Genomic DNA, 57,671 nt, shown 5'->3' on the forward strand with positions numbered 1-57,671 from the left:
CGGCGGGTTTTTTTTAAGGTTTTCGCCCTCTCCCTGTGGGAGAGGGACGGGGTGAGGGCACCAGCCCGCACAGGACTTAAGCCAGCTGCTTCCTGCTAATCAACGGCCCGTCAATCTTCTTCATCGAGCGGTCCAGCACCTCTTCAATCACCGACGACAGCTCGTTCAGCTCAAACTTCGCGACGTACCCGTCGGCCTTCACCTTGCGAATATGGTCTTCGTTGGCGTTGCCGGAAAGGGACGAGTGGATCACTACCGGAATGTCCTTCAATATCGGGTCGGTTTTGATTTTGCGCGTCAGCGTAAAACCGTCCATCTCCGGCATTTCGAGGTCGGTCAGCACCAGAGCGATCTTATCGGTGATGGGAACTCCTTCAGCCTGCGCCTGTGCGGCCAGCACGCCAATTTTCTCCCACGCGTCTTTGCCGGTGATATGCAGCTGCGCGGGGATCTCCATCGCCTGCAGACCTTTCTCCAGCATCGAGCGCGCCACCTTGGAATCTTCCGCAACGATGGCGACAGCGCCCGGTTTGATATGGAATTTGGTGGTCTTCAGATTCGTAGCGTGCAGATCGTGATTGGCCGGGGTGATGTCATACAGGATCTGCTCAACGTCCAGCACCATCGCCAGATCGTTGGTATCCGTTTTCTCATCCAGGCAGGCAATACTGGTGATGTAGCGACCGCTGACGGCGGTTTCCGCCGCGTGTACCTGCTTCCAGTCCAGACGCATGATGTTCTCAACCGATTCCACGGCAAAGGCCTGCACGCTGCGGGCATATTCGGTGATTAGCAGAATGTTCAGCCCGGTGGTGGGTTTGCAGCCCGCCACGGCGGCCAGGTCAATCACCGGGATCACCTGATCGCGAATATTTACCATCCCCATCAGCGGTGACTTCATCCCGGCGGGTTTCGTGAATTCCGGCATCGGCACAATTTCACGCAGCTTAAAAACGTTAATGCCAAACAGCTCGGATTTATTTTCGTTCAGAGAGGTGCCAAGACGGAACAGCAACAGTTCAAAACGGTTCGACAGGGTGAGATTCGCCCTGTCATCAATATCTTTCTGGAAATTATCCATTCTACCCTCGAGAGAAATGCTGACCTTTTAATCGTTATCGGCATTCTGAGGGAAAAATGAAGGGCTAAACGCTGACCTTAGCGAAATCTTCGGCCAGCTCACACGCCGGGAACACCGCCAGACACTCTGCCAGCAGGCTTTCACATCCCCGCGCGTCGTAGCGAGAGCTGACGTGAGTGACGATGAGCCTCCCGACGCCCGCGTCACGGGCCAGCTGCGCCGCCTGACGCGTTGAACTATGGCCCCGGCCGTTAGCTTTCTCTTCCATCGACGTTTCCAGCGTGGCTTCGTGCACCATCACGTCCACGCCCAGGGCAAGCTGCAGGGCGGCAGGGCACGGCGCCGTGTCGCCAAAGATCGCCAGTTTCTTGCCCGGCTCGGGGGCGGCGAGATAATCCTGGCCGTTGATGGTGCGACCGTCCTCCAGCGTGACGCTCTTGCCCTGTTTGAGTCGCTGGAACAGCGGCCCGGGCTTTACGCCGTCGGCAATGAGCGCGGCGGCATTCAGCGCGCCGGGTTTATCATGCTCTTCCACGCGATAGCCGTAGCACTCCACCGGATGGTTAAGCGGGTAAGCACGCACCTGATAATCCCCGTCATCGAATACCAGACCTTCAGTAATCTCAACCACCTCCAGCGGATAATCGGTCCACGAGCCGCTCAGGCGCAGCGTGGTTTCAACAAATTCACGCACACCCGCAGGCCCGTAAATCGTCAGCGGATTGGCATTGCCGGCCATCGAGCGGCTGCATAGCAGGCCGGGTAGGCCAAACAGATGGTCGCCATGCAGGTGAGTGATAAAGATTTTATCCAGCTTGCCGGGGTGATACGCGGTGTGCAGCAGCTGATGCTGCGTTCCTTCCCCGCAGTCAAACAGCCACAGACCGCCACGGGTGGGGTGCTTAAGATCCAGCAGAATTGCCGTCACGTTTCGTGAGCGGGTTGGCACGCCGGCGGACGTACCCAGAAAAATCAGTTCCATAACGCAATTAGCCCTTTGCCGTACGGGAAGGGGTTTAGTATAACGTGATGAACCCCAGGAAGGAGACTGACATGATCCAATGGCAAGATTTACACCACAGCGAGCTTACCGTTCATTCCCTTTATGCGCTGCTTAAACTGCGCTGTGAAGTGTTTGTGGTTGAACAGACCTGCCCGTATCAGGACATCGACGGCGATGACCTCGTTGGCGAGAACCGCCATATTCTCGGCTGGAAGAATGATGAACTGGTGGCGTATGCGAGGATTCTGAAAAGCGAAGACGATTTCGAGCCCGTGGTGATAGGCCGCGTCATCATCAGTGGTAACGCGCGGGGTGAGAAACTGGGCTATCAGCTGATGGAAAAAACGCTGGAAGCGTGCCAAAAACAGTGGCCGGACAAGGCGTTATACCTGGGCGCGCAGGCGCATTTGCAATCCTTCTACGGCTATTTTGGTTTTACGCCGGTCACCGACATCTATGATGAAGACGGTATTCCGCATATCGGCATGGCGCGGGAAGCGAAACAGGCGTAATGGCGCGTCGTTGTCTATAGTTAGCGAACTGGTGTACTAACATGGAGAAAAATATGTCATTTCAATCCTGGGATACCCGTATCGACGACGACCTGACCTTACTGAGCGAAACGCTGGAAGAGGTGTTACGTTCCTCGGGCGACCCTGCCGATCAGAAATATATTGAGCTGAAAGCCCGTGCCGAACAGGCGCTGCATGACGTTAAAAATCGCGTCAGCCATGCGTCTGATACCTACTACTACCGCGCCAAAAAAGCGGTTTATCGTGCCGATGATTACGTCCATGAAAAACCGTGGCAGGGCATTGGGGTGGGGGCCGCCGTAGGGCTGGTGCTGGGTCTGCTGTTAGCCCGTCGTTAACGCGCATAACCGCTCCCTATACGTGGGTACTGCTATTTATCGCCAGTACCCCGTATAATATGAGGTTTTAACAGGGAGAGGTTCGCGTGAATTCGATTTTCCTCGCGCTGGAACAACTGCGTACCCAGCTTTCGCAAGCGTTGCCAGCGACATCCGGCCTGCGTCATTTCGACGTCTCTTTCCCGTTAAACGATGCCTTCGATCCCCTCGCCTGGCTGGGCGAGCAGCAGTGCTATCCGCAGTTTTACTGGCAACAGCGTAACGGCGATGAAGAGCTGGCCGCGCTGGGGGCAGTCACCCAGTTCCCCTCTCTGGCGTTAGCCTCGCAGTTTTTACGCGCGCAACATGCACCTGACGATACCCGTATCTGCGGCCTGAACGCCTTTAACCCGGAGCAGGGCAGTCTCTTTTTACCGCGTTTGCTGTGGCGACGTACCGCTGGCAACGCCACGTTGCGTCTGCAGCTGTGGAGCGACAGCGCGCTTGAGGACGATGCCGACACCGCACGGGCGTTCTTACAGCAACTGCTTCCCGCCAGAGCGATCCGCCCGCTCTCCGTGCAGATTGAGCGCGAAACTCATCACCCGCAAAAACCACAATGGCTTAGCCTTATCGGCAAAGCGACAGAGACGATTGCACGCGGTGATTTCGAAAAGGTGGTTCTCGCGAGGGCGACCGATTTGCAGTGCAGGCAGCGCGTTAACCCCGTCGCGCTGATGGCCGCCAGCCGCGCCCTGAATTTAAATTGCTATCATTTCTGCATGATATTCGACGCCAGCAATGCGTTTCTCGGCTCTACGCCCGAGCGTCTCTGGCGGCGGCGCGGCACGCTGCTGCGCACCGAAGCGCTGGCGGGCACCGTCGCCAGCCATACTGACGATAAACAGGCGCAGCGTCTGGGCGACTGGCTGCTGAATGATGATAAAAACCAGCGCGAAAATATGCTGGTTGTGGAAGATATCTGCCAGCGTCTTCAGCACCATACGCAGGCGCTGGAGGTGTTGCCCCCTCAGGTCGTCCGCCTGCGTAAAGTGCAACATTTACGCCGCTGCATCTGGACCGAGCTCAAACAGGCCGACGATGCACTGTGCCTGCACGTGCTCCAGCCGACGGCAGCCGTAGCCGGGCTACCGCGACAGCCAGCGCGCGAGTTTATTCAACACGTTGAACCCTTTAACCGCGAATGGTACGCCGGTTCGGCCGGGTATTTATCCCCCGAACAAAGCGAATTCTGCGTGGCGTTGCGCTCGGCTCGCGTACAGGATGACGCCCTGCGGCTTTACGCCGGAGCGGGTATCGTCAGCGGGTCTGACCCGGAGCAGGAGTGGCAGGAGATCGAAAACAAAGCCGCCGGATTGCGCTCTCTGCTACTTAGGGATTAATACTGATTCGCGCAATCCCGATTCATATCAAAATTCCAATTTTTTCTATTATTTATACTGTGTCGCATTCTTGATACCGGACAATCTCATGTCAGTAAGTTCTTTTAACCGACGCTGGGCGGCGGTGATCCTTGAAGCCCTGACGCGCCATGGCGTCAGGCATGTGTGTATTGCACCGGGTTCTCGTTCAACACCGCTGACGCTGGCGGCGGCTGAAAACCGGGCGTTTGTTCACCACACCCACTTTGATGAGCGCGGCCTGGGGCATCTCGCGCTCGGGCTGGCGAAGGTCAGCAAAGAGCCCGTGGCGGTGATTGTCACCTCCGGTACCGCCGTGGCGAATCTCTATCCGGCCCTGATTGAAGCCGGGTTAACCGGTGAAAAGCTGATCCTGCTGACGGCCGACCGTCCCCCTGAGCTAATCGACTGCGGCGCCAATCAGGCCATTCGCCAGCCGGGACTCTTCGCTTCGCATCCCTCGCAGACGGTTTCGTTGCCGCGTCCCACCCAGGATATTCCGGCAAGCTGGCTGGTCTCCACCGTCGATCACGCGATGGCGACATTGCGCAGCGGGGCGTTGCATATCAACTGTCCGTTTGCCGAGCCGCTGTACGGCGAGCTGGACGATACCGGCCTTGACTGGCAGCAGTCGCTCGGCGACTGGTGGCAGAGCGAAAAACCGTGGCTGCGCGAGCAGACGCATCTGGAGAGCGCGAAACAGCGTGACTGGTTCTTCTGGCGACAAAAGCGCGGCGTGGTCATCGCCGGGCGCATGAGCGCCGCCGAAGGCAGGCTGGTCGCCGAATGGGCGCAAACCCTCGGCTGGCCGCTGATTGGCGACGTGCTTTCCCAGACCGGGCAACCGCTGCCGTGTGCCGACCTCTGGCTGGGTAATGCGAAAGCGGTTACTGAGCTTTCGCAGGCGCAGATTGTGGTCCAGATCGGCGCAAGCCTGACCGGAAAACGTCTGCTGCAGTGGCAGGCAACCTGTACGCCGGAAGAGTACTGGTTGGTGGACGCGCTGGAAGGGCGGCTTGACCCGGCGCATCATCGCGGTCGTCGTCTGGTCAGCAGTATCGACGCCTGGCTGATGCTTCATCCGGCTGAAAAGCGCAAGCCCTGGGCGGTAGCGATCCCGGAACTGTCGCGTCAGGCGTGGGAAATCACCAAAGCGCGCTGTGAGACATTCAGCGAGGCCGGGCTGGCGCACCGCATTCGCCAGCTCCTGCCTGAACAGGGGCAGCTGTTTGTCGGCAACAGCCTGGTTGTGCGGCTGATTGACGCCTTTTCGAAGCTGCCGGCGGGCTACCCGGTGTACAGTAATCGCGGTGCCAGCGGCATCGACGGGCTGATCTCCACGGCGGCGGGGGTGCAGCGCGCCAGCGCGAAATCGACGCTGGCGATCGTGGGCGATCTCTCCGCGCTCTACGATCTCAACGCGCTGGCGCTGCTGCGTCAGGCGTCCGCACCGTTTGTGCTGATCGTCGTGAACAACAACGGCGGGCAGATTTTCTCCCTGTTGCCAACGCCGCAGAGCGAGCGCGAACGCTTTTATCTGATGCCGCAGAATGTGCAGTTCGAACACGCCGCGGCGATGTTCAGCCTGAAATACCATCGCCCGGAAAGCTGGGAACAGCTGGATGCGGCGTTAAGCACCGCCTGGAAGCAGCCGGGCGCGACGCTGATTGAGCTGGTGGTGAATGATGCCGACGGCGCGCAGACCCTGCAAAGCCTGCTTGCACAGGTGAGCCAGCTGTGATCCTCTCAGGCGTGCAGCAGGCTGGAAAACCGGGTTATCCCTGGCTGGTCTTTTTGCACGGTTTTTCCGGCGACTGCCGCGAGTGGCAGGCCGTCGGGAAGGAACTGAACGAGTTTTCCCGGCTTTATCTTGACCTGCCGGGCCACGGTGAGTCCGGGGATATTGCCGTGACGGGGTTCGACGAGATGAGCACGTTGCTTACCCGAACCCTTCTTAGTTACAACATACTGAACTTCTGGCTGGTGGGGTACTCCCTCGGCGGCCGCATTGCGATGTTTCATGCCTGCCAGCAGCCGAAGGGGCTGCTGGGGGTGATTGTTGAAGGTGGACATCCGGGCCTGCAGGATGAAGATGAGCGTCACGCGCGGTGGGCATCCGACCGCCGCTGGGTGACACGTTTTCGCACTGAACCGCTGAATAACGTCTTTACCGACTGGTATCAACAGCCCGTGTTTGCCTCCCTCACCGATGCCCAGCGTAAAGCGCTTGTTACCCTGCGCAGCCAGAACAACGGCGCGACGCTGGCGATGATGCTTGAGGCGACGTCGCTGGCCGTGCAGCCCGATTTACGCGCCGCGCTTAGCGCACGCGATTTCTCTTTTGATTATCTCTACGGCGAACATGATGAGAAGTTTGCGGCCCTTGCCGCAGAGCTCAACGCCGTTCGCCATGTCATTCCCAACGCCGGACACAACGCCCACCGGGAAAATCCCGCTGCGGTCGCGGCGAGTCTGGCTCAGATACTGCGTCTTCGAATAAAGGACACTCTATGATCTATCCTGATGAACACATGCTTTACGCCCCGGTTGAATGGCAGGACTGCTCCGAGGGCTACACCGACATTCGTTACCACAAATCCGCTGACGGCATTGCCAAAATCACCATCAACCGTCCGCAGGTGCGTAACGCCTTCCGTCCGCTGACCGTCAAAGAGATGATTCAGGCCCTGGCCGATGCGCGCTACGACGACAATATCGGCGTGATTGTCCTGACCGGCGAAGGGGACAAAGCGTTCTGCTCCGGCGGCGATCAGAAAGTGCGCGGCGACTACGGCGGATACCAGGACGATGCGGGCACGCACCACCTTAACGTCCTCGATTTCCAGCGCCAGATCCGCACCTGTCCAAAACCGGTGGTGGCGATGGTGGCGGGCTACTCCATCGGCGGCGGTCACGTTCTGCACATGATGTGTGACCTGACCATTGCTGCAGAGAACGCCATCTTCGGCCAGACCGGCCCGAAAGTCGGCTCCTTCGACGGCGGCTGGGGGGCGTCCTACATGGCGCGCATCGTCGGGCAGAAAAAAGCCCGCGAAATCTGGTTCCTGTGCCGTCAGTACAACGCTCAGGAAGCGCTGGATATGGGCCTGGTGAATACCGTGGTGCCGATTGCCGATCTCGAAAAAGAGACCGTTCGCTGGTGCCGTGAAATGCTGCAAAACAGCCCAATGGCGCTGCGCTGCCTGAAAGCGGCGCTCAACGCCGACTGCGACGGTCAGGCGGGCCTGCAGGAGCTGGCGGGTAACGCCACCATGCTGTTCTACATGACCGAAGAGGGTCAGGAAGGACGCAACGCGTTTAACGAAAAACGCCAGCCGGACTTCAGCAAATACAAACGGAACCCGTAATGCGTCGCGCGCAGGTTTACCGCTGGCAGATACCGATGGACGCGGGCGTGGTGCTGCGTGAACGGCGGTTAAAAACCCGTGACGGCTTCTTCGTGCATCTGCAGCAGGGCGAGCGGGAAGGCTGGGGCGAAGTTTCGCCTCTGCCGGGCTTTAGCCTGGAGTCGCTGGATGACGCGCAGGCGGCGATGCTGGCGTGGACAGAACAGTGGAATGAGGGCGCTGCTCCGGCATTGCCGGACGTGCCTTCCGCCGCTTTTGGCATCAGCTGCGCACTGGCGGAGCTGGACGGAAGCCTGCCGGAAGAGGCTGACTACCGTGCGGCGCCGCTCTGCACGGGCGATCCTGACGAGCTGTTCGCGCTGCTCTCCGCCATGCCGGGCGAGAAGGTGGCTAAAATTAAAGTCGGTCTCTATGAAGCGGTGCGCGACGGCATGGTCGCCAACCTGCTGCTGGAGGCGATCCCCGACCTACACCTGCGTCTGGATGCCAACCGCGCGTGGACGCCGCTTAAGGCGCAGCAGTTCGCGAAGTACGTTAATCCGGCGTACCGTAGCCGCATTGCCTTCCTCGAAGAACCGTGCAAAACCCGCGATGACTCGCGCGCGTTTGCCCGCGAAACGGGGATTGCTATCGCCTGGGATGAAAGCCTGCGTGAGGACGATTTTGAATTTGTTGCCGAGCCTGGCGTCAGCGCGGTGGTGATTAAGCCGACGCTGACCGGTAGCCTGGCGAAAGTGCGCGAGCAGGTCGCGGCGGCGCACGCGCTGGGGCTGACGGCGGTGATCAGCTCGTCGATTGAGTCCAGCCTGGGGCTGACCCAGCTGGCGCGCATTGCCGCCTGGTTAACGCCGGACACGGTTCCCGGCCTCGACACGCTGAACCTGATGCAGGCGCAGCTTCTTCGTACGTGGCCGGGCAGCGCGCTGCCGTGTCTCGACGCAGAGGCGCTGGAGCCGCTGCGATGAGTTTTACCCACTGGCCCTGGCAGTACTGGGGGGCGCGATTCCCCGAAAAACCGGCCCTGAGGTTGAACGACGAGGTGCTTAGCTGGCACCAGCTTTGCGCGCGCGTCGACCGCCTTGCGGCAGGGTTTCATCAGCAGGGTGTGGCGGAGGGCGACGGCGTACTGCTGCTGGCCTATAACCACCCGCAAACGCTGCTGGCATGGCTGGCGCTGCTGCAGTGCGGCGCACGTATTCTTCCCGTTAATCCGCAGCTGCCGCGTCCGCTGCTGGACGTATTGCTCCCGCAGATGACGCTGCGCTTTGCGCTGGTGCTGGATGGCCGCTACGACGGCCTTGCTGCGTTGAGCCTGCGCGAGCCAGAGGAGGCGTATGGCGTTGCGTGGCAGCCGGCGCGGCTGGCCTCCATGACGCTCACCTCCGGCTCCACCGGGCTGCCGAAGGCGGCGGTGCATACCTGCGCCGCCCATCTTGCCAGCGCCCGCGGTGTGCTGTCGCTGATGCCCTACGGGGATAACGACGACTGGCTGCTTTCGCTGCCGCTGTTTCACGTTTCCGGTCAGGGGATTTTATGGCGCTGGCTTCAGGCCGGTGCGCGCTTAACCGTGCGTGAGAAACAGCCGCTGGAGCAGGCGTTGCAGGGCTGCACCCACGCCTCGCTGGTGCCGACCCAGCTCTGGCGTCTTCTGAATAACGAAAGTCACATCGCACTGAAAGCGGTGCTGCTTGGCGGGGCGGCCATTCCGGTGGAGTTGACGCAAAAGGCGACAGAAAAGGGGATTCGCACCTTCTGCGGCTACGGCCTGACCGAGTTTGCTTCTACCGTCTGCGCGAAAGAAGCGGACGGCGAGCCGGACGTGGGGCACGCCCTGCCGGGCAGAGAGGTGCAGGTCGTTAACGGTGAGGTCTGGATCAAAGCGCAAAGCATGGCTTCCGGCTACTGGCGGGACGGCGTGCTGATACCGCTGACCAACGCGCAGGGCTGGTTTGCCACCCGCGATCGCGGGGAATGGCAAGGCGATCGTCTGACGATTTTAGGCCGTATGGATAATCTCTTTTTCAGTGGAGGAGAGGGGATCCAGCCGGAATCGCTGGAGCGCGTTATCGCCTCGCATCCACAGATTAACCAGGTCTTTATCGTTCCGCTGGACGACGCCGAGTTTGGACAACGCCCGGTGGCGGTGGTGGAGTGTGAGCCGGGAACGGATATCGCCCGTTTCCCGGACTGGGTGCAGGGCAAGCTGGCGCGCTTTGAGCAACCTGTTCACTGGCTGGTGCTACCGGCTGAGCTAAAAAATGGCGGGATTAAGATCTCCCGCCAGGCGTTAAAACAGTGGGTGAATGCCCAGCTGTCAGCGTAGTTAACCGATATCCGGCTCCGGTTTGCGCTGGCGGCGACGCAGCAGGCGCAACACCGGCGGCACCACAATCACCATGACTGCCAGCGCTAACAGAACCTTCGCAACGCTGCTGTCCCACAGTATCGACATATTGCCGTTGCTGATGGACAGGGCGCGGCGCAGGTTCTGCTCCAGCATCTCACCCAGCACAAAGCCGAGAATCAGCGGCGACATCGGGAAGTGCATTTTTCGCAAGATATAGCCGAACACGCCCAGGGCCACCATCAGCACCAGGTCAAACGTGGTGCTGTGTACCGCGTACACCCCCACCGCAGAGACGGCGGCAATAGCGGGTACCAGGAACCACAGCGGTATGGTCAGCATGCGGGTGAACAGCCCAATCAGCGGGATATTCATCACCAGCAGCATGACGTTGGCGATCAGCAGCGCGGCAATCAGCCCCCAGACAATATCAGGCTGCTCGGTGAACATCGCCGGGCCGGGCGTGATGTTATAGAGCGTCAGTGCACCCATCATTACCGCCGTGGTGCCGGAACCCGGCACGCCCAGGGTCAGCATCGGGATAAACGATCCGCAGGCCGAAGCGTTATTGGCCGCCTCAGGTGCGGCGACGCCGCGAATATCGCCTTTACCAAAGCTGTCGCTGTTGCCGCTAAGCTTTTTCTCGGTCATGTAGGTGATGGCGCTGGCGATGGTCGCACCGGCGCCCGGCAGAATACCGACGAAGAAGCCAATTACCGACGAGCGCAGCGTGGCGCCGATGCACTGCGCCCCCTCTTTGGCGCTAAAGAGCATCCGGCCGGTTTTGCGCACCAGCGTCTGCCCGCTGCTGGTATGCTCCAGCATCAGTAAGATCTCAGAGACAGAGAACAGGCCGATCACGACGACAATGAACTGCACGCCGTCGGACAGGTGAACGCTGTCGAAGGTAAAGCGATAGACCCCGGTGTTGGCATCCACGCCGACGGTGGCTAACCCTAAGCCAATTAGCGCGGACAAAAACGACTTCAGCGGGTTTTGCGCCATCATGCTGCCGAGGCAGGCAATGGCGAACACCATCAGAGCAAAATATTCTGCCGGGCCAAACGCCAGCGACCACTGGGCCAGCGCAGGTGCAAACAGAATGATGCCGCCAATGGCAATCAGCGAGCCAAAGAATGAACTGACCGCAGAGATGGAGAGCGCCACGCCGCCGCGTCCCTGCCGGGCCATGGGATAGCCGTCCAGGGCGGTCATGATCGCCGCCGCATCCCCCGGTACGTTAAGCAGGATCGACGAGATGCGCCCGCCATATTCACAGCCGATGTAGACCGTGGCCAGCAGGATCAGCGCCGATTCCGCAGGCAGATGCAGGGCAAACGCCAGCGGGAGTAATATCGCCACGCCGTTGATCGGTCCCAGGCCCGGCAGCAGGCCGACAATCGTGCCCACGAAACAGCCGATCAGGGCGATCACCAGGTTTTCCGGGGTCATCGCCACGGCGAACCCCTGCGAGAGGTAAATCCAGGTATCCATAGCGTGCTCCGTTAATTAAGCCAGGCGCCGAGCGGTAACGTCACGTCCAGCAGGCGGTCAAAGGCGTACCACAGTAAAATCCCCATCACCACGCCTGAGATCCCCGCAGCGGGGAGGGTGGCGTTAAACAGCATGCCGATGACCATCGTCAGAATGGCGGTCGCCACCGGGAAGCCGAGCCATTCAAAGCCCCAGGCATACATCAGCAGGACAATCACCATCACCAGCAGACGCTGCAGAATGCGACGCGGCGGCCACTCGACGGTGTCCGGGTGGCGAAGCAGCAGCGCCACCGAGCAGAGCAGCATCAGGCCGACGATGCCCATCGGGAAGGGGCGTGGCCCCACGGGTTCATAGCTGTATTCGCTGTGGATCTGCCAGGCGACAAACATCCCGCCAATGCAGAGCAGCAGCCATATCCCGGCAAAAATACGATCGCTCATAGCGCCTCCGGTTATTTCGCCAGGCCAAAGGCTTTCGCCTGTTCGCGGTAGTCATTCACCTGTTTCTTGACGTACTCATCCAACGGCTTACCGGTCAGGTTGAACTCAAACAGCCCGCGCAAATCGCGCTGTTTCTTAAACTCCTCGGTTTGCTGGAGCTTGTTGAACGCGTCGACCCACCACTGGTACTCGGCATCGGTGACTTTTGGCCCGACGAAGAACCCACGGATGATCGGCCAGACCAGGTCATAGCCCTGCTCTTTGGCGGTTGGAACGTTCGCCAGCTGGCCCGGCAGACGGTTTTCCGAGAAGACCGCCAGCACGCGGATTTTATCCCCGCTCAGGTACGGCACCATCTCGCTGAGATCGCCGGAAACGGCCTGAACGTGGTTGCCCATCAGCGCGGTGACCGGTTCGCCGCCGCCTTCAAAGGCCACGTAGCGCATCTTGTGCGGGTCAACTTTCGCCTGCTGGGCGAGAAGGGCCGCTTTCATCCAGTCCTGGCTGCCGATAGACGCCCCCGCGCCGATCACCACGCTGTTCGGATCTTTTTCCATGGCGGTGAGCAGGTCTTTCAGGGATTTCCACGGGGAATCGGCACGCACGGCAATCATCCCGTAGTCGGTGCCGACGGTCGCCAGCCAGCGCACGTCGTCCACGCCGTAGCGGCCAAACTTGCCCTGCGACAGGTTCAGCAGCGAGCCGCCGGAGAAGGCCACCACCGTACCCGCTTCCGCTGGACGTTGGGCGACGATGGCGTTATAAGCCACCGCGCCCACGCCGCCCGGCATGTAGGTGACGCGCATCGGTTTCTCAATGGCCTTTGTCTCCAGCAGGCTGACCTGAATGAGTTTACAGGTGAGATCGAAACCGCCGCCCGGCTTGGCCGGGGCGATACATTCGGTACGGGACGGAGCGTCCTGGGCCTGAACGACAGAGGTACTCAACAGCAATACGCTTGCAGCAAGGGTAGAAAGTAATTGTTTTTTCATCGTTTATCCTCACGCCGGGGGGACGGGTATGGGTCTTTTTTCTGATTATGTGAACCACCTTGTAGCGGTTCCGTTGCGTGATTGTTAAAACAATAACCTTTCATTTCCCTTTCAACGGGACACTAACTTTACAGGATGTGACATGCGTCTCTTACTGGCAGAAGATAATCGTGAGCTGGCTCACTGGCTGGAGAAAGCGCTGGTGCAGGAAGGCTTTGCCGTGGACTGCGTCTCCGACGGACGTGCCGCCGACCATCTGCTGCAGGGTGAAAACTACGCGGTCGCTATTCTGGACATCGGCATGCCCGGTTTTGACGGCCTGGAAGTGGTCCATCGCCTCCGAAAACGGGGGCAGACGCTGCCGGTGCTGTTTCTTACCGCCCGCAGCAACGTGGCGGACCGGGTAAAGGGCCTGAACGCCGGAGCGGACGACTATCTGCCAAAGCCGTTTGAGCTGGAGGAGCTTGATGCACGTCTGCGCGCCCTGTTGCGCCGAAGCGAGGGGCGGACGCAGGAGCGCCAGCGTCTTGGTGAGCTGGAGTATGACGACGAGGGCTTTTTCCTGCTGCGCGACGAGCCGCTTTCCCTGACGCCGCGCGAGCTCTCCCTGCTGAAAGTGCTGATGCACCGCCGAACCCGTCCGGTTTCGCGTCAGCAGCTTTTCGACCAGGTGTTCAGCCTGAACGATGACGTCAGCCCTGAAAGTATCGATCTCTATATTCATCGCCTGCGTAAGAAACTGACCGGCAGCGGCGTGCGGATCACCACCCTGCGGGGACTGGGCTATGTGCTGGAGTGCGGCGATGAGGTGGGTTAAGCCGCAGTCGCTCTACCTGCAACTGCTGCTTTTCCTTGGCCTGCCGCTGCTGTTGCTGTGGGGGCTGTCAGCTTTTAACAGCTACGTCAGCGCGCTGCAGGCGGCCACACAGGCTTACGACCGCACGCTGTTATCCTCTGCCCGCACCATCTCCGAGCGGCTGGAGGTGCGCAACGGCAGGCTGGCGGTGGACGTGCCATGGGTAGTGCTCGACAGCTTTGAGCTCAATATGAACGACCGGCTCTACTATAAGGTGGTCGACCCCGAGGGGCGAGTGATCTCCGGCTATGACGATCTGCCGAAGATGCCGCCAGCGACGTCGCGCACCACGCTCTATCCGGCGCTGGCGTGGTTTTACCACACCGAATATCGCGGCCAGGCGATTCGGGTAGCGCGCCTGCTGCAGCCGGTTAATGAAGCCAATATTTTTGGCATGGCGGAGATTTACGTCGCGGAGACGCTCCAGTCTCGCCGCTATCTCGCCAGCCAGCTGCTCTTTTCTTCCTGGGTCTCGCAGGGGCTGCTGGTGCTGCTGACGCTGGTGCTGACCGCGTGGCTGCTGCGCCGCGTGCTGCGCCCGATGCGCCAGCTTTCATCACTGATGGTGAGGCGCGAGCCGGGCCTCCTCGCACCGCTGCCGGAGCTGCTGCCCTGGTCGGAGACCCGGCTGCTGATTGTCGCCTTTAACCGCTATATTGACCGGCTGCGCGGCGTGCTGTCGCGTCAGGAACGCTTTAACGCGGATGCGTCGCACCAGCTCAAAACCCCGCTGGCGGTGCTTAAAACCCAGGTTTCCGTCGCCCTCGCTCGTCAGGATCCCGCCCTGTGGCAGGAGAGCCTGCGGGCAATGAATGCGACCCTGGACGACACTATCGTGCTCACCGAACGGCTGTTGCAGCTTTCGGCAGTGAAGGGCAAAGAGCAGGGGGATCGTCAGTTTGCGCCCGTGGATCTGGTTCAGGTGGTGCAGAACTGCTGCTTCTCCCGGCTGGCGCAGGCGCGGAGCAAAGCAATCGATCTGGGGTATGACGGTGTACAGCAGCCAGTCATGATCGAAGGCGATGATGTGCTGCTGGGCGAGCTGTGTGCCAACCTGCTGGAAAACGCGATTAAATATACGCCTGCGGGCGGGACCGTGACCGTTTTCCTGCGCGTGGACGGCGGTGCCGTTGAGCTGAGCGTTGAAGACAGCGGCCCCGGTATTGAAGAAGATCAGATCCATCAGGCGATGCAGCCTTTCCACCGTCTGGACAACGTCGGGGAAGCCGCCGGTTCCGGGATTGGGCTGGCACTGGCGGGGGACATCGCCCGGCTGCACCGCAGCCATTTGCAGCTGACCCGCAGCGAAACGCTGGGTGGCCTGTGCGTCAAAATGCGCTTTCTGCTGCTTACGTAAAAAAGCCGCAGGTTTCAAATCGTTACAATCTTCCTGTCCGCCGCACGCAGAGTGCTTGATCCCCCGGAGACTCAGGTTAAAATCTCGCGGTTTTGGGGACTTCTCTATAATTATGCGGGATCGCGACAATGAAAAAAGTGGCATTAATGGGCCTCGGCCTGATGGTTGTATCTGCGGCGGCTAACGCCATTAGCATTAATGGTTCTGCGGGTCAGGACTATACCCACCTCGGTTTTGGCCTGGGCACGGAGACCTCCGGCCTGGCGATGACCGGCGGCTGGACGCACAATGATGACGACGGCGACGCGGCAAGCCTCGGCCTCGGTCTCAACCTTCCTCTGGGTCCGTTCCTGGCGACCGTCGGTGGTAAAGGCATCTATACTAACCCGAACGACGGTGATGAAGGTTACGCGGCGGCAGTAGGTGGCGGCCTGCAGTGGAAAATTGGCGACAGCTTCGGCCTGTTCGGCGAGTACTACTACTCGCCTGATTCCCTCTCCAGCGGTATCGACAGCTATGAAGAGGCCAACGCCGGCGCGCGCTGGACCATCATGCGTCCGATTACCATTGAAGCGGGTTATCGTTACCTGAACCTGGCCGGTAAAGACGGCAACCGCGATAACGCGCTGGCTGACGGCCCGTACGTGGGCGTGAGCGCAGGCTTCTAAACGTTCCGGCGCGGCGTTCCGTCGCGCCAGTTTCTCTCATCTCCACCCCGCGTTTGCGCTATAGTGTTTTGACCAAATAAGCGGGAGAACACAATGATTAACGTGGAGATGTTATCCACCGGCGACGAAGTGCTGCACGGACAAATTATTGATACCAATGCAGCCTGGCTTGCCGATCTTTTCTTTGAGCAAGGATTACCGTTAACGCGCCGTAATACGGTTGGCGACAATCTTGAGTCACTGGTCAGCATCCTGCGCGAGCGTAGTGAACACTGCGACGTGCTGATCGTGAATGGCGGGCTCGGCCCCACCAGTGACGATCTCAGCGCGCTGGCCGCCGCGACCGCAAAAGGCGAAGGGCTGGTGCTGCACGAGGCGTGGCTTTCGCAGATGGAGCGCTTTTTCTCCGAACGTGGCCGCGTTATGGCCCCCAGCAACCGCAAACAGGCTGAGATCCCCGCCAGCGCTGAACTGGTCGATAACCCGGTCGGTACCGCCTGCGGGTTTGCCATGCAGCTGAACCGCTGCCTGATGTTCTTCACCCCGGGCGTACCCTCCGAATTTAAGGTGATGGTCGAGCAGCAGATCCTGCCGCGCCTTCGTCAGTGTTTTACTCTGCCTGAACCCCCGCTTTGCCTGCGTCTGACCACCTTTGGCCGCTCGGAAAGCGATCTGGCCCAGAGCCTTGACCACCTTGCGCTGCCGCCGGGTGTGTCCATGGGCTATCGCTCCTCTATGCCGATCATTGAGCTCAAATTAACAGGACCGGCTACGCAAAAAGAGGCGATGCTGGCTTTGTGGCCTGAGGTGCAGCGCGTGGCGGGCGAAAGCCTGATCTTTGAAGGGACGGAAGGACTACCCGCGCAGATTGCAACGCATCTGCAGGCTCGCCAGCTTAGCGTGACCTTAAGCGAGCAGTTCACCGGTGGCCTGCTGGCGCTGCAGTTGTCGCGCGTCAACGCGCCGCTGCTTGCCAGTGAGGTGGTGCCGTTCCAGCAGGAGACGCTGGCGCAGACCGCACGCTGGGCTTCCGAGAGAAGGGTGAAACACTTTGCCGGTCTGGCGCTGTTTGTCGGCGGGCTGGATGAGGAACATCTTAATTTTGCTCTGGCAACGCCGGAGGGCACGCATGCGCTGCGGGTGAAAATGAGCATCACGCGACACAGCCTGGCGGTACGTCAGGAGGTGTGCGCAATGATGGCGCTGAACATGCTACGCCGCTGGCTGAACGGTAAAGAGGTTGCCAGCGAGCACGGCTGGATTAACGTCGTGGACTCGCTGTTCATTGAATGATGCGTTTGCCGGGGTCTCTCGCCCCGGCAATGTTCACGCCAGCGCTTTCGCCAGCAGGCTGATCGGATGTTCGCAGCGCTTGCTGGTGGACATCTCAATCTGCCATTTACAGGTTTCGCAGTCCGTTACCACGATATCCGCGCCGCTCTCTTCAATCTGGCGGAACAGCGGGGCGCCAATCGCCTGCGAGGTATCGTAGTTTTCACGCTTAAAGCCGTAGGTGCCCGCAATCCCGCAGCAGCGTGAATCCAGGACCGTCAGCTCCAGCCCCGGAATTAACCGCAGCAGCTCCAGCGTATAGAGCGACCAGCCCATTTTCTCCATATGACACGGGGTGTGATACACCACTTTCAGCGGCAATGTCCCCAGCGGCAATGTCTGACCGCTGTCCAGCTTACGCCACAGAAAGCGTGTCGCCAGCTCAATGTGCTCGCGCAGGCCGGTGTTATCCACGTCCAGCAGATGCGGATACTCATCGCGCAGGGTGAAGGTGCAGGTGGACGATGTCGCCAGTACCGGGATACCTTTGTCGACAATCGCTTCGCGCAGTGACGTGACGTTGCTTTTAGCCTGCTTGCGCGCTTTATCGGTAAACCCGTTGGCAATCAGCGGCACGCCGCAGCACTTCTCTTTGCTGAGCAACTGAACGCCCGTTCCCATGGCGTTCAGCACCTTCAACAGGTCTTTGCCCAGCTGCGGATGGTTGTAATTCACGTAGCAGCCGTGGAAAAAGGCCACCTGATCGGCGTACTGCGCCTGTTGCGCCGCGACGGATTTGTACCAGCGGCGGAAGGTGCCATGGGAATATTTCGGCAGGCTACGGTGATGGTCTATCTTCAGCGTCGCATCCAGCAACTGACGCACCGGTTTGAGAGAGGTCGCGGCATTCACGATGGGGGCAAACGGCGTTGAGACGCTACCCATCAGATCGGTATGGCTCAGGATCGCATCGCGCAGTGACGGCTTTTGCGTGCTGTAGCGCGCCCGGGCGCGCTGGATGATGTCGCCGATTTTCACATCCGAGGGGCAGGCGACCTCGCAGCGTTTGCAGTTAATGCAGTATTTCAGCGCCTCGTCGTACAGCTTGCCGTCCTTCAGACGCAGTCGCTCGCCGTCCGGCCCGGCCTGCTTTGGCCCGGGGTAGCGCGGGTTCACGCCGCTGACCGGGCAGACGGTGGTACAGACCGTGCATTTAATGCAGCTTTCAAAACGGGTGTCGTTCATTATTCAGCCTCCGTGCGCTGGCAAATCTGCTCTGCCACATACAGCGCCGTGACGGCGCAAACCCCACCGCCGCATCCCTGGGCAATCGGATCGTAACCGCCCAGCACCGAGCCTATGGCAAAAAGATTACCGACGGGTTTACCGGAAAGTTGCGGGTGTAGCTGGTGATCGACAATTACGCCAAACTGCTGCCAGGGCTGCGGCGTGAAGAAATCACTCTGATACCAGTCCGCGCGGGAGGCGCTCTGCCGCACATCCAGCCCCATAATGGCTTCCCGAACGCCTTCCCGGCTGCTCAGCAGCCCGTTGCTGAAGAAGCTCCCGCTTGCCAGCACCGTATAGCGGGCACGAAGCGGAATATCATCATGGTTACGCGTCCAGATTTCGCTCACCGCGCCGTCGGTCAGGGTGATTTTTTTCACCTCATCACCCGCCAGCCACACGCCGCCCTGCGCCACAAACTGACGCTGGAGCTGGGTATGCAGGCGAATGCCGGGTACGGAAGGGGGCAGCGTGGGCAGCAGGCCGAGCGAGCAGGGCAGGCGATCGGAAAGCCAGCGCCAGAGCCGGTTGTCATTTAAACCAAAGCAGGCGGGCATCAGCAGGGCATCACAGGTTTCGCCGAGCGGCCTGAGCGCGTCATACAGCAGTGGCCATTTGTCCTCATTATCCAGAAAACGGGCGATATTCACCGCGCGAAACTCGCTCGGGTTATCGCGCAGGACATCCAGCTCGGGCAGATCTATTTCCGCCGTGTCGGCGTTAACCCCCTGGCGACAGAGCGATGCCGCCGCGAGATGGGGCTGAAAATCCAGAAAGCCGCTGATGCCCACCACCCGCACGCGCGCGGCAGTTAAGGGGGCAACGGGAACCTCCTCCGGGCTGAGCCACGCGGAGCGCAGGGTGCCGAGCGGCGTGACGCGCTGGTGATTGAGCCTGGCGCTTCCCTTCAGATGTGCGCCGCAGTCCGCCAGCAGCGCTTCGGTTTCCAGCGCAAAGCGATCAATATGCTGCGCGCCAATCAGGTGATAGGGGTGCTCCGGCGGCAGCGTATCGCGGTACGCTTCGTCCACCAGATCCAGCGAGCCCGACGAGAAATGCAGGGCGCTCTGGCCGCGGGTTATAATGGCGCAGCGCAGTCCCTGCTTCGTGAGTTTGATGCCGCAGAGCAAGCCTGCCAGCCCGCCGCCGACGATGACGGTATCAAATTTCATCGTGTTGCTCCTTCTCCAGACCGCAAAGCCCCTGATAGACCCAGCGGGTAAATTCGCTTTCGCGCAGGGCATCTCCCCAGGCGACAGGCTGAATGCCTTTCCAGCGCTCGTTTAAAAACGCGCTGAGCTGCTCGAGCGACTGCGTGGCGGTGGTGGTATGAAAACGTTGCAGCAGCCCGGCGGCACGACAGGCGCACAGCTCGCCCTGACAGGTCCCCATTCCGACGCGAGTGCGGCGGCGGAGATCCAGCAGGCTGTTGACCGTCAGGTTCTCTACCGCGTACTGCACTTCGCCTGCGGTAACGGCTTCGCACTCGCAGACCAGGCTGCGGCTCAGTCGTCCTTCACCGAGCCACTGCGGCGTTCTGTCGCCGTGGCGGTAAATCGCGGACCCGCGCAGCGGCGCGGGCAGGGAGATGATTTTCTGCAGCGTTTTCTCGTTAGACTGGCGCGATCCCGGCAGCGGTTGTTCTGCGGTGACGCACGGTTCGGTATTCCCCAGCTTGCGGCAGACGGCATCGGTCGCCCACTCGGCCATCAGGCGGTAGGTCATCAGCTTGCCGCCGGTGATGGTGATAAATCCGTCCATGCCGTCGCGCCCGGCGTGATCGAGCAGCACGATGCCCCGGCTGACGTTACGTCCGCTCGGATCGTTATCGCTAGCGACAAGGGGACGCACGCCTGCGTAGGCGCGCAGGATACGCGTCTGCGCCATTACCGGGGCCAGTTTTTCCCCTTCGCGCAGCAGAATGTCGACCTCTTCGGCGGTCACGCGGTTGTAGTCAATCTCGCTGTAGTCCACGTGGGTTGAGGTGGTACCGATTAACGAAATGGTATCGCCAGGGACCAGAATATCGGCGTCAGACGGCTTGCGGCAGCGGTTGATGACGTGGTTATTGATGCGGTGGTCGAGGATCAGCAGCGAGCCTTTTGCCGGGAACATGCGCACCGACAGGTCGGCGTACTCCGCAATACGCTGCCCCCAGATCCCCGCCGCGTTGACCACCACGGCGGCATACAGCTCGCTGTGTTCGTTATATTGCGTATCAACAATCCGCACGCCGCAGACGCGATGACCTTCGCGGATAAGCCCGGTCACTTCATGTCCGGTCAGAATGCGCGCCCCATGTTCGCGGGCGTCGAGCATATTGGCGGCCGTCAGACGGAACGGGTCGACGGTGCCGTCGGGCACTTTCACCGCGCCGATAAGCGCCGGGTTCACCGACGGCTCCAGCCGCCGGGCCAGCGCCGGATCCATGGCCTCAGCCTGAATGCCCGCTGCTGTGCAGGCGGTAATAAAGGTGTTCTGAAAGGCGAGGTCATCTTCAGGAAGGGTAATAAAGAGGCCGTCGGTCGGCTCTATGCAGTGCCGGGCGATACGCTTGAGGATCTGGTTTTCAGCAATGCATTCGCGCGCGGATTCACCGTCTGTAACTGCATACCGCGCGCCGCTGTGCAGCAGGCCGTGGTTACGCCCGGTTGCGCCCGTGGCGATATCGTGGCGCTCCAGCAGCGTGACGCTTAAGCCGCGAAGGGCGCAGTCGCGCGCGATGCCGGCGCCAGTTGCGCCACCGCCAATGATTATCACATCGCTGTAGCGAGGATCGTGAATGGTCATTGTTTACCCTCTATGTTCGTTTTTTTATCATTTAGCCATATCAATAGTGTGGTTTGTTTGATTTCGAACATAAACGCGCGAAATTCGAAAGTGAAACGTGATTTCATGCGCTTTTTTGCGCATTCTGTCATATTTCTGTAACAATCTGTGCGTTGATTCACAGTAACAATCACCGTGATTTCTTAACATCCCCGCCTCTGGAATTCAGGTGCGAGCCACCTGCCCATTTAATTCAAGGCCACGGAGGCTGTAATGCTCAGTATCTTCAAACCTGCGCCGCATCGGGCGCGTCTGCCAGAGGCAGAAATTGATCCGCTATACCGTCGTCTGCGTTGGCAAATTTTCCTGGGGATCTTCTTCGGGTACGCGGCGTACTATCTTGTGCGTAAAAACTTTGCGCTCGCCATGCCGTATCTGGTGGAGCAGGGCTTCTCCCGCGGCGATCTGGGCTTCGCGCTGTCGGGGATCTCTATCGCCTACGGTTTTTCGAAATTCATCATGGGTTCGGTGTCGGATCGCTCGAATCCGCGCGTGTTCCTGCCCGCTGGTCTGATCCTGGCGGCAGCGGTGATGCTGTTCATGGGCTTTGTGCCGTGGGCGACGTCCAGTATTGCGATTATGTTCGTGCTGCTGTTCCTCTGCGGCTGGTTCCAGGGGATGGGGTGGCCGCCGTGCGGACGTACCATGGTGCACTGGTGGTCGCAGAAAGAGCGCGGCGGCATTGTATCTGTGTGGAACTGCGCGCATAACGTCGGGGGCGGGCTTCCACCTCTGCTGTTCCTGCTGGGGATGGCCTGGTTCAACGACTGGCACGCGGCGCTCTACATGCCTGCCTTCGGCGCCATTCTGGTGGCGATTATTGCCTTCGCCCTGATGCGCGACACGCCGCAGTCCTGCGGGCTGCCGCCGATCGAAGAGTACAAGAACGACTATCCGGACGATTACAGCGAGAAGCACGAAGAAGAGCTGACCGCGAAACAGATCTTCATGAAGTACGTGCTGCCGAACAAGCTGCTGTGGTACATCGCGGTGGCGAACGTGTTCGTTTACCTGCTGCGCTACGGCATCCTCGACTGGTCCCCGACCTACCTGAAAGAGGTGAAGCACTTCGCGCTGGATAAATCCTCCTGGGCCTACTTCCTGTATGAATACGCCGGGATCCCGGGCACGCTGATTTGCGGCTGGATGTCGGACAAAGTGTTTAAAGGCAACCGCGGCGCGACGGGCGTGTTCTTTATGACCCTGGTGACCATTGCCACCGTCGTTTACTGGCTCAACCCGCCGGGCAACCCGTCCGTAGACATGGCTTGTATGATCGTTATCGGCTTCCTGATTTACGGCCCGGTGATGCTGATCGGTCTGCACGCGCTGGAGCTGGCGCCGAAGAAAGCGGCAGGCACGGCGGCAGGCTTTACCGGTCTGTTCGGCTACCTGGGTGGTTCGGTCGCGGCGAGCGCTATCGTGGGCTACACCGTTGACTTCTTCGGCTGGGACGGCGGCTTTATGGTGATGATTGGCGGCAGCGTGCTGGCGGTTCTGCTGCTGGTTGTTGTGATGATCGGCGAGAAACGTCACCACGCGGAAGTGCTGGCGCGTCGTCAATAAGGAGCATTGCGATGAAATTAACCCAATTAGCAACAGGTCTGCTGCTGGCAGGCCTGATGACAGGCTCCGCCCTGGCTGCGGATAAAATCGTTATCGCCCACCGCGGTGCCAGTGGCTACCTGCCGGAGCATACGCTGCCGGCGAAAGCGATGGCCTATGCGCAGGGCGCGGATTATCTGGAGCAGGATCTGGTGATGACAAAGGACGGCCAGCTGGTCGTCCTGCATGACCACTATCTTGACCGCGTGACGGACGTGGCGGAGCGTTTCCCGGACCGCGCGCGCAAAGATGGTCGTTACTACGCCATCGACTTTACCCTGGATGAAATCCGCTCTCTGAAATTTACCGAGGGCTTCGAGATTGAAAACGGCAAGAAGGTGCAGGTCTATCCGGGACGCTTCCCGATGGGCAAATCTGACTTCCGCATTCATACCTTCCAGGAAGAGATTGAGTTTGTTCAGGGGCTGAACCATTCCACCGGGAAAAACATCGGTATCTACCCGGAAATTAAAGCGCCGTGGTTCCACCATCAGGAAGGGAAGGATATTGCCGCGAAGACGCTGGAGGTGCTGAAACAGTACGGCTACACCAGCAAGAAAGACAAAGTTTACCTGCAGTGTTTTGATGCCGCCGAGCTGAAGCGCATTAAAACCGAGCTGGAGCCGAAGATGGGGATGGATCTCAATCTGGTACAGCTGATTGCCTATACCGACTGGAACGAAACCCAGGAGAAGCAGCCGGACGGGAAGTGGGTGAATTACAACTACGACTGGATGTTCAAGCCGGGCGCGATGAAGCAGATTGCGCAGTACGCCGACGGCATCGGGCCGGATTACCACATGCTGGTGGCGGAAGGCTCATCGCCGGGCCACGTGAAGCTGACGGCGATGGTGAAAGAGGCGCATGCGAGCAAGATGCAGGTGCATCCTTACACGGTGCGTGCAGACCAGCTGCCGCCGTATGCCACGGACGTGAATCAGCTTTACGAGGTGTTGTATAAGCAGGCGGATGTGGACGGGCTGTTTACGGATTTCCCGGATAAAGCAGTGACGTTCTTAAAATAGAAAAAGGGCCGTAAGGCCCTTTTTTTACATCTCGATCTCAATATCGCCTTTTGCCCGGCAGCAGCAGGGCAAAATTTCCCCTTCACTGATAAAGGCCAGCGGTTCGGTCAGCCAGTCCACCTGGCCTGCGACCAGACGGCAGCGGCAGGAGCCGCAATAGCCTTCACGACACTGGTACTCTACCTCAACCTGATGCGCCTCAAGCGCCACCAGCAGGGAAGGGTGCTCTTCCTGGCACAGCACTTCGGTGCCAGAAAGACTCAGCGTTACGCGCGTCATCAGAGCTGGAAGTCGCTCAGGTCGTCGGTGTTGACTTCAGAATCAATCTGACCGACCAGATAAGAGCTCACTTCCACTTCCTGCGGCGCAACCTGCACGTTATCGGACACCAGCCAGGTGTTGATCCACGGTATCGGGTTAGAGCGCGTCTGGAACGGCAGGTCCAGACCGACCGCCTGCATGCGGATGTTGGTGATGTACTCAACGTACTGGCACAGGATATCTTTGTTCAGGCCAATCATGGAGCCGTCGCGGAACAGGTAGTCTGCCCACTCTTTCTCCTGCTGGGCCGCCAGCACGAACAGGTCATAGCACTCCTGCTTGCACTCTTCGGCGATTTCCGCCATTTCCGGGTCGTCCGTACCGCTGCGCAGCAGGTTCAGCATGTGCTGGGTGCCGGTCAGGTGCAGGGCTTCGTCACGGGCGATCAGGCGAATGATTTTGGCGTTGCCTTCCATCAGCTTGCGCTCGGCAAAGGCGAAGGAGCAGGCGAAGCTCACGTAGAAGCGGATCGCTTCCAGCGCGTTGACGCTCATCAGGCACAGATACAGCTGTTTTTTCAGCGCGCGCAGGTTCACGGTGACGGTTTTGCCGTTCACGTTGTGCGTGCCTTCGCCCAGCAGATGCCAGTAGCTGGTCATCTCGATCAGCTCGTCGTAGTAGTGTGCAATGCCTTCTGCGCGCTTCTGGATCTGCTCGTTGGTGACGATATCGTCAAACACCACCGCCGGATCGTTCACGATGTTACGGATGATGTGGGTATAAGAGCGTGAGTGGATCGTTTCGGAGAACGCCCAGGTTTCCACCCAGGTTTCCAGCTCAGGAATGGAGATCAGCGGCAGCAGCGCCACGTTCGGGCTACGGCCCTGAATGGAGTCCAGCAGCGTCTGGTACTTCAGATTGCTTATGAAGATATGTTTTTCGTGTTCCGGCAGCGACTGGTAATCAATACGGTCGCGGGAGACGTCCACTTCTTCCGGACGCCAGAAGAAGGAGAGTTGCTTTTCAATCAGCTTTTCGAAGATGTCATATTTTTGCTGATCGTAGCGTGCCACGTTGACCGGCTGGCCGAAGAACATCGGCTCTTTGAGCTGGTCGTTTTTCGTCTGTGAAAAGGTGGTATATGCCATGAGTGTGTCCTGTCTTACGAAATAAAGGCGGGGATATCCCCGCCCTTCATTAGATCTTACATGCGCCGCTTTCGCAGCCATCGTCCTGAATTGACGGTACCAGGTCGTCCTGCGCGTCTTCCGCACCATCACGGGTGTTGTGATAGTACAGCGTTTTCACGCCAAATTTATAGGCGGTCAGCAGGTCTTTCAACAGCTGCTGCATCGGCACCTTGCCAGACGGGAAGCGCGTCGGGTCGTAGTTGGTGTTGGCAGAGATCGACTGGTCGATAAACTTCTGCATGATGCCCACCAGCTGCAGGTAGCCGTCGTTGTTTGGCATTTCCCACAGCAGCTCGTAGTTGTTACCCAGCGTTTCGTAATCCGGCACCACCTGACGCAGCACGCCGTCTTTCGACGCTTTGATGCTGACGTGACCGCGCGGTGGCTCAATACCGTTGGTGGCGTTAGAGATCTGCGAAGAGGTCTCGGACGGCATCAGGGCAGAGAGCGTGGAGTTACGCAGGCCGTGCGTCTTGATGGACTCGCGCAGGCCTTCCCAGTCGAGATGCAGCGGCTCGCTGACGATCGCATCCAGGTCTTTCTTGTAGGTGTCGATCGGCAGAATGCCTTTTGCGTAGGTGGTTTCGTTGAACCACGGGCACGCGCCTTGCTCTTTCGCCAGCTCGTTAGAGGCTTTCATCAGATAGTACTGAATCGCTTCGAACGTCTGGTGCGTCAGGTTGTTCGCGCTGCCGTCGGAGTAACGCTTGCCGTTTTTCGCCAGCCAGTAGGCGAAGTTGATCACGCCGATACCCAGGGTACGACGACCCATCGCCCCGCGTTTAGCGGCCGGGATTGGGTAATCCTGGTAGTCCAGCAGGGCATCCAGCGCGCGAACCGCCAGCACGGCCAGCTCTTCCAGCTCGTCCAGGCTCTTAATCGCACCCAGGTTGAACGCGGACAGGGTACACAGCGCAATTTCACCGTTTTCGTCGTTCACGTCTTCCAGCGGTTTGGTCGGCAGGGCGATCTCCAGGCACAGGTTAGACTGGCGCACTGGCGCAACCACCGGATCAAACGGGCTGTGGGTGTTGCAGTGGTCAACGTTCTGAATGTAGATACGGCCAGTAGAGGCACGTTCCTGCATCATCAGGGAGAACAGGTCTACCGCCTTCACGCGCTGCTTGCGGATGCTGTCGTCTTTTTCGTATTTGGTGTACAGACGTTCGAACTCGTCCTGATCGGCGAAGAACGCGTCGTACAGACCTGGAACGTCTGACGGGCTAAACAGGGTGATGTCTTCCCCTTTCAGCAGACGGGTGTACATCAGCTTGTTGATCTGCACGCCGTAGTCCATATGACGCACGCGGTTGCCTTCCACGCCGCGGTTGTTCTTCAGGACCAGCAGGCTTTCCACTTCCAGGTGCCACATTGGGTAGAACAGGGTCGCAGCACCGCCGCGCACGCCGCCCTGAGAGCAGGATTTTACCGCCGTCTGGAAGTGCTTGTAGAACGGGATACAGCCGGTGTGGAACGCTTCACCGCCGCGGATCGGGCTGCCCAGCGCACGAATACGACCAGCGTTGATGCCGATACCGGCACGCTGGGAGACGTATTTTACGATCGCGCTGGAGGTGGCGTTAATGGAATCCAGGCTGTCACCACACTCGATCAGTACGCATGAGCTGAACTGACGGGTAGGGGTGCGCACGCCAGACATGATTGGCGTTGGCAGAGAAATTTTGAACGTCGACACCGCATCGTAGAAACGCTTCACGTAGTCCAGACGGGTCTCACGCGGGTAGTTAGAGAACAGGCAGGCGGCCACCAGAATATAGAGGAACTGGGCGCTTTCGTAGATCTCACCGGTCACACGGTTCTGAACCAGGTATTTGCCTTCGAGCTGCTTCACCGCCGCGTAGGAGAAGTTCATGTCGCGCCAGTGATCGATAAACCCGTTCATCTGCTCGAACTCTTCTTCCGTATAGTCTTCCAGCAGATGCGTGTCGTATTTGCCCAGCTCGACCATTTTCACTACGTGATCGTACAGCTTCGGCGGCTCAAACTGGCCGTAGGCTTTCTTACGCAGGTGGAAAATCGCCAGACGCGCAGCGAGGTACTGATAATCCGGTGCGTCGCGGGAGATGAGGTCTGCCGCCGCTTTAATGATCGTTTCGTGGATATCAGACGTTTTGATGCCGTCGTAAAACTGAATGTGAGAACGCAGTTCAACCTGGGATATAGATACGTTGTTCAGTCCTTCTGCTGCCCAGTCGAGAACTCGATGGATTTTGTCCAGATTGATACGCTCGGTAGTACCGTCGCGCTTTGTCACCAGCAGACTCTGATTCATGTGGGTTTTACCTGTCCGTGAAATAAAAAATATCCCCCGCTTATCCACAGATCCGTCTTGTGACTAACTCTGTGGATAAATACTACATATAGGGGTTTTGCGATAAGAAAAACGCTATATGGTGAGTATTCTAGTATCGAATCTTTTCAGCACAAGGGTTGATTTTGACGTTAAATTGAGGTTGTGAAAGGGTAAAAAAGGCTAAGTCCTCGTACCGTAAGGCCTGGAAGAGATGTCAATAATTTAGAAAAAAAATTCAAAATTTGATCGAGTGCTGATTTCTTCAACGAGAGGTCAGAATTGCGCAACATGATGTCGCGCAATCTTTATAAGAATAACGAATGACGTTAGTCGTTTTTGGCGGTTGTGTGCAACATATAGTTAACATCTACGCCCGGTGCGAGTTTGAATTTATCGGTCAGCGGATTGTAGTGCAGGCCGGTGATGTGCTGCTCTTTGAGCCACGTCTGGTCTACCCAGCTTAACAGCTCGGCTGGCTTGATGAATTTCTTCACGTCGTGTGTGCCTTTCGGCACCATGCGCAGCACATATTCTGCGCCGACCACGGCCATCAGCCAGGCTTTACCGTTGCGGTTAATGGTCGAGAAGAAGACCTGACCGCCCGGTTTCACCAGTTTTGCACAGGCGCTAACGACCGACTGTGGGTCGGGAACGTGCTCCAGCATCTCCATGCAGGTCACCACATCGTACTGGTGGGCATGTTTTGCCGCGTGCTCTTCCACGGTTTCCTGCACGTATTCCACCTGTATACCGGACTCCAGCGCGTGAAGACGGGCAACCTGCAGTGGTTCAAAGCCCATGTCCAGGCCGGTGACGGTGGCCCCTTCGCGCGCCATGCTCTCCGCAAGGATGCCGCCGCCGCAGCCGACGTCGAGCACTTTCTTACCGAACAGACCGCCGGAACGCTCCGCGATATAGCCCAGACGCAGCGGGTTAATACGATGCAGAGGTTTGAACTCACCTTCGAGATCCCACCAGCGGGACGCCACCGCTTCAAATTTGGCAATCTCTTCGTGGTCAACGTTGTGAGCCACCGGGGATTTTTCGGCATTCATGGGCGCTTTTACTCCTTATTTAGCAAGACGAATGAGTATATCAGGCAATCCCTGTGAATAAAGCGTATAGGTTTACCTGTATCACCGCGGCTGTGTTATAATTTGCGACCTTTGAATCCGGGATACAGTAGAGGGATAGCGGTTAGATGAGCGACCTTGCGAGAGAAATTACACCGGTTAACATCGAGGAAGAGCTGAAGAGCTCCTATCTGGACTATGCGATGTCGGTCATTGTTGGCCGTGCGCTGCCGGACGTCCGCGATGGCCTGAAGCCGGTACACCGTCGCGTACTATACGCCATGAACGTATTGGGCAATGACTGGAATAAAGCCTACAAAAAATCTGCCCGTGTCGTTGGTGACGTAATCGGTAAATACCACCCCCATGGTGATTCCGCGGTGTACGACACTATCGTCCGTATGGCGCAGCCATTCTCGCTGCGTTACATGCTGGTAGATGGTCAGGGTAACTTTGGTTCTATCGACGGCGACTCCGCCGCGGCAATGCGTTATACGGAAATCCGTCTGGCGAAGATTGCCCATGAACTGATGGCCGACCTGGAAAAAGAGACGGTTGATTTCGTTGATAACTACGACGGCACGGAAAAAATCCCTGACGTTATGCCAACGAAAATCCCTAACCTGCTGGTGAACGGCTCGTCCGGTATCGCCGTCGGTATGGCAACCAACATTCCGCCACACAACATCACGGAAGTGATCAACGGCTGCCTGGCCTATATCGACGATGAAGACATCAGCATTGAAGGGCTGATGGAGCATATCCCGGGCCCGGACTTCCCGACGGCGGCGATCATCAACGGTCGTCGCGGTATTGAAGAAGCGTACCGTACCGGTCGCGGCAAAATTTACATCCGCGCCCGCGCCGAAGTGGAAGCGGACGCTAAAACCGGCCGTGAAACCATCATTGTTCACGAGATCCCGTATCAGGTGAACAAAGCGCGTCTGATTGAAAAAATCGCCGAGCTGGTAAAAGAAAAACGCGTTGAAGGCATCAGCGCGCTGCGCGACGAGTCTGACAAAGACGGTATGCGCATCGTGATTGAAATCAAGCGCGACGCGGTGGGTGAGGTTGTGCTGAACAATCTGTACTCTCAGACTCAGCTTCAGGTCTCCTTCGGTATCAACATGGTTGCGCTGCACCATGGCCAGCCGAAGATCATGAACCTGAAAGAGATCCTGAGCGCGTTCGTGCGTCACCGCCGCGAAGTGGTGACCCGTCGTACCATCTTCGAACTGCGCAAAGCGCGCGACCGTGCGCACATCCTTGAAGCGCTGGCGGTTGCGCTGGCCAACATCGACCCGATCATCGAACTGATCCGTCGTGCGCCAACCCCGGCTGAAGCGAAAGCGTCGCTGGTTGCGCGTCCGTGGGATCTGGGCAACGTGGCGGCGATGCTGGAACGTGCGGGCGATGACGCCGCGCGTCCTGAGTGGCTGGAGCCTGAATTCGGCGTGCGTGACGGTCAGTACTACCTGACTGAACAGCAGGCCCAGGCGATTCTGGATCTGCGTCTGCAGAAGCTGACCGGTCTTGAGCATGAAAAACTGCTCGACGAGTATAAAGAGCTGCTGGAGCAGATTGCTGAGCTGCTGCATATCCTCGGTAGCGCCGAGCGCCTGATGGAAGTGATCCGCGAAGAGCTGGAGCTGGTCCGCGATCAGTTCGGCGACGAGCGTCGTACCGAAATCACGGCCAACAGCTCTGATATCAACATTGAAGATCTGATCAACCGCGAAGACGTGGTGGTCACCCTGTCTCACCAGGGCTATGTGAAGTATCAGCCGCTGACCGACTACGAAGCACAGCGTCGTGGCGGTAAGGGCAAATCTGCGGCACGTATTAAAGAAGAAGACTTTATTGACCGCCTGCTGGTGGCCAACACCCACGACACGATCCTCTGCTTCTCCAGCCGTGGCCGTCTGTACTGGATGAAGGTCTATCAGCTGCCGGAAGCGAGCCGTGGCGCGCGTGGTCGTCCTATCGTCAACCTGCTGCCGCTGGAAGCGAACGAACGTATCACCGCCATCCTGCCGGTACGCGAGTACGAAGAGGGCGTGAACGTCTTTATGGCAACCGCGAGCGGTACCGTGAAGAAAACCGCGCTGACCGAATTCAGCCGTCCACGTTCTGCCGGTATTATTGCGGTGAACCTGAACGAAGGCGACGAGCTGATCGGTGTGGATCTGACCTCCGGTTCTGATGAAGTGATGCTGTTCTCTGCGGCCGGTAAAGTGGTGCGCTTTAAAGAGAACGCCGTGCGCGCAATGGGTCGTACGGCGACCGGCGTGCGTGGTATCAAGCTGGCGGGTGAAGACTCCGTTGTTTCCCTGATCGTTCCGCGTGGCGAAGGCGCAATCCTGACCGTCACCCAGAACGGCTACGGTAAACGTACGGCGGAAAGCGAATACCCGACCAAGTCTCGCGGCACGCAGGGCGTTATCTCCATCAAAGTAACCGAGCGCAACGGTTCCGTTGTCGGCGCGGTGCAGGTGGATGATACCGACCAGATCATGATGATCACCGATGCCGGTACGCTGGTGCGTACCCGCGTGTCTGAGATCAGCGTGGTAGGCCGTAACACCCAGGGCGTGATCCTCATCCGTACTGCGGAAGATGAAAACGTAGTGGGTCTGCAACGCGTTGCTGAGCCGGTGGATGACGAAGAGCTCGACTCTATCGACGGCAGCGTCGCGGAAGGTGATGATGAAATCGCGCCGGAAGCGGAGAACGACGACGACGCAGCGGATGACGCTGACGAGTAATGTCTTCTGATGCAAAAAAGGGCCGGATTCCGGCCCTTTTCTTTTGCAGATGCAGATACGTGAACGTTGCGACAAGCCGCGTTTACCGCTACCTTAACCACATTCTTTTGACCCCGATGGCGGAGCCTCGCCCCTTTGAAATACCTCGTCTCCTTTCGTACCACGCTGAAAGTTTCTCGCTATCTGTTCCGGGCGCTGGCGCTCCTGCTTTGGCTGCTGGTGGCCTTGTTGTCGGTGTTTTACATCGTCAATGCGCTGCACCAGAAAGAAGCGGAGATCCGTCAGGAGTTTAATTTAAGCTCCGATCAGGCCCAGCGCTATATTCAGCGAACGTCTGACGTGATGAAGGAGCTGAAGTATATTGCGGAAAATCGGCTGACGGCGGAAAACGGTATCCTTGCCCTGCGCGGGCGTAATGACAAAACCGAAGTGCCGGACTTCCAGCCGCTGTTCCCGGACTCTGATTGCTCCACCATGAGCAACACCTGGCGCGGGTCGCTGGAATCCCTCGCCTGGTTTATGCGCTACTGGCGCGACAACTTCTCCGCCGCCTACGATCTCAACCGCGTGTTCCTGATCGGCAGCGAAAATCTCTGCATGGCTGACTTTGGCCTGCGCGATGTGCCCGTCGAGCGCGATGATGCGCTGAAAAGCCTGCACGAGCGTATTGTGAAATATCGCAACGCGCCGCAGGACGAGCGCGGGAACAACATCTTCTGGATAAGCCAGGGACCGCGCATGGGCGTGGGCTATTTCTACGCGCTGACACCGGTCTACCTGGGCAATCGCCTGCAGGCGCTGCTGGGGATTGAGCAGACTATCCGCATGGAAAACTTCTTCACGCCGGGCAGCCTGCCGATGGGCGTGACCATTCTGGATGAAAACGGGCATCAGCTGATCTCACTCGCCGGGCCGGATAACCGCCTGAACGTTGAGCCGCACTGGATGCAGGAGCGCTCATGGTTTGGCTACACCTCCGGCTTCCGCGAGCTGGTGCTGAAAAAAAGCCTGCCGCCTTCGTCGCTGAGTATCGTCTACTCGCTGCCGGTGGATATGGTGCTTGAGCGGATACGCATCCTTATTATGAATGCAATTCTGCTGAACCTGCTGGTGGGGGGCGCGCTGTTTACGCTGGCGCGCATGTATGAGCGGAAAATCTTTATTCCTGCCGAAAACGACGCCCAGCGTCTGGAGGAGCACGAGCAGTTTAACCGTAAGATTGTCGCCTCGGCACCGGTAGGGATCTGCATTCTGCGTACCCAGGACGGGACTAACATCCTGAGTAACGAGCTGGCGCACAACTACCTGAACATGCTGACGCACGAGGACCGGCAAAGGCTGACGCAGATTATCTGCGGCCAGCAGGTTAACTTTGTCGACGTGCTCACCAGCACCCATACCAATCTGCAGATCAGCTTTGTCCATTCCCGCTATCGTAATGAAAATGTGGCGATTTGCGTGCTGGTGGACGTCTCCGCGCGCGTGAAAATGGAAGAGTCGCTGCAGGAGATGGCGCAGGCCGCGGAGCAGGCCAGCCAGTCGAAATCCATGTTCCTTGCTACCGTCAGTCACGAGCTGCGTACGCCGCTTTACGGCATCATCGGCAACCTCGATCTGCTGCAGACCAAAGAGTTACCGAAAGGGGTCGACAGGCTGGTGACGGCGATGAACAACTCCTCCAGCCTGCTGCTGAAGATCATCAGCGATATTCTCGATTTCTCCAAAATTGAGTCCGAGCAGCTGAAAATCGAGCCGCGGGAGTTCTCGCCGCGTGAGGTGATGAACCATATCAGCGCCAACTATCTGCCGCTGGTGGTGCGTAAACAGCTGGGGCTCTACTGCTTTATCGAACCGGACGTGCCGCTGACGCTGCACGGCGATCCGATGCGCCTGCAGCAGGTCATCTCAAACCTGCTCAGCAACGCCATTAAATTCACCGATATCGGCTGTATTGTGTTGCACGTCTGCCGGGCGGGAGATTACCTCAGCATTCGCGTGCGCGATACGGGGGTGGGCATTCCGGCGAAAGAAGTGGTTCGTCTGTTCGACCCGTTCTTCCAGGTTGGAACCGGCGTCCAGCGTAACTTCCAGGGCACAGGCCTGGGGCTGGCGATCTGTGAGAAGCTCGTCAGCATGATGGACGGTGATATCTCGGTGGATACCGAGCCCGGCATGGGCAGCCAGTTCACCATCCGTATTCCGCTCTATTCGGCGCAGTATCCGGCAAAAGCGACGGTTGACGGGCTGAGCGATAAGCGCTGCTGGCTGGCAGTCCACAACGCCTCACTGAATGATTACCTGACGGCGCTGCTCACGTACAGCGGCGTCAGGGTGTGCCGCTATGAAGGTCAGACGCCGGACGTGGACGATGTGCTGATTGCTGACGAGATGCCGGAGCAGCCGTGGCAGGGAAGAGGGACGGTACTCTTCTGCCGCCGCCATATCGGTATCCCGGCTGAGCGCGCGCCAGGAGAGTGGGTGCACAGCGTGGCAACGCCGCATGAACTGCTGAGCCTGCTGGCCCGTATCTACAAAGTCGAGCTGGAAGAGAGCGACGGTGCAGGTGCCTTGCCGTCACCCGAAGGTCTGGCGTCAGTGAATGACGATATGATGATTCTGGTGGTGGATGACCATCCGATTAACCGCCGCCTGCTGGCTGACCAGCTTGGTTCGCTGGGTTACCAGTGCAAAACGGCTAATGACGGCGTGGATGCGCTGAATGTGCTGAGTAAAAATCATATTGATATCGTGCTGAGCGACGTCAACATGCCAAATATGGATGGCTACCGTCTGACGCAGCGCATCCGACAGCTTGGCCTGACGCTGCCGGTGGTGGGCGTAACGGCGAACGCGCTGGCGGAAGAGAAACAGCGCTGTCTGGAGTCGGGAATGGACAGTTGCCTGTCGAAACCGGTGACGCTGGACGTACTGAAACAGACGTTGTCGATTTACGCGGATCGCGTGAGGAAAACAAGAATATAAAAAAGGCCCGCAGGGGCCTTTTATGTTTTTCACCCTCCCCTGCAGGAGAGGGATGGGGTGAGGGCATCAGGCCGCACACCCGTCCGGGATCAATCCTTATCCGTTGCGCTCAGCGTCACGGAGGAGAGATAGTTCAGCAGAGCAATATCGTTGTCCACGCCCAGCTTCATCATTGCTGATTTCTTCTGACTACTGATGGTCTTAATGCTGCGGTTCAGCTTCTTGGCAATCTCGGTCACCAGGAAACCTTCGGCGAACAGGCGCAGAACTTCGCTCTCTTTCGGTGACAGGCGTTTGTCACCGTAGCCACCCGCGCTGATTTTTTCCAGCAGACGAGAGACGCTTTCAGGCGTGAACTTCTTGCCTTTCTGCAGCGCAGCCAGCGCTTTTGGCAGATCGGTCGGGGCGCCTTGTTTCAGTACAATCCCTTCGATGTCCAGATCCAGCACGGCGCTCAGAATAGCCGGGTTGTTGTTCATGGTCAGAACAATGATCGAAATGTCCGGGAAGTGACGTTTAATATATTTGATGAGCGTGATCCCATCACCGTATTTGTCTCCAGGCATGGAGAGATCGGTAATGAGCACGTGTGCATCAAGCTTTGGGAGGTTATTGATCAGTGCTGTAGAGTCTTCAAATTCACCGACTACATTCACCCACTCGATCTGTTCAAGCGATTTGCGAATACCGAACAGTACAATCGGATGGTCATCGGCAATAATTACGTTCATATTGTTCATGTATAAGGCTACCTTGCTACAGCAAGCTTTTGACGTAGGCGTCAATGTCGCTGATGTATTTTTCAATGCCAGAGGCATCTTTCTCACGAATTAGATGTTCCAGCGTTTCACATAACTGCTTGCCGGGAACCAGATTAAGCATGGCAAACACCCCTTTAAGCCGGTGTGCTGTCTGCGCCAGCGCTGCAAAATCATTCGCAGCGGACTCAGTATACAACCGCTTTACATCATCTGGTACTGTATCAACAAAGAGTGAATAGTATCCGCTGGCGTGAAGCTCGGCATTTTCATTGCCGCCTAACGGGGATTCCGTTATCTCTTCCTGCGCCAGCTGCTCTTCTATTAGTTGTAGTACAGCTTCCTGCATCGCATTGCTTATATTAAAGTTAACGCGCAGTTGGCCAGGGCCAATTTTCCGCACGCCTGACTCATCATCGCTTAAAAGCAAGCCGGAGGCAGTAAGATTAGACGGATTATCAGTTAAAAATAGATCAAATTCTTGACTTGCCAGCCTTTCATCCGGCGTGATGCAGGCCGCGCCCCAGTTTTCCAGCTGACGAACCACAATATTGCGGATCTCGTTTGAGGTCACATCCACCATCACCACGACGTCATCCAGCAGACGCTCTTCATCTTCTTCCTGCGGATTGGCCGCCATTTTCACATGCAGAGAGTAACGGGTGCCGAGCGATTCACGGGCCTTGATGTTCAGATGGCCGCCGAGCTTGCGCGCCAGCTGATCGCATAACCAGAAGGTCAGGGCATTGGCCTTGCCGTAATGATCGCTTTGCGTGTCGTTCAGGAACGGGAAGTGGAGGTTATCAATTTCACTCGTCGTCACGCCTTCCCCGGTATCCAGAATGCGGAACGTCAGGCGATCTTCTGCCGACTCGTCGGTGCTCACTTCAAGGGTGATCTTGCCGATCTGCGTGGTGGTTACGGCATACTGAATAATCATCAGCAGAATGCGGCGCAGCGCCTCGCGATCGCCATGGCGTTCGTCATTGGCGGGTAAATGGTTGTTGATCAGCAGTTGCAGCCCTTTACGCTTTATCACGGGCAGAACTTCGGGAACCACTTCATCGATCAGATCCTGAATAGAGAAGAGGGAAGGGGTGCCTTTCCAGAAATCATTCTCCAGCATATTCGCCAGCTGGATCTCATCCACCATACGGACCAGCGAGTCGGCCTGACAGGCAAGCTGGTGGCTTTCAGAGGTGTTTAACGCCGCCGCCTGAGTCGCCAGCATTTTTAACGGCTGCTTGAAAGCATCGCCAATATTCTGCATGAATGCCGCGCGCCCCTGCTGGTTCTTCTCATACAGCCTTTGCGCCTGCTTGAGTTTCTTATTGACCAGCACCTCGCGATCCTGATCGCGGATAATGAAGATTTGCGTGCGTGGCGCCACCTGGCTGCGGAACTGACGGATCTCGTACAGTTCATTGTTAATGGTGGCCTGAATGACCCCCTGGTGCTGATCTGCCATGGTGGTGATGTTCTGCAGGTTAAGGTGCGGCAGCAGATGGTCAGCAATTTTATTGCTCATCACCGTGCGATTCGCTTCCTGATCGTGAACTAACACGCCTAGCGGCAGCACGGAAACAATCTCTTCATTGAGCGCGCGCAACACGCGTAGCTCATTGGTATTGCCCGCAGAAACCGCAGAGGCATCGCTCTGGCGCCCAGGCTGGAAGCGGAAGGTGCTGTAGCCAAACAGCGCCAGCGCCAGCAGGCCAATATTCAGCAGCAGAGGCAGCAGAATATTTTGCAGGGTGTCGAGCAGCAGCGTGCCAAACGGAACCTGCCACACCAGACGCATGCCGGTTGAGTTCAGCGACGAGGCAATTTCAATTTTTGAGCCGTTAAAGGAGATTGTGACGCTCTCGGCGGCCTCTTTATCAGACGCCGCACGCATGTTCTGGGTGCTGTTGTCCGGCTCCAGGCGGAAGCTGTCGAGCGGCATGTCCGGCGGGATCAAATCATTAATGGGTAAATCGAAGGCCACGACCGTCGCCAGATGTCCCGGCTGGTTAAAGGTGGTACGCAGGGTAAAATAGTGACCATTTTGCCAGGCCAGTCGGCGCAGGGATGAGAAACTTTCACGTTCATCAAGGGCGTTGGCCTGCTGCAGCATCTCTGCCCGGCGGGAGTCGACAATGCTGCCCACGGTGGTCTCTTTAAATCCGGAAGAGAGATCTTTCAACGGCAGCGTCGAGATCAGGATCATGCTGTTGTCCTGACCGTTCAGATAGTACATCGACCACGGCACCGTTTCGGCGCCCCAGAGGGTATCCAGATAGGTTGAAATACGCTGCGTCATCTCGAGGGTGGCGCTGTCGTGGGAGCCAAAGATGAGCGCCTCAGTTTTACGCTGCGGTTTTTCGAGATAGTAAACATCCTGCTTAAGCCGCGTCTCCTGAAGCCCATCTCCGGATGAGCTTGCAGGCGCAGCCGCAATATTGTCGTAAATCTGCCAGGTGGCGTAGCGCCAGGTATCAATGCGCTTATGAACGGCGTGGGTAATATCAACCACCTGATAGCTCTTATCCTTCAGCCAGGCGTTAACCGCGCTCTGCACCATCACGCCCATTGTGACTAACAGCACAACGATCAAAAGAAGAAAGAAACGGGTGATGCTCCCGGGGAGAAGGGAGAATTTGCTCGGGGCGGTAGTTTCAGTCTGACTCATTGATATCTTTAACCCGTTATGGTCGTGCTCTGTGGCGATAGGGCAGTATAAAGGGTAATAACTGAATTTCCAGCGCCTCTGTCCTGGAAAGAGGCGACTTTTTCGATAAGCCGTACGAGAGAGGCGGAACGCACTAAAGGTGTACAAACCCACGATGTGTGTACAAATAAAAAGGGCTTCCTGCCAGCAAATAGCACGAATTAACAAGAAATTAAGTTTTGAATGAATTTCGTCATAATGACGAGGCGCGGATACGAATTTAGTTAATAGTCGTTACAATTACGGGCCGGTAGCACAAAAAAAGAAAAGTTACGTAAAGAAGGGTAAAAAAAAACCGAATGCGACGCATTCGGTTCAATTAGGGATAAACAGACATTCAAAGCTGAATGACGGTAATAAATAAAGTTAATGATGATAGCGAGAGTTATTTTAGAGATTGGAGGCGATCTTGTTTTGTCATTCAGTGCGGTAACATTTTTTATTTTAAGTTATTGATATATATGTTCTGATTTTTCTGTTTGATTATAAGTGCTAAATTTCTAAGCTATTTGTGCTTTGTAAAAGTTCCTTGATATTTACAATTTGAAACATGTTGATGGATAAATGAAACATCTTCAAAGTTTTCGTATCATATTCGCATTGGATTATTCTGCAATTTTGCGGAGAATGAAATTGCCGACTGGTTAATGAGGGTTAACCAGTAAGCAGTGGCAATTATAAGGCATATAACAGAGGGTTAATAAAATGAAAGTTAAAGTTCTGTCCCTCCTGGTACCAGCACTCCTGGTAGCAGGCGCAGCAAATGCGGCTGAAATTTACAATAAAGATGGCAACAAATTAGATCTGTACGGCAAAGTTGATGGTCTGCACTATTTCTCTGACGACAAGAGTGCCGACGGCGACCAGACTTACATGCGTCTTGGCTTCAAAGGCGAAACTCAGGTTAACGATCAGCTGACCGGTTACGGCCAGTGGGAATACCAGATTCAGGGCAACACGACTGAAAGCGACAACCAGTCCTGGACGCGTGTGGCGTTTGCCGGTCTGAAATTCGCTGAAGCGGGCTCTTTCGATTACGGTCGTAACTACGGTGTGATCTACGACGTAACCTCCTGGACTGACGTTCTGCCAGAATTTGGCGGCGATACCTACGGCTCAGACAACTTCCTGCAGTCTCGTGCTAACGGCGTGGCGACCTACCGTAACCAGGACTTCTTTGGTCTGGTGGATGGCCTGAACTTTGCGCTGCAGTACCAGGGTAAAAACGGTAGCGTAAGCGGCGAAAACGTCGGTGGACGTAGCCTGCTGAAACAGAACGGCGACGGCTACGGCGCATCCGTAACTTATAACCTGGGCGAAGGTTTCAGCGTGGGTGGTGCGATGTCCTCCTCCAAACGTACCGCTGACCAGAACGCACCAGGCGTTTACGGTAACGGCGATCATGCAGAAGTTTATTCTGGCGGCCTGAAATACGATGCCAACAACATTTACCTGGCAGCGCAGTACTCTCAGACCTACAACGCAACCCGCTTCGGTACCTCTAACGGCAGCAGCCCGACTACCGCTTACGGTTTTGCTAACAAAGCGCAGAACTTCGAAGTGGTTGCTCAGTACCAGTTCGACTTCGGCCTGCGTCCATCCGTGGCTTACCTGCAGTCCAAAGGTAAAGACATCGAAGGTTACGGCGATCAGGATCTGCTGAAATATGTTGATGTAGGCGCGACTTACTACTTCAACAAAAACATGTCCACCTACGTGGATTACAAAATCAACCTGGTTGATGAAAATGAGTTCACCCGTCAGGCCGGTATCGGTACTGACGATATCGTCGCGCTGGGCCTGGTTTACCAGTTCTAATCGCGTCATCGTGTGACTTAAGGGGCCTGATGGCCCCTTTTTTGTGTCTTTCCGGTTCTCACAATGCCACCGTTTTGGTGTACTCTTGCCGCCCTGGCATGAGGATAATAATGAATGGACATGACTTTTTTACGCGCCAGCTTTCTGGCTATGCTTTTTTTCCTGACCGCGTGTGATGAATCCACGCCCGTAGCGAAAACCGACGCACCTGCCGCGACGGTGCTCGAAGGCAAAACGATGGGCACTTTCTGGCGCGTCAGCGTGATGAACCTGGATAAAACCCGCGCTGAAGAACTTCGCGGCAAAATCCAGTCTCAGCTCGACGCCGACGATCAGCTATTGTCGACCTATAAAAATGACTCGGCGTTGATGCGCTTTAATCTCTCCACCAGTACCTCCCTTTGGCCGGTGAGCGAAGCGATGGCTGATATTGTCACCGAGTCAATGCGCGTGGGATATAAAACCAACGGCGCGATGGACGTGACCGTCGGACCGCTGGTGAATCTGTGGGGATTTGGCCCGAACAAACAGCCGGATACCACACCCGATCAGGCAGCCATTGATGATGCCCGCGCCCGGACAGGGTTAAAGCATCTGACGGTGATCAACCAGTACGGCCAGCAGTATCTGCAGAAAGACATCCCCGATCTGTTTGTCGACCTGTCGACGGTAGGTGAAGGTTACGCGGCGGATCACCTTGCGGCGCTGATGACGCAGGAAGGGATATCGCGCTACCTGGTCTCCGTGGGCGGTGCGTTAGTCAGCCGGGGCATGAACGCCAGCGGTAAACCGTGGCGCGTAGCGATTCAAAAACCGACCGATCGGCAAAATGCCGTGCAGGCCATCGTGGATATCAACGGGCACGGCATCAGTACGTCCGGCAGCTACCGTAACTATTACGAGCTCGACGGGAAACGCGTTTCGCACGTTATTGACCCTCAGACCGGACGTCCCATCACGCATAACCTGGTCTCGGTGACGGTGATTGCCCCTACCGCGCTGGAAGCCGATGCCTGGGATACCGGATTGATGGTGCTCGGCCCGGAAAAAGCCAAAGAGGTGGTTCGTCAGGAAGGGCTGGCGGTTTATATGATCACCAAAGAGGGCGACGGGTTCAAAACCTGGAGCTCGCCGCAGTTCAACAGCTTCCTGGTGAGCGACAAAAATTAAAAAGCAAGGTTGCGGGTTTTTTATCACTGGCGCTCGGGCATGCTAAAGGTATGCTTGTAAGAGGAGCTGATGATGAAAAATCCAACCTACATAAACGATGAGGATCGCTGGCAGGCCGTGCTGGCCCGCGATCCGCGCGCTGACGACCGGTTTGTCTTTGCCGTGCAGACGACGGGGATCGTGTGTCGTCCGTCCTGCCGCGCCCGTCACGCCCTGCGTAAAAACGTCTGCTTTTATCCTGATGTCCAGCATGCCATTCAGGCAGGGTTTCGCCCGTGCAAGCGCTGCATGCCGGACAAACGCGATCCGCAGCAGCAGAAGCTGGCGAAAGTGGAACACGCCTGCCGTCTTCTGGAGCAGGATCCCACGCTAACGCTGGAAGGTCTGGCGCAGCAGGTCGCCATGAGTCCTTTCCATTTCCACCGGCTGTTTAAGTCCGTCACCGGGATGACGCCAAAAGCCTGGCAGCAGGCGGCGCGGGGGCAGCGTCTGCGCGCGGCGCTTGCACAGGGAAACAAAGTTACCGATGCCGTGCTGGCAGCAGGGTTTCCCGATAGCAGCAGCTATTACCGCAAAGCCAACGATGCGCTGGGGATGACAGCGAAGCAGTACCGCAAAGGCGAGGTGGCGGTACGGTACGCCATCGGCGACTGTTCGTTAGGACGCTGCCTGGTTGCGGAGAGCGAGCGGGGAATTTGCGCGATACTGCTCGGTGACAACGAGGCAGAATTAGCCGAAGAACTGGCGACGCTGTTTCCAAACGCGGAGTATGCCCCGCAGGAAGATGCCTTTGCCCGGCGTATCAGCCAGGTCATTGCCAGTATTGATAACCACGCGGTGCCGCTGGCGCTGCCGCTGGATATACGCGGCACCGCGTTCCAGCAGCGGGTCTGGCAGGCTCTACGCAACATTCCCTGCGGCGAAACGGCAAGTTATCAGCAGGTGGCGCAGGCGATCGGCCAGCCCAACGCGGTGCGTGCCGTCGCCGGAGCCTGCGCGGCGAACAGGCTGGCGATTGTAATCCCTTGTCACCGCGTGGTTCGCAACGATGGCGCGCTGTCGGGTTACCGATGGGGGACGGCGCGAAAAGCACAATTACTGAAACGTGAGGCGAAACGCCGGGAGGGATAATGCTCGATCTTTTTGCGGATGCTGAACCCTGGCAGGAGCCGCTTGCGCCGGGGGCGGTGATCCTGCGCCGCTTTGCACTCTCCCGCGCGCAGGCGCTGCTTGCCGGCATAGAAGAGGTGACGGCTATTTCACCGTTTCGCCACATGGTGACGCCGGGCGGCTACACCATGTCTGTTGCCATGGCCAACTGCGGGGAGTTAGGTTGGGCCACGAACGCGCGGGGCTATCTCTATGCCCCGGTCGATCCCGCCACCGGCCAGCCGTGGCCCCCGATGCCTGCGGTTTTTCAGGCTCTCTGCCACGAGGCTGCCGTTGCAGCAGATTACCCTGACTTCCGGCCGGATGCCTGTCTGATTAATCGCTACGCCGTCGGCGCGAAGCTCTCGCTGCATCAGGACAAGGATGAACCCGATCTGCGTGCGCCCATCGTCTCGGTATCGTTGGGTCTGCCCGCGGTCTTCCAGTTTGGCGGTTTACGCCGCAACGATCCGCTCAAACGCATTATGCTGGAGCATGGCGACGTGGTGGTGTGGGGCAGGGAATCGCGGCTGTTTTATCACGGTATTCAGCCCCTCAAACCCGGGGTGCATCCCCTCACGGGCGAATACCGTTATAACCTGACTTTCCGTCAGGCGGGTTTGAGCAAACAAAAATAAGAATTATTCTTGATGTCCGCGATGGGCAGTTTACACTGCTGGCTGTTTTTTATTGTCCGGATTGCCTGCATGCAACTACTTCTTCTTGTCTGGCGTCAGTACCGCTGGCCCTTCATCACCGTGATGGCGTTAAGCCTCGCCAGCGCCGCGCTGGGTATTGGTCTGATCGCATTTATTAACGTGCGGCTGATTGAAATGGCCGACACTTCACTCTCCGTTTTGCCGGAGTTTCTCGGCCTGCTGCTGCTGTTGATGGCGGTCACGCTGGGTTCCCAGCTGGCGCTGACCGCGCTCGGCCACCATTTCGTTTTTCGCCTGCGCAGCGAATTCATCAAGCGGATCCTCGACACGCAGGTTGAGCGCGTGGAGCAGCTCGGTAGCGCTTCCCTGCTGGCGGGGCTGACCAGCGACGTGCGCGCCATTACTATCGCATTTGTTCGTCTGCCGGAGCTGGTACAGGGGATCATCCTGACCTTTGGCTCGGCGGCCTATCTCGCCTGGCTCTCCAGCAAAATGCTGGCGGTGACCGCGCTGTGGATTGCCATCACCATCTGGGGCGGCTTTGTGCTGGTGTCGCGCGTCTATAAACACATGGCGGTCCTGCGCGAAACGGAAGATAAGCTCTATAACGATTATCAGACGGTGCTGGAAGGGCGCAAAGAGCTGACCCTCAATCGCGAGCGTGCCGAGCACATCTTCAACAATCTCTATATCCCGGACGCGCGCGAATACCGGCATCACATCATTCGCGCCGATACCTTCCATCTGAGCGCGGTGAACTGGTCCAACATTATGATGCTGGGCGCCATTGGCCTGGTATTCTGGATGGCGAACAGCCTGGGCTGGGCGGACACCAACGTGGCGGCGACCTACTCGCTGACGCTGCTGTTCCTGCGAACGCCATTGCTCTCTGCTGTCGGCGCATTGCCTACGTTACTCAGCGCGCAGGTAGCGTTTAACAAGCTCAAAAGATTCGATCTCGCGCCGTTCAAAGCTGAATTCCCGCGTCCGCAGGCGTTCCCCAACTGGCAGACGCTGGAACTGCGCGACGTAACGTTCCGCTATCAGGACAACGCCTTTTCCGTGGGGCCGATCAATCTGACCATTCACCGGGGCGAACTGCTGTTCCTCATCGGCGGTAACGGTAGCGGAAAATCCACGCTGGCGATGTTGCTTACCGGACTCTATCAGCCGCAGTCGGGCGAGATCCTGCTGGACGGCAAGGCGCTGAGTGTGGAGAAACCCGAGGATTACCGCAAGCTTTTCTCAGCGGTATTCACCGATGTCTGGCTGTTTGACCAACTGCTGGGGCCGGAAGGACAGCAGGCTAATCCTGCGCTGGTTGAAAAATGGCTTGCGCAGCTGCAGATGTCGCACAAGCTTGAGCTGCAGGACGGCAAAATCCTGAACCTCAAACTCTCTAAGGGGCAGAAGAAGCGCGTGGCGCTGCTGCTGGCGCTGGCTGAGGAGCGCGACATCATTCTGCTGGATGAGTGGGCGGCCGACCAGGATCCGCACTTCCGCCGCGAGTTTTATCAGGTGCTGCTGCCGCTGATGCAGGCGATGGGCAAAACTATTTTCGCCATCAGCCATGACGATCACTACTTCATACATGCCGACCGCCTGTTGGAGATGCGCGACGGCAGGCTGAGCGAGCTGACCGGTGAAGAGCGCGATGCAGCCTCGCGTGACGCGGTGGCGCGCACGGCCTGACGCCCTCACCCTGACCCTCTCCCACGGGGTTGAGGGTTCCCCAGTAATTTTTTATCAGAAGCAACAACGTTGTTTCAGAATGCTTGCAGGCTTTCAGCGATGCCCTGGTCCGGCTGTAAATCGCTGAGGCGTTTCCTGCAGGCCGGGGCGAGGCGCAGGGATGCGCCGAGAGGGCGGCCTTTACAGGGATGTTACCTCCGCCCGTCCCCGATAAGCCGGAAGGAATGAGCCGAGGGCACCGCGAAGCGGCGATTTACCGCCGGGAGCCCGGGTTGCCAGGGTGGTGGCGACTGAGCCACCCTGGCACGTTCACCGGTAATGTCGTTACAGAGTAGCAAGGAACATAAAGTGAACGGAATGACCACCACTGCCGTATGTTCCCCTCACCCTAACCCTCTCCCCAAAGGGGCGAGGGGATAGATCGTGGTCGTAATGGCGCTTTTTTCTCCATCCCACCCCGTTGTTTATTCTTATTTACATATCTCCGCGCTATGCTTAACCCCAACTCATTTAATGGATTTATGATTGATGTCGGTATTAAAGAAAAACAGCGCCAGGCAGCGTGACCAGGAGCGTGCGCGTCTCATCTGGCTTCTCACGACCGATAAAGCGGTCACTTCAACGCTATTAGGCAAACTGACCCTGGCTGAGCAATATGATGTCGGCACCTTAGCCGACGATATTGCTGAGGTAGGTACGCTGGTTGCTCATTTACCGCCGCCGGATCTGGCGGATACCCTGGAAGCGCTTCCCTCGGAAGAGCGTCACGCCCTGTGGCGCCTGGTGCAGGATCACGAGCGCGGGCAGGTCCTGCTTGAGGCCTCCGAAAACGTCTGGGACGACCTGATCGACGAGATGAGCGACCGGGACATTCTCGACGCCCTGCAAACCCTGGATATCGACGAGCAGATTTACCTTGTACAACACCTGCCGCGAAACCTGACCGGTCGCCTGCTGGCCTCCTTGCCTGCCGACGAACGTGCGCGGGTGCGTCAGGTAATGCACTACGAGAAAAACAGCGTCGGCGCGATCATGGAGTTCGGCGTTATCACGGTACGTCCTGACGTCACGCTCGGCACCGTGCAGCGCTACCTGCGCCGCCTGGGCAAAATGCCGGATAACACCGATAAACTGTTCGTTACCTCGCGGGACAAAACCCTGCTCGGCGAACTGGAGCTGAAAACCATCCTGCTCAACAGTGCCCAGCAGCGGGTGAGCGAGGTGATGGAAAACGAGCCGATGGTCTTCTCCCCGGAAGACGACGCGGAAAAAGCGGCGCGTACCTTCGAGCGTGATGACCTGGTGAGCGCGGCGGTTGTGGATTCCGTCGGCAAGCTGATGGGCCGTCTGACCATCGATGAGATCGTTGATGTAGTCTATGAAGAAACCGATAACGACCTGCGCGCACTCGGCGGGATTAGTGCGGAAGACGATGTCCACGCGTCTGTGGGCAAGGCGGTGAAAACCCGCTGGGCATGGCTGGCTATCAACCTGTGTACCGCCTTTATTGCCTCCCGGGTGATTGATGGCTTTGAACACACCATTTCGCAGCTGGTGGCGCTGGCCTCGCTGATGCCGATTGTGGCCGGTATTGGCGGTAACACCGGAAACCAGACCATCACCATGATTGTCCGCGCGCTGGCGCTGGAAAATATTCAGCCCGGTAACTTTTCGTGGCTCATTTTTAGAGAGATGGGTGTCGCGCTAATTAACGGCCTGGTGTGGGGCGGGATTATGGGCGGCATCACCTGGTGGCTGTACGACGATATGGCCCTGGGCGGCGTGATGATGCTGGCGATGGTGCTGAACCTGCTGGTAGCGTCGATAATGGGCGTGATTATCCCGCTGACGATGACCAAGCTGGGGCGCGACCCCGCGGTGGGGTCGAGCGTGATGATCACCGCCATCACCGATACCGGCGGTTTCTTTATTTTTCTTGGGCTGGCGACGCTTTTTCTGCTTTAAGCCGACGCTTAATGCGGGCGGGGAGGAGTGCCATAACGATAATCCCGCCCAGCACGCCGATGGCCAGGTTGCCGGTTGATACCGTGGCAGCAACAGTGACCAGCATCACGACGGTTTCCGCAATCGGGGCATTTTTTACCGTTGCAGGCTGAAGGCTATGCCAGCTGAAGGTTTTGATGGCGACAATCGCCATAATCCCCGCCAGCACCGCCATTGGAATTTTTGCCATCACTTCGCTGAGCGCTGTCACCAGGATCAGCAGCACGATGCCCGCCGCAAGGGTTGAAATGCGGCTTCGTCCTTTCCCCATCTCCACGTTGACGATGGTTTGTCCGATCATCGCGCAGCCCGCAATACCGCCATAAAAACCGGCCAGAATATTGCCGACGCCCAGCCCGATGCTCTCACGGCGTTTGCTCGAGGGCGTTACGGTCAGCTCATCCACCAGCTTTGCCGTCAGCAGGGATTCCAGCAGGCCGACGAAGGCGATACTCAAGGCGCACGGCCAGATAATGCTCAGCGTCTGCAAGTTAAGCGGCACCAGCAGCTCGGTAAGCCCCGGCAAACCGCCGCTCATGGAGCCTTCATCGCCGACAGTCGGCAGGATCTGGCCGGTGGTGACGGTGAAAAGGGTTAACAGCACAATCGCAATCAGCGGGGAAGGGACGCTTTTGATATAGCGCGGCACCCACAGCACAATCAGCAGCGTCAGCACGAACAGACCGACAATCAGCGGGCTTCGGCTCCAGAAATGCGGCACCTGAGCGAAGAAGATCAAAATCCCCAGGGCGTTAACAAACCCGGTCATCACCGACTGGGGAATAAAGCGCATCAGCCTTGCCATGCCCAGCACGCCAAACAGAATCTGAATCACGCCCGCCATCAGCACGGCGGGAAGAATGTACTGTACCCCGTGCTGATGCACCATCGGGCCGATGACCAGCGCCACGGAACCGGCCGCTGCCGTGACCATCGCCGGACGACCGCCCAGCACGGACAGGGCCAGGCACAGCACCACGGAGGCGATCAGGCTGACCTTCGGGTCAACGCCCGCCACGACGGAAAATGAGATGACTTCGGGGATCAGCGCCAGAGCGGTAATCACCCCCGCCAGCGTTTCACGCGTCAGTTGTTTAGGGGAGCGCAGTACGCTGGCTACACGGTCTTCTGGGGATACAGCAGAATGGGGTAAGGACATAACAGTTCGCTGGTTAGGGCAGGCTTCCGTGCGCGCGATCACAAAGTGCAGCATAGTAGCCGTAAAAATCCGGCATTTCCAGTTGTCAGGGGTAATCCCTTACAAACAACACATCATTAAATTTCACAATTACAATAATTTCGTAACCTTTAAACAATATTTAAAAGTTGTTACCGTGCCCCCGCAGCTTGTTTCACCTGCACTTTCCACGCATCAAGCACTTTTACACTAAGGCATAAATTATGAAAAAAATGACTGCCATGCTCTTTTCTCTGGCCGTCGGGCTCAACGCCGTCTCAATGGCAGCGAAAGCAGACACACCAAAAGAGCAGGAAACGGACGTCCTTTTAATCGGTGGCGGTATCATGAGCGCCACGCTGGGAACGTATCTTCAGGAATTAGAGCCGAACTGGTCCATGACCATGGTCGAGCGCCTTGATGGCGTGGCGCAAGAGAGCTCTAACGGCTGGAACAACGCCGGTACCGGGCATTCGGCACTCATGGAACTGAACTATACGCCGCAGAAAAAGGACGGTTCCATTAGTATCGAGAAGGCGGTAGAGATCAACGAAGCGTTCCAGATTTCTCGCCAGTTCTGGTCTCACCAGGTCAACAGTGGCGTGATGCACGATCCGCACTCCTTTATTAACACCGTGCCGCACATGAGCTTTGTGTGGGGCGAACAGAACGTTAACTTCCTGCGCGCGCGTTACGCTGCATTGCAGCAGAGCACGCTGTTCCGCGGTATGAAATATTCCGAAGACCACGCGCAGATCAAAGAGTGGGCACCGCTGGTCATGGAAGGTCGTGACCCGAACCAGAAAGTCGCGGCGACTCGTACCGAAATTGGTACCGACGTGAACTACGGCGAAATCACCCGTCAGCTGGTGGCGTTCCTGAAGAAGAAAGAGAACTTCAATCTGCAGCTCAGCACCGAAGTGCGCGGCTTTAAGCGCAACGCGGATAACAGCTGGAGCGTGACCGTTGCCGATCTGAAAAACAATGAAGCCGAGCACGTTATTAAGGCGAAGTTTGTCTTCATCGGTGCGGGCGGCGCGGCGCTGAAGCTGCTGCAGGAGTCCGGTATTCCTGAAGCTGACGACTACGCGGGCTTCCCGGTCGGCGGTCAGTTCCTGGTGTCAGAAAACCCGGAAGTGGTGAATCGCCATCTGGCGAAAGTATACGGTCAGGCTTCCGTGGGCGCGCCACCGATGTCCGTGCCGCACATCGACACCCGTATGCTTGACGGTAAACGCGTGGTGCTGTTCGGACCGTTCGCGACTTTCTCCACCAAGTTCCTGAAAAACGGCTCCCTGTGGGATCTGCTGAGCGCAACCACTACTTCGAACGTGAAGCCGATGATGGACGTCGGTCTGGATAACTTCGATCTGGTGAAATACCTGATTAGCCAGGTGATGCTTTCTGATGAAGAACGCTTCGAGGCGCTGAAAGAGTACTATCCGCAGGCGAAGAAAGAAGACTGGCGTCTGTGGCAGGCGGGTCAGCGCGTGCAGATCATCAAGCGCGATCCGAAAGAGGGCGGCGTGCTGCGTCTGGGTACCGAAGTGGTGAGCGATAAGGATGGCACGATTGCCGCGCTGCTGGGTGCATCACCGGGTGCGTCTACCGCTGCGCCAATCATGCTGCACCTGATGGAAAAAGTGTTTAAAGACAAAGTCGCCAGCCCGGAATGGCAGGCGAAACTGAAAACCATTATTCCATCCTACGGCACGAAGCTGAACGGTAACGTGGATGCGACGGAGCAGGAGCTGGAATACACCAGCCGCGTACTGCAACTGCAGTATGTGAAGCCGCAGGCCGCGGATGCTGCGCCGAAGGCGGAGCTGAAGCCTCAGCCGGAAAACAAACCGGTTGCGGATATTGCGCTGTAAGGTAAAAGCAAAACGGTAACATCTGTTACCGTTTTTAGTGTTTTCTCCCTCTCCCGGTGGGAGAGGGTTGGGGTGAGGGCACCAGAGCGCACCCTTTCCGGGTCGGGTAAGGCGAAGCCGCCACCCGACTTATTTTTAACGTATTACCGCTTGTCCGACGTTCTCTTCTGCCTTCCACACGCGATACTTCACCTCTACGTTTTCCGGCGTATAGATCACGATCGGTAACTTGCTGTTGTAGCGCAGCAGACTGTTGTCGCCCAGATACGCTGTCACAAATTTCTTCTCTTTCTTGCCGTCCGGGCAGGCCATCATGGTGGAGACCGGAGAGGTTACTTTATCAAAGACGTAATAGTCGTAACCCCAGCCTTCCAGCGTTTTGCTTTCCAGCTGACCGCCCAGACGGTGCTGGTTACAGTCCACTTCCAGCGTTTTGCCAATTAACAGTTCCACTTTGTAATTCGCTTCGTCCTGCTGAACTGGCAGCTGGATCACCTGACGCTTCATACCTTTTTCCGCTTGCGGATACGGAGCGACTTTTTCCAGCGGCTGTGCTTTTTGGGCATCACTGGCGAAAGCGCTGGTGCTGACGCACGCGGCGGCGAGAAGTGCGATGGCAAATTTAGGGGCGTTTTTCATTGTCATTCCTTTATGTCAAAACGGTCCTGCACAGATTAACATAATGCATATGAATGAATGGTGATATTTACTCAAACTTTCATTTTATCCAGCGTAATAAACTTGGTTATGGTGATTAATGCAGTTGTTTGTGCTGGTGTGGAGTCTGGCGGGCGTTCGTGTTATTTTAGACCTCATATAATGTTATTCATCTGTAAAAGGGAAGAGAGATGGTTCGTGCAAAACTGAAAACGCCTGAAGGCCGCAAGTTCCTCCTGGCGCTACTGGTCGTGTTTATGATTGCTGCCGCGTGCGTCGGGCGGGCCACCATCGTTGGCGTCATCGAACAGTACAACATTCCTCTCTCCGCCTGGACCACCAGTATGTATGTGCTGCAATCGGCGATGATCTTCGTCTACAGCCTTGTTTTCACCGTGCTGCTTGCCATCCCGCTGGGCATTTTCTTCCTGGGCGGACGTGAAAAACACTGAGCATTCATCTGCTATCAAAAGCCAGCCTGCGGGCTGGCTTTTTTTATATTTGATGATATTTATTCGCATTTCCAGGATATTCTGTGTCGAACGAAGTTGGTCGACATAAAGCAGGAGATGTTCAATGCTATCCCGGTTTGCAACGCTCAACCGGATCCCGAAAGGCGTCTGGGTTGTGGGTGGAGTCAGTATGCTGATGGATATCTCCTCGGAGATCATTCACAGCCTGCTGCCGCTGTTTATGGTCACGACGCTGGGAGCCAGCGTGATTTTCATTGGCTTGATTGAAGGCCTGGCTGAGGCCACCGCGCTGTTTATCAAAGTTTTTTCTGGGGCAATCAGTGACTATCTGGGCAAACGTAAAGGACTGGCGGTGCTGGGCTACGGTCTGGGCGCGCTGAGTAAGCCACTCTTCGCTATCGCCTCTTCGTCGGGCATGATTCTGGGGGCACGCTTAATCGACCGGGTAGGGAAGGGGATCCGTGGCGCGCCGCGCGATGCGCTGGTCGCTGACGTTACGCCGCCGGAACTTCGCGGCGCGGCTTTTGGTCTGCGTCAGTCGATGGACACTATCGGCGCATTCCTCGGGCCACTGCTGGCCGTAGGCTTAATGCTGCTGTGGAACGATGATTTCCGTACTATTTTCTGGATCGCGGTGATACCCGGCGTGCTCGCCGTGGCGCTGCTTTTCTTCGGCCTGCATGAGCCAAAAACGCCCATCGAACATAAACGCACGAATCCCATCAAGAAAGAGAACCTCAGGCGCCTCGGGAAAGGCTGCTGGTGGGTCATTGGCCTCGGCGCCGTCTTCACGCTCGCGCGTTTCAGTGAAGCTTTTCTTGTCCTTCGCGCGCAGCAGTCGGGGGTGCCGCTGGCGCTGATCCCGCTGGTGATGGTTGCCATGAACCTGCTCTATTTCCTTTCAGCCTATCCGTTTGGCAAGCTATCCGACACGATGAGCCACACCCGGCTGCTGCAGTGGGGGCTGGTGGTGCTGATTGGTGCGGACATAGTTCTGGCGCTGAGCACCCACTGGGCCGGCATTATTTTAGGCGTAGCGCTTTGGGGAATTCATATGGGGATGACGCAAGGGTTGCTGGCGGCAATGATTGCTAAAACGGCTCCTGCGGATCTGCGCGGTACCGCCTACGGTATTTTTAGCCTGGTCAGCGGCGTGGGATTATTAGTCGCCAGCCTGGGGGCAGGGGCCATCTGGGAAACGTTTGGCGCGGAGTATACGTTTTATGCCGGGGCGGTGATTTGTCTGGCGACACTGGTGTATCTGAGCAAAACGCCGGATGAGGTGAAATAAAAAAACCAGCCGTAAAAGGCTGGTTTTCAATAGCTCAGCCGGGGGAGGCGCCTATTTTTTCTCAACCCTCTTTGATTGCACTCTATACGACCGTATGCTCTGCAATCGTCAGGTTTTCAGTACCTCCAGTGTCCCGGCACACAACGGAAGGTATCTCCATCAATGGCGACATGGCACACAGACGGGAAGGAGAGGTGTGTTGCCACAAGAGACTCCCGGTTGGCAGCGAGTTCCCGCAAGAGTTGAATCCGCACGCGAGCAGCTTCTTCGGGATAATGATCGAAGCCATTGAACCAGTCAGGATGCTGGAAGCCGACCGGGAATACCGCATCGCCAGCGAACGTTAAGCGTTCACCATGTGATGCCAGACGGACGACGCTATGACCAGGCGTATGACCACCAATACGCATAATGAGAACGCCAGGGGCTACCTCACTCTGGTTCTCGAAAGTTTTCAACTGGCCCCTGTATTCCTGTAAGAACCGTGTTGCCGTTTTCCTGAGTGCTTCCGGGAAACCTGTGGGCATGGATACCTGGGAAAAATCGGGCGATTCCCAGAAGTTAACTTCAGCTCCTGCCACATGAATACGCAGGTCAGGACGCAAACTATTGCGCTAATAGATCAACACGTTATCATCGCGCACTTCGGCCATATGCAAATTGTTGAGCGAAGAACCGGACATCAGGTTGTTAGAGATACCATCAGAGAAGGCACCATTACGAGTATTCCCCGTGGCAGTTCGTCACGCTGGGATATTCATCCCGCATTGAGGCGCGTTACTCAGTAGGATTTCAGATGCGAAATACCTATTGTGCCAATCCGACATCAGCCCCATGCCTGCTATTGGGATATGATGAATGGGTAAAGCTAAGCCATGGGTTGTGTGAGCTTACAGATGTTGTAAATGAAGATATTACAGAGCTTAATAATTTCAATCTTTTGTTTTTATTGCAAATTCCCACATGGGTGCTTTTGAAGGCTATGGGTTAACACTTAGAGATTCTTTTTCGGTAAATTGTGTAAACACCGAGTTTAATTATAGCAAAGATTTCGGCGTATACATGAATGCATGTAAAAAATCATCATTCACTAACACCAGATTTACAAACAATGGTGAAGGTGGTATCTGGATTGGTTGTGATACACAATACGTTGCATTCGCTGGATTTTTTGGGTGAGGGAGGGATCTCGAATGACGGCTCAACCCAAAAATGTGGCATTAATATCGAAGACATCTGCGGAGGTGTTGCGATATAGTCGTCTATATTCGATGGCAACAGCGAAGTTAATATTGGTGTAGACCAAAGCAAGTATAGAGCGCTAGTATGATAGGGAGTTCCAGATATTGTAATTGTTAATCAGGGTGGAACATCTCAGAGGCCATCACCCCTAAAGACAGGTCAGCATTATTACGATACTAACTTAGGCTACCAATATGGTGGAATGCCACCACGGGAAAATGGAAGCGAGCAGATGGCACAAATATATAAACAACACAAATGGTGTAACCGGAATATAATATAATTTATTATTGTTTTGGTTATGGCCCCAATTCAGGGGCCGACATATTAATATGTCTGTTTAGGTATGAGGCTATTTTTTAGTTTGCCCACAAGATACTTAGAAAGTTTAGCTGAAGGCTTTTCAATCATTAAGCGCAAAATTATCGATACTGCTAAGGAAATTAGAATGACTACGAAATATCGTCTCCAGCCTTGAACTTGGGTGTAAACATAAAATAAATTCGAGTATCTATCGCATATATTAATAGTTAATACGTGAGATATATAAAATGAATATGATATATCACCAAGGTATATTAGTGGTTTTGGGTACTTTATTGATCGGCTAAAGTCATAGTGCAAAATTGACACAAAAACTAATAGTGCACCTAACCCACCGTTTATAATCCCATTTCCATATCTAAACATAGAGACAAACATTGCTAACCCCGCACACAATAGAACTGGTGACAATATATTTAAAGTCGGAATCAATCTATTGTATGATTTAGATAAAAATAACTCAGCAATAACCATCCCAATTATGAAGTCAAAAACCAGTGGGTTAGCCATAAATGAAAGGTTTCTAAACAAAGAATCATCTTTTAAATATACATTTTGAGCATCAAATGATATTGTCCCAGAATTTGATAATTGCAATGATACTAACAATACAATTATAATTGTAGAGCAGACTAAAGTTCTGTGCCGGGAACTGAAAAACAAAGAAATTGCAAATGTAGTGTAAAAATACATTTCATAAGTTAAAGTCCAGGCAGGAATCAGTAAACTAAAACCATATGCCGGAGAGAACTCAGAAGGGTTAAGCGGTATTAAAAATATACTTTTTAATATTTGCAAGCTATCAAGCGCCTTCCCTGACATTATTTGGTCGTAGTAACCTACGAGTAATAAATATGATAACAGGCAAAATAAATAAACTGGAAATATTCTTAATACTCTTTTAATGGAAAAGTCGATTGCTCTTACTTTACCAGATGTAATATTACCTTGTGTAGTATATACAATTATAAATCCACTTATAAAGAAAAAAAGATCAACACCAAATGGTGAGTTTGAAATAAATATATTAAAAAAATCAGTTGATGGAACCATTGGAGAAATAATTATCGCAAAATGCGATAGAACCACCAGGGAGACGGCAAAACCACGAAGTGTCTGTATCCCCTCCAGGGATTTAGTTTTTGAATGAAGCCTTTCCACGAATAAATCCTTTTGATGATTTAATGTTTCGTAATTTATCGGAGTTTACCATCTAACACCAATCTGATCAGCACTTGATCATCCTCAGTGCCTCCTGTGCTGTGCATGCATACAGATAAATCGGAGATTCATCATGGGATCGCCGAGGCCAGCACGAGACTACGTTGAGCAACGCATATCTCTCGACAAGCTCATCATGACCAGACCCTCGGCAACTTACTGCATGCGGGCAGGAGCGACGCATTACCGTGAAGGTATCCTGAGCGGCGCTCTGCTGGTCGTAGATGCATCACTGCAACCATGAGATGGCTAACTGCTGGTATGTCGTATGGATGGTGAGATGCGGATAAAATGGTATCGCACTCATCCACAGGCTCAATCGGAGGATTTGGAGTCAGGAAGAAGGGAGTCTGTACCAGCACATGAAGATTGGGTGAATGGAGCACTACCCATATTCGGGGTGATCACTTACATCATCAACGATGCGCGAACTGGTAAGTTTGATGATTGTCCGGTGATGTGAATAGCATGTTTAACCACCATTTCACCATGCAATTTTCAGAGCATAAAAAAACCAGCCATAAGAGGCTGGTTTTCAATGTGATTTTGGTCGGCACGAGAGGATTTGAACCTCCGACCCCCGACACCCCATGACGGTGCGCTACCAGGCTGCGCTACGTGCCGACGCATAAAAAGAATACTACTCGATTCCGTTTTGAATGCAAGGGAATCTGTCGCTAACTGGTTTATTATTAATCAGTTAGCGATAAAACGCTTCTCATCCGTCAGGACCTGCAGCAGCAGGCTCAACTGCGGTTTCTGGTCTTTCAACCGCTCGCCCTGCAGATTATAGGTCTGATAGTTCCCGTTGCTGTTCAGCACCAGCGTCAGCTTCGGCGTGGTCACCACCAGCGTGTTACCCCCCGCTGCCGTCACCCAGTTATGGCGGCGCGTGGCGCTGAAGAGATCCTGCCCCTGCGAATACTCGTTTGCTGGCGTGCTGACATGCAGCAGGCGCTGCATCAGGGTCGTCATCACGTCTTTATGCTCGGTAAGCATGTTAACGCGCTGCGCTGGGGTGCCAGGCCAGTGGATCACCAGCGGGACGTGCAGGTTCGGACGTGACCAGCTCATGCTCTTCGTCTCGTCGCCTAGCGGCACGCCATGGCCCGCGGTCACAATCACGACGGTGTTATCAAGCTTGCCGGATTCGCGTAGTGCATCAAGCACGCGGCCAATTTGCGCGTCGACATCACTGGCCGCGCGGCTGTAGCGGCGTGCAAAGCCAGCCTGGTTGCTGTCGCCGAGTGTTGTGCCGTTAAAGGCCACCCACGAGAACCAGCGGTTATCTTCCTGCGCGTAGCGCTGCAGCCAGTTAATCCACTGGTTTGCGGTCTGGGTATCAGACTGGCTCTGCGCGGCAGGCAGTGAGAAATCAGAGAGCAGCGCCTGGCGGTACAGTGAACTGTTGAAACCGTCCGATGAGAACAGCCCTAACTGGTAGCCCTGCTGATTAAGCCCGGTGATCAGCGCCGCAGGAATACGGGCTGACAGTACGCCATCCATGTAACCGGCAGAAATTCCATAGAACAGGCCAAAAATACCTGCATCCGTTGAGTTACCGGAACTCATATGCTGGGTAAACGACACGTTCTTGCTGGCAAAATCAGCCAGCGCAGGCATCTGCTTCTCGTAACGAGAATAGTTGAGGCCATCAACGGTGATCAGCAGGACGTTTTGTCCGCGACCCATATCGCGATAGCGCAGATCGCTCAGTGGATACTGAACGCTGACCGCTTCCGGATTCCCCTGTTCTACCAGACGGCGCTGAAACTCCTGCGCATCAAGCAGACCGTGTTTCTCCAGGAAACGACGGGCCGTCATCGGGTAAGAGAGCGGCAGGTTAGCGCGCTGCATGGTGATCGGGCGATAGAAGTTCGCATCCGCCCAGATATACATGATGTGCGAACTGATAAATGAGACAAAAAAGAGCGCGGCGACGGGCTTCGCGTAATGGCGGCGTCGGGTCAGGCTGCGGAGCTTTTGCCAGCTCCAGGTGGCAAACAGCATCTCAATCAACAGGATCACCGGGACGCTGATGAACATGAGCTGCCAGTCGCGGGCCGTTTCGTTCTGATCAGGGTTAATCACCAGTTCCCAGACGATGGGGTTAAGGTGCAGGTGGAAGCGGGTGAACACTTCACTGTCGATAAGCAGCAGCGTCATTCCTGTTGTCGCAAGGATAGCGGAAAGGAACCGCATCAGACGCTGCGACATGACGATAAACGTCAGAGGGAAAAGGATCAGCAAATAGGTGGCGAATACCAAAAAGCTAAAGTGACCCACAACGCTCATCCAGGAGTAGACACGCCCGGTTAGCGTTGTTGGCCAGTCTGCGACAAACAGATAACGACAGCCAATCACCGTCGCTAACAGAATGTTAAACAGGGCAAACCAGTGTCCCCAGCTGACCATCTGGGAGACTTTTTCACGGTAGCGCTGACGATTCGTCACCATAAACTGTTGTTCGTTTCCCTTAATGGGCCTGGTCGTTGCTGACGGATGACTGTAAGGCCTGGGCGAAAGATTTGGCGATCGCCTGACGCTGAGCCGGAGCAACGCTGGTGTTGATAAGGTTGGTGACCATATTTCCCAAAACCATCAGGGAGAGATCGGTCGGCGTTTTATGTTTTTCCAGTACGTTGACCAGCTCACTGAGCAATTGTTCAACGTGTTCATCACTGTAGCGGGAATGTTGTGGCATAAATCAAAATCAGTTTGTTGATGAAAGGGCAACATATTACCGTAGCAACAGCTTTTTTTCCCCTTTTTTATCTGTTGTTGCACACATGTCCTGGTGGTGGTTGAATACCGCCCGGTCTAAAAGGAGAGTTTATCATGAGTCTGGAAATCAACCAGATTGCCTTGCACCAGCTTATCAAGCGTGATGAGCAAACCCTTGAAGTGGTGCTACGCGATTCGTTACTGGAACCCACGGCAACCGTTGTGGAAATGATGGCAGAGCTGCATCG

The 57,671-nt window shown here is 56.5% G+C and carries 48 protein-coding genes, 1 tRNA gene and 1 pseudogene (1 of these 50 running past the window's edge); 29 read left to right on the forward strand and 21 right to left on the reverse strand.

Annotated features, from left to right (window positions below; genetic code table 11):
• Window positions 1–76 precede the first annotated feature (76 nt).
• Both ACWKXT_RS08695 and rbn read right to left on the reverse strand, forming a co-directional pair.
• Window positions 77–1,081, reverse strand: a complete 1,005-nt coding sequence (locus tag ACWKXT_RS08695; protein ID WP_033146077.1) for a chemotaxis protein — start codon at window positions 1,079–1,081, stop codon at window positions 77–79.
• Between the two features lie 64 nt (window positions 1,082–1,145).
• The gene (gene rbn / locus ACWKXT_RS08700; protein ID WP_454528451.1) at window positions 1,146–2,063 is read right to left on the reverse strand and encodes a ribonuclease BN; all 918 of its coding nucleotides are present in this window, start codon (window positions 2,061–2,063) and stop codon (window positions 1,146–1,148) included.
• A gap of 71 nt (window positions 2,064–2,134) precedes the next feature.
• Between rbn and ACWKXT_RS08705 the strand changes: the two genes are divergently transcribed.
• The 8 genes from ACWKXT_RS08705 to menE all read left to right on the forward strand — a co-directional run bounded on the left by ACWKXT_RS08705 (window position 2,135) and on the right by menE (window position 10,046).
• Window positions 2,135–2,596, forward strand: coding sequence for a GNAT family N-acetyltransferase (locus ACWKXT_RS08705; protein ID WP_454532219.1), 462 nt, complete (start codon window positions 2,135–2,137; stop codon window positions 2,594–2,596).
• A 53-nt stretch (window positions 2,597–2,649) separates the two neighbouring features.
• Entirely contained in the window at window positions 2,650–2,955 is a 306-nt protein-coding gene (elaB, locus tag ACWKXT_RS08710; protein WP_028013924.1) for a stress response protein ElaB, read from the forward strand.
• Window positions 2,956–3,041: 86 nt separating this feature from the next.
• Window positions 3,042–4,337, forward strand: a complete 1,296-nt coding sequence (gene menF, locus ACWKXT_RS08715; protein ID WP_454532220.1) for an isochorismate synthase MenF — start codon at window positions 3,042–3,044, stop codon at window positions 4,335–4,337.
• An 88-nt stretch (window positions 4,338–4,425) separates the two neighbouring features.
• Window positions 4,426–6,096 (forward strand): 2-succinyl-5-enolpyruvyl-6-hydroxy-3-cyclohexene-1-carboxylic-acid synthase, encoded by a 1,671-nt coding sequence (gene menD, locus ACWKXT_RS08720; protein ID WP_454532221.1) that lies wholly within the window; start codon window positions 4,426–4,428, stop codon window positions 6,094–6,096.
• Entirely contained in the window at window positions 6,093–6,869 is a 777-nt protein-coding gene (gene menH / locus ACWKXT_RS08725) for a 2-succinyl-6-hydroxy-2,4-cyclohexadiene-1-carboxylate synthase (RefSeq protein ID WP_454528455.1), read from the forward strand. The genes menD and menH overlap by 4 nt, the downstream gene beginning before the upstream one ends.
• Window positions 6,866–7,723 (forward strand): 1,4-dihydroxy-2-naphthoyl-CoA synthase, encoded by an 858-nt coding sequence (menB, locus tag ACWKXT_RS08730; protein WP_080328564.1) that lies wholly within the window; start codon window positions 6,866–6,868, stop codon window positions 7,721–7,723. Before menH ends, menB begins: the two co-directional genes overlap by 4 nt.
• Entirely contained in the window at window positions 7,723–8,688 is a 966-nt protein-coding gene (gene menC / locus ACWKXT_RS08735; RefSeq protein ID WP_454532222.1) for an o-succinylbenzoate synthase, read from the forward strand. Before menB ends, menC begins: the two co-directional genes overlap by 1 nt.
• A complete protein-coding gene (menE, locus tag ACWKXT_RS08740) occupies window positions 8,685–10,046 on the forward strand; it encodes an o-succinylbenzoate--CoA ligase (RefSeq protein ID WP_454532223.1) in 1,362 nt (453 codons plus the stop codon). Before menC ends, menE begins: the two co-directional genes overlap by 4 nt.
• On the opposite strand, the gene ACWKXT_RS08745 is transcribed toward menE, so the two are convergent.
• From ACWKXT_RS08745 to ACWKXT_RS08755, 3 genes are read right to left on the reverse strand one after another with little or no spacing between them, the layout of a single operon-like run.
• The gene (locus tag ACWKXT_RS08745; protein WP_454528458.1) at window positions 10,047–11,561 is read right to left on the reverse strand and encodes a tripartite tricarboxylate transporter permease; all 1,515 of its coding nucleotides are present in this window, start codon (window positions 11,559–11,561) and stop codon (window positions 10,047–10,049) included.
• Between the two features lie 11 nt (window positions 11,562–11,572).
• Window positions 11,573–12,004 (reverse strand): tripartite tricarboxylate transporter TctB family protein, encoded by a 432-nt coding sequence (locus tag ACWKXT_RS08750; RefSeq protein WP_080328568.1) that lies wholly within the window; start codon window positions 12,002–12,004, stop codon window positions 11,573–11,575.
• An 11-nt stretch (window positions 12,005–12,015) separates the two neighbouring features.
• Window positions 12,016–12,996, reverse strand: coding sequence for a Bug family tripartite tricarboxylate transporter substrate binding protein (locus tag ACWKXT_RS08755; RefSeq protein WP_252001999.1), 981 nt, complete (start codon window positions 12,994–12,996; stop codon window positions 12,016–12,018).
• 142 nt (window positions 12,997–13,138) lie between these two features.
• Here ACWKXT_RS08755 and tctD point away from each other — a divergent pair, with 142 nt between their 5' ends.
• The 4 genes from tctD (at window position 13,139) to ACWKXT_RS08775 (ending at window position 17,170) form a co-directional block, all read left to right on the forward strand.
• Window positions 13,139–13,813: a transcriptional regulator TctD gene (gene tctD, locus ACWKXT_RS08760; protein WP_028013915.1), complete on the forward strand. Its 675-nt coding sequence runs from the start codon at window positions 13,139–13,141 to the stop codon at window positions 13,811–13,813.
• Window positions 13,800–15,209: a sensor histidine kinase gene (locus ACWKXT_RS08765; protein ID WP_454528459.1), complete on the forward strand. Its 1,410-nt coding sequence runs from the start codon at window positions 13,800–13,802 to the stop codon at window positions 15,207–15,209. The genes tctD and ACWKXT_RS08765 overlap by 14 nt, the downstream gene beginning before the upstream one ends.
• Before the next feature lie 128 nt (window positions 15,210–15,337).
• Window positions 15,338–15,877 (forward strand): YfaZ family outer membrane protein, encoded by a 540-nt coding sequence (locus ACWKXT_RS08770; protein ID WP_454528460.1) that lies wholly within the window; start codon window positions 15,338–15,340, stop codon window positions 15,875–15,877.
• A 93-nt stretch (window positions 15,878–15,970) separates the two neighbouring features.
• Window positions 15,971–17,170, forward strand: coding sequence for a nicotinamide mononucleotide deamidase-related protein YfaY (locus ACWKXT_RS08775; RefSeq protein ID WP_454532224.1), 1,200 nt, complete (start codon window positions 15,971–15,973; stop codon window positions 17,168–17,170).
• A gap of 33 nt (window positions 17,171–17,203) precedes the next feature.
• Here the strand turns inward: ACWKXT_RS08775 and glpC are convergent, their stop codons facing one another.
• From glpC to glpA, 3 genes are read right to left on the reverse strand one after another with little or no spacing between them, the layout of a single operon-like run.
• On the reverse strand, window positions 17,204–18,394 hold the full coding sequence (gene glpC / locus ACWKXT_RS08780; protein ID WP_454532225.1) for an anaerobic glycerol-3-phosphate dehydrogenase subunit GlpC: 1,191 nt from the start codon (window positions 18,392–18,394) through the stop codon (window positions 17,204–17,206).
• Window positions 18,394–19,608, reverse strand: coding sequence for a glycerol-3-phosphate dehydrogenase subunit GlpB (gene glpB, locus ACWKXT_RS08785; RefSeq protein WP_454532226.1), 1,215 nt, complete (start codon window positions 19,606–19,608; stop codon window positions 18,394–18,396). Before glpB ends, glpC begins: the two co-directional genes overlap by 1 nt.
• Window positions 19,598–21,226, reverse strand: coding sequence for an anaerobic glycerol-3-phosphate dehydrogenase subunit A (glpA, locus tag ACWKXT_RS08790; RefSeq protein WP_454532227.1), 1,629 nt, complete (start codon window positions 21,224–21,226; stop codon window positions 19,598–19,600). The genes glpB and glpA overlap by 11 nt, the downstream gene beginning before the upstream one ends.
• Window positions 21,227–21,478: 252 nt before the next feature.
• Between glpA and glpT the strand changes: the two genes are divergently transcribed.
• Both glpT and glpQ read left to right on the forward strand, forming a co-directional pair.
• Window positions 21,479–22,831, forward strand: coding sequence for a glycerol-3-phosphate transporter (gene glpT / locus ACWKXT_RS08795; protein WP_028013908.1), 1,353 nt, complete (start codon window positions 21,479–21,481; stop codon window positions 22,829–22,831).
• An 11-nt stretch (window positions 22,832–22,842) separates the two neighbouring features.
• Window positions 22,843–23,895 (forward strand): glycerophosphodiester phosphodiesterase, encoded by a 1,053-nt coding sequence (gene glpQ / locus ACWKXT_RS08800; protein ID WP_454528465.1) that lies wholly within the window; start codon window positions 22,843–22,845, stop codon window positions 23,893–23,895.
• A gap of 24 nt (window positions 23,896–23,919) precedes the next feature.
• On the opposite strand, the gene yfaE is transcribed toward glpQ, so the two are convergent.
• From yfaE to ubiG, 4 genes are all read right to left on the reverse strand, one after another.
• Entirely contained in the window at window positions 23,920–24,174 is a 255-nt protein-coding gene (gene yfaE / locus ACWKXT_RS08805; RefSeq protein WP_010433414.1) for a class I ribonucleotide reductase maintenance protein YfaE, read from the reverse strand.
• Window positions 24,174–25,304: a class Ia ribonucleoside-diphosphate reductase subunit beta gene (gene nrdB, locus ACWKXT_RS08810; protein ID WP_454528467.1), complete on the reverse strand. Its 1,131-nt coding sequence runs from the start codon at window positions 25,302–25,304 to the stop codon at window positions 24,174–24,176. The genes yfaE and nrdB overlap by 1 nt, the downstream gene beginning before the upstream one ends.
• A gap of 49 nt (window positions 25,305–25,353) precedes the next feature.
• Window positions 25,354–27,639, reverse strand: a complete 2,286-nt coding sequence (nrdA, locus tag ACWKXT_RS08815) for a class 1a ribonucleoside-diphosphate reductase subunit alpha (protein ID WP_045341046.1) — start codon at window positions 27,637–27,639, stop codon at window positions 25,354–25,356.
• A gap of 347 nt (window positions 27,640–27,986) precedes the next feature.
• Window positions 27,987–28,715, reverse strand: coding sequence for a bifunctional 2-polyprenyl-6-hydroxyphenol methylase/3-demethylubiquinol 3-O-methyltransferase UbiG (gene ubiG / locus ACWKXT_RS08820; RefSeq protein WP_454528468.1), 729 nt, complete (start codon window positions 28,713–28,715; stop codon window positions 27,987–27,989).
• A 146-nt stretch (window positions 28,716–28,861) separates the two neighbouring features.
• Here ubiG and gyrA point away from each other — a divergent pair, with 146 nt between their 5' ends.
• Both gyrA and rcsC read left to right on the forward strand, forming a co-directional pair.
• Window positions 28,862–31,498: a DNA topoisomerase (ATP-hydrolyzing) subunit A gene (gyrA, locus tag ACWKXT_RS08825; protein WP_454528469.1), complete on the forward strand. Its 2,637-nt coding sequence runs from the start codon at window positions 28,862–28,864 to the stop codon at window positions 31,496–31,498.
• Window positions 31,499–31,633: 135 nt separating this feature from the next.
• Window positions 31,634–34,480 (forward strand): two-component system sensor histidine kinase RcsC, encoded by a 2,847-nt coding sequence (rcsC, locus tag ACWKXT_RS08830; protein WP_454528470.1) that lies wholly within the window; start codon window positions 31,634–31,636, stop codon window positions 34,478–34,480.
• An 89-nt stretch (window positions 34,481–34,569) separates the two neighbouring features.
• On the opposite strand, the gene rcsB is transcribed toward rcsC, so the two are convergent.
• The gene (gene rcsB, locus ACWKXT_RS08835; protein ID WP_003859405.1) at window positions 34,570–35,220 is read right to left on the reverse strand and encodes a response regulator transcription factor RcsB; all 651 of its coding nucleotides are present in this window, start codon (window positions 35,218–35,220) and stop codon (window positions 34,570–34,572) included.
• 16 nt (window positions 35,221–35,236) lie between these two features.
• Complete coding sequence (rcsD, locus tag ACWKXT_RS08840) at window positions 35,237–37,909, reverse strand: phosphotransferase RcsD (protein WP_454528471.1); 2,673 nt, start codon at window positions 37,907–37,909, stop codon at window positions 35,237–35,239.
• Window positions 37,910–38,653: 744 nt separating this feature from the next.
• Here rcsD and ACWKXT_RS08845 point away from each other — a divergent pair.
• The 6 genes from ACWKXT_RS08845 (at window position 38,654) to mgtE (ending at window position 46,401) form a co-directional block, all read left to right on the forward strand.
• Complete coding sequence (locus tag ACWKXT_RS08845) at window positions 38,654–39,766, forward strand: porin OmpC (RefSeq protein WP_028013899.1); 1,113 nt, start codon at window positions 38,654–38,656, stop codon at window positions 39,764–39,766.
• Window positions 39,767–39,880: 114 nt separating this feature from the next.
• A complete protein-coding gene (gene apbE, locus ACWKXT_RS08850; RefSeq protein WP_454528473.1) occupies window positions 39,881–40,936 on the forward strand; it encodes an FAD:protein FMN transferase ApbE in 1,056 nt (351 codons plus the stop codon).
• Between the two features lie 72 nt (window positions 40,937–41,008).
• Complete coding sequence (gene ada / locus ACWKXT_RS08855) at window positions 41,009–42,067, forward strand: bifunctional DNA-binding transcriptional regulator/O6-methylguanine-DNA methyltransferase Ada (RefSeq protein ID WP_454532228.1); 1,059 nt, start codon at window positions 41,009–41,011, stop codon at window positions 42,065–42,067.
• The gene (gene alkB / locus ACWKXT_RS08860; RefSeq protein WP_454528474.1) at window positions 42,067–42,723 is read left to right on the forward strand and encodes a DNA oxidative demethylase AlkB; all 657 of its coding nucleotides are present in this window, start codon (window positions 42,067–42,069) and stop codon (window positions 42,721–42,723) included. Before ada ends, alkB begins: the two co-directional genes overlap by 1 nt.
• A gap of 69 nt (window positions 42,724–42,792) precedes the next feature.
• Window positions 42,793–44,436: a multidrug ABC transporter permease/ATP-binding protein gene (locus tag ACWKXT_RS08865; RefSeq protein WP_454532229.1), complete on the forward strand. Its 1,644-nt coding sequence runs from the start codon at window positions 42,793–42,795 to the stop codon at window positions 44,434–44,436.
• A gap of 528 nt (window positions 44,437–44,964) precedes the next feature.
• Window positions 44,965–46,401 carry a magnesium transporter gene (gene mgtE, locus ACWKXT_RS08870; RefSeq protein WP_454532230.1) on the forward strand — a complete coding sequence of 479 codons (1,437 nt, stop codon included), beginning with the start codon at window positions 44,965–44,967 and terminating at the stop codon, window positions 46,399–46,401.
• Here mgtE and ACWKXT_RS08875 read toward each other — a convergent pair.
• The gene (locus tag ACWKXT_RS08875; RefSeq protein WP_454528477.1) at window positions 46,364–47,653 is read right to left on the reverse strand and encodes a SulP family inorganic anion transporter; all 1,290 of its coding nucleotides are present in this window, start codon (window positions 47,651–47,653) and stop codon (window positions 46,364–46,366) included. The genes mgtE and ACWKXT_RS08875 overlap by 38 nt on opposite strands.
• A 188-nt stretch (window positions 47,654–47,841) precedes the next feature.
• On the opposite strand from ACWKXT_RS08875, the gene mqo reads away from it, so the two are divergent.
• Window positions 47,842–49,491 (forward strand): malate dehydrogenase (quinone), encoded by a 1,650-nt coding sequence (gene mqo, locus ACWKXT_RS08880; protein WP_454532231.1) that lies wholly within the window; start codon window positions 47,842–47,844, stop codon window positions 49,489–49,491.
• Window positions 49,492–49,626: 135 nt separating this feature from the next.
• Here the strand turns inward: mqo and eco are convergent, their stop codons facing one another.
• Window positions 49,627–50,130, reverse strand: a complete 504-nt coding sequence (eco, locus tag ACWKXT_RS08885) for a serine protease inhibitor ecotin (protein ID WP_454528479.1) — start codon at window positions 50,128–50,130, stop codon at window positions 49,627–49,629.
• A 209-nt stretch (window positions 50,131–50,339) separates the two neighbouring features.
• Between eco and ACWKXT_RS08890 the strand changes: the two genes are divergently transcribed.
• Together ACWKXT_RS08890 and ACWKXT_RS08895 are read left to right on the forward strand one after the other, a co-directional pair.
• Complete coding sequence (locus tag ACWKXT_RS08890) at window positions 50,340–50,600, forward strand: DUF2534 family protein (RefSeq protein WP_008500962.1); 261 nt, start codon at window positions 50,340–50,342, stop codon at window positions 50,598–50,600.
• 124 nt (window positions 50,601–50,724) lie between these two features.
• The gene (locus tag ACWKXT_RS08895) at window positions 50,725–51,912 is read left to right on the forward strand and encodes an MFS transporter (protein ID WP_454532232.1); all 1,188 of its coding nucleotides are present in this window, start codon (window positions 50,725–50,727) and stop codon (window positions 51,910–51,912) included.
• Window positions 51,913–52,028: 116 nt separating this feature from the next.
• Here ACWKXT_RS08895 and ACWKXT_RS08900 read toward each other — a convergent pair whose 3' ends face one another.
• The gene (locus ACWKXT_RS08900; protein WP_454532484.1) at window positions 52,029–52,439 is read right to left on the reverse strand and encodes an MBL fold metallo-hydrolase; all 411 of its coding nucleotides are present in this window, start codon (window positions 52,437–52,439) and stop codon (window positions 52,029–52,031) included.
• 269 nt (window positions 52,440–52,708) lie between these two features.
• Here ACWKXT_RS08900 and ACWKXT_RS08905 point away from each other — a divergent pair, with 269 nt between their 5' ends.
• Window positions 52,709–52,903: a hypothetical protein gene (locus tag ACWKXT_RS08905; protein ID WP_454532494.1), complete on the forward strand. Its 195-nt coding sequence runs from the start codon at window positions 52,709–52,711 to the stop codon at window positions 52,901–52,903.
• Window positions 52,876–53,091 carry a right-handed parallel beta-helix repeat-containing protein gene (locus ACWKXT_RS08910; protein ID WP_454532233.1) on the forward strand — a complete coding sequence of 72 codons (216 nt, stop codon included), beginning with the start codon at window positions 52,876–52,878 and terminating at the stop codon, window positions 53,089–53,091. Before ACWKXT_RS08905 ends, ACWKXT_RS08910 begins: the two co-directional genes overlap by 28 nt.
• 390 nt (window positions 53,092–53,481) lie before the next feature.
• Here ACWKXT_RS08910 and ACWKXT_RS08915 read toward each other — a convergent pair whose 3' ends face one another.
• Window positions 53,482–54,639 (reverse strand): acyltransferase family protein, encoded by a 1,158-nt coding sequence (locus tag ACWKXT_RS08915; RefSeq protein ID WP_454532234.1) that lies wholly within the window; start codon window positions 54,637–54,639, stop codon window positions 53,482–53,484.
• Window positions 54,640–54,772: 133 nt separating this feature from the next.
• Here ACWKXT_RS08915 and ACWKXT_RS08920 point away from each other — a divergent pair.
• Window positions 54,773–55,162, forward strand: a pseudogene (locus tag ACWKXT_RS08920) (HumD family translesion DNA polymerase).
• A gap of 84 nt (window positions 55,163–55,246) precedes the next feature.
• Here the strand turns inward: ACWKXT_RS08920 and ACWKXT_RS08925 are convergent.
• The 3 genes from ACWKXT_RS08925 to ACWKXT_RS08935 form a co-directional block, all read right to left on the reverse strand.
• A tRNA-Pro gene (locus ACWKXT_RS08925) sits at window positions 55,247–55,323 on the reverse strand.
• A gap of 72 nt (window positions 55,324–55,395) precedes the next feature.
• Complete coding sequence (gene yejM, locus ACWKXT_RS08930) at window positions 55,396–57,156, reverse strand: LPS biosynthesis-modulating metalloenzyme YejM (RefSeq protein ID WP_454528485.1); 1,761 nt, start codon at window positions 57,154–57,156, stop codon at window positions 55,396–55,398.
• Between the two features lie 19 nt (window positions 57,157–57,175).
• Complete coding sequence (locus ACWKXT_RS08935) at window positions 57,176–57,403, reverse strand: YejL family protein (RefSeq protein WP_014884596.1); 228 nt, start codon at window positions 57,401–57,403, stop codon at window positions 57,176–57,178.
• 134 nt (window positions 57,404–57,537) lie between these two features.
• Between ACWKXT_RS08935 and yejK the strand changes: the two genes are divergently transcribed.
• Window positions 57,538–57,671 carry the 5' portion of a nucleoid-associated protein YejK gene (gene yejK / locus ACWKXT_RS08940; protein ID WP_032641831.1) on the forward strand. Its footprint extends 874 nt past the window's final position, so 134 of the gene's 1,008 nt are visible here — the first part of the coding sequence; its start codon is at window positions 57,538–57,540; the stop codon falls past the right edge of the window.

Source organism: Enterobacter sp. UPMP701 (genome assembly GCF_053709515.1).

Coding starts and splice junctions, on each gene's coding strand:
- ACWKXT_RS08695 (WP_033146077.1), bottom strand. CDS start 1,081: ATGGATAATTTCCAGAAAGATATTGATGACAGGGCGAATCTCACCCTG.
- rbn (WP_454528451.1), bottom strand. CDS start 2,063: ATGGAACTGATTTTTCTGGGTACGTCCGCCGGCGTGCCAACCCGCTCA.
- ACWKXT_RS08705 (WP_454532219.1), top strand. CDS start 2,135: ATGATCCAATGGCAAGATTTACACCACAGCGAGCTTACCGTTCATTCC.
- elaB (WP_028013924.1), top strand. CDS start 2,650: ATGTCATTTCAATCCTGGGATACCCGTATCGACGACGACCTGACCTTA.
- menD (WP_454532221.1), top strand. CDS start 4,426: ATGTCAGTAAGTTCTTTTAACCGACGCTGGGCGGCGGTGATCCTTGAA.
- menB (WP_080328564.1), top strand. CDS start 6,866: ATGATCTATCCTGATGAACACATGCTTTACGCCCCGGTTGAATGGCAG.
- menC (WP_454532222.1), top strand. CDS start 7,723: ATGCGTCGCGCGCAGGTTTACCGCTGGCAGATACCGATGGACGCGGGC.
- menE (WP_454532223.1), top strand. CDS start 8,685: ATGAGTTTTACCCACTGGCCCTGGCAGTACTGGGGGGCGCGATTCCCC.
- ACWKXT_RS08745 (WP_454528458.1), bottom strand. CDS start 11,561: ATGGATACCTGGATTTACCTCTCGCAGGGGTTCGCCGTGGCGATGACC.
- ACWKXT_RS08750 (WP_080328568.1), bottom strand. CDS start 12,004: ATGAGCGATCGTATTTTTGCCGGGATATGGCTGCTGCTCTGCATTGGC.
- ACWKXT_RS08755 (WP_252001999.1), bottom strand. CDS start 12,996: ATGAAAAAACAATTACTTTCTACCCTTGCTGCAAGCGTATTGCTGTTG.
- tctD (WP_028013915.1), top strand. CDS start 13,139: ATGCGTCTCTTACTGGCAGAAGATAATCGTGAGCTGGCTCACTGGCTG.
- ACWKXT_RS08765 (WP_454528459.1), top strand. CDS start 13,800: ATGAGGTGGGTTAAGCCGCAGTCGCTCTACCTGCAACTGCTGCTTTTC.
- ACWKXT_RS08770 (WP_454528460.1), top strand. CDS start 15,338: ATGAAAAAAGTGGCATTAATGGGCCTCGGCCTGATGGTTGTATCTGCG.
- ACWKXT_RS08775 (WP_454532224.1), top strand. CDS start 15,971: ATGATTAACGTGGAGATGTTATCCACCGGCGACGAAGTGCTGCACGGA.
- glpC (WP_454532225.1), bottom strand. CDS start 18,394: ATGAACGACACCCGTTTTGAAAGCTGCATTAAATGCACGGTCTGTACC.
- glpB (WP_454532226.1), bottom strand. CDS start 19,608: ATGAAATTTGATACCGTCATCGTCGGCGGCGGGCTGGCAGGCTTGCTC.
- glpA (WP_454532227.1), bottom strand. CDS start 21,226: ATGACCATTCACGATCCTCGCTACAGCGATGTGATAATCATTGGCGGT.
- glpT (WP_028013908.1), top strand. CDS start 21,479: ATGCTCAGTATCTTCAAACCTGCGCCGCATCGGGCGCGTCTGCCAGAG.
- glpQ (WP_454528465.1), top strand. CDS start 22,843: ATGAAATTAACCCAATTAGCAACAGGTCTGCTGCTGGCAGGCCTGATG.
- yfaE (WP_010433414.1), bottom strand. CDS start 24,174: ATGACGCGCGTAACGCTGAGTCTTTCTGGCACCGAAGTGCTGTGCCAG.
- nrdB (WP_454528467.1), bottom strand. CDS start 25,304: ATGGCATATACCACCTTTTCACAGACGAAAAACGACCAGCTCAAAGAG.
- nrdA (WP_045341046.1), bottom strand. CDS start 27,639: ATGAATCAGAGTCTGCTGGTGACAAAGCGCGACGGTACTACCGAGCGT.
- ubiG (WP_454528468.1), bottom strand. CDS start 28,715: ATGAATGCCGAAAAATCCCCGGTGGCTCACAACGTTGACCACGAAGAG.
- gyrA (WP_454528469.1), top strand. CDS start 28,862: ATGAGCGACCTTGCGAGAGAAATTACACCGGTTAACATCGAGGAAGAG.
- rcsB (WP_003859405.1), bottom strand. CDS start 35,220: ATGAACAATATGAACGTAATTATTGCCGATGACCATCCGATTGTACTG.
- rcsD (WP_454528471.1), bottom strand. CDS start 37,909: ATGAGTCAGACTGAAACTACCGCCCCGAGCAAATTCTCCCTTCTCCCC.
- ACWKXT_RS08845 (WP_028013899.1), top strand. CDS start 38,654: ATGAAAGTTAAAGTTCTGTCCCTCCTGGTACCAGCACTCCTGGTAGCA.
- apbE (WP_454528473.1), top strand. CDS start 39,881: ATGGACATGACTTTTTTACGCGCCAGCTTTCTGGCTATGCTTTTTTTC.
- ada (WP_454532228.1), top strand. CDS start 41,009: ATGAAAAATCCAACCTACATAAACGATGAGGATCGCTGGCAGGCCGTG.
- alkB (WP_454528474.1), top strand. CDS start 42,067: ATGCTCGATCTTTTTGCGGATGCTGAACCCTGGCAGGAGCCGCTTGCG.
- ACWKXT_RS08865 (WP_454532229.1), top strand. CDS start 42,793: ATGCAACTACTTCTTCTTGTCTGGCGTCAGTACCGCTGGCCCTTCATC.
- mgtE (WP_454532230.1), top strand. CDS start 44,965: ATGTCGGTATTAAAGAAAAACAGCGCCAGGCAGCGTGACCAGGAGCGT.
- ACWKXT_RS08875 (WP_454528477.1), bottom strand. CDS start 47,653: ATGCTGCACTTTGTGATCGCGCGCACGGAAGCCTGCCCTAACCAGCGA.
- mqo (WP_454532231.1), top strand. CDS start 47,842: ATGAAAAAAATGACTGCCATGCTCTTTTCTCTGGCCGTCGGGCTCAAC.
- eco (WP_454528479.1), bottom strand. CDS start 50,130: ATGAAAAACGCCCCTAAATTTGCCATCGCACTTCTCGCCGCCGCGTGC.
- ACWKXT_RS08890 (WP_008500962.1), top strand. CDS start 50,340: ATGGTTCGTGCAAAACTGAAAACGCCTGAAGGCCGCAAGTTCCTCCTG.
- ACWKXT_RS08895 (WP_454532232.1), top strand. CDS start 50,725: ATGCTATCCCGGTTTGCAACGCTCAACCGGATCCCGAAAGGCGTCTGG.
- ACWKXT_RS08900 (WP_454532484.1), bottom strand. CDS start 52,439: ATGCCCACAGGTTTCCCGGAAGCACTCAGGAAAACGGCAACACGGTTC.
- ACWKXT_RS08905 (WP_454532494.1), top strand. CDS start 52,709: ATGCGAAATACCTATTGTGCCAATCCGACATCAGCCCCATGCCTGCTA.
- ACWKXT_RS08910 (WP_454532233.1), top strand. CDS start 52,876: ATGGGTGCTTTTGAAGGCTATGGGTTAACACTTAGAGATTCTTTTTCG.
- yejM (WP_454528485.1), bottom strand. CDS start 57,156: ATGGTGACGAATCGTCAGCGCTACCGTGAAAAAGTCTCCCAGATGGTC.
- ACWKXT_RS08935 (WP_014884596.1), bottom strand. CDS start 57,403: ATGCCACAACATTCCCGCTACAGTGATGAACACGTTGAACAATTGCTC.